Genomic DNA, 54,996 nt, shown 5'->3' with positions numbered 1-54,996 from the left:
TGTTTGTCACGCGCGTGCGCAATTTATTCTGGGTGGGCGGTAATTTTCTTTGCGTCTGCTATATCGTCACGCTATCAATGCTGCTCGCGGGCGGACATGCCGAAGATATATCCTGGTATCGCGCCCGGTTATTTGAAACGGTCGCCACGCTGCTGATTATTTTTGTGCTGCTCTACGATGTCTTCAGGCTGTATCGCGATTCGCACGTAAAGTATCAGCAGTCCTATCAGAACTCGATCCGCGACCCGCTTACGCGCCTTTATAACCGCAGTTATTTCTATGAATCGTTAAACCAGGCGCTGGATATCGCCAAAGCCAACCGCCCTGTCTCCGTCATCGTCAGCGATCTCGATCGCTTCAAGCGTATCAATGACACCTACGGGCATCTCCAGGGCGACAAAGTCCTGCAGTTTGTCGCCAACCTGCTGATGGATTCCGTGCGCCCGCAGGACATCGCAGCGCGCATAGGGGGGGAAGAGTTTGTTCTGATGCTGGCTAACACCTCACCAGAGGCGGCATTCCAGGTGGCGGAACGCATACGGTTAAATCTGAGCAGCTTCGATAGCGCCAGCAGCGGGGGGCAGTTACCGGAGCCGATCACCATCAGCATGGGAGTGTTTACGGCAACGTCATCGGCGATAACCGCGGAAACGTGCGTGGAGAATGCCGACAAAGCGATGTATGAAGCGAAAGAGACAGGTCGAAATCGTGTGGTCGTCTTTAAGTAAAAAAAAGGCCTTGCTGCTGCAAGGCCTTGTTGTTCGTCAGTCGCGCGACTGCAGCTCATGGATGTTTTGCTCAAGGCGTCCAATGAGGCTGATGAGCATCTCCAGCTCCGCCGGTGAAACGCCTGACAGGATTTCACCGCGCGTTTTGGTGATCACGGCTTCCATTTCAGTGATGATAGGCGCCGCTTTCTCGGTAAGCTTAATCCGCTTAGCGCGACGATCGCTGGCGCAGGTTTGCCGGGAGATCAACCCCTTCTCTTCCAGCTGGTCAAGCGTGCGCACCAGCGACGGTTGCTCAATCCCTATCGCTTTTGCCAGCTGAATTTGCGACTGATCGGGCGGCAGCTGGTGAATGTTATGCAGCGTGACCCAATGCGTCTGTGTTAATTCCAGAGGTTTCAGGCGATGGTCAATCAGAGCACGCCAGACGCGTACCAACCTTGCCAGATCAGAACCTAATGGCGATTCCAATTTCATCTCCTTATAATTAGCTTGCTAAGTTATTATACTGATTTTAGAATAGTGTGCAGCATTTGTATTGCCAAAACAAATGCAATACTGCATTCATCGAACTTAAAAGTATGACTTACACTGAATTGTGATGCTTCATCATACTAAGACAAGCCAACGCGGCATTCTGTTCACTGCAAAGGATTTCTGCCCGTGACGTTTTTTCATCGCTCAGAGGGTTTACCCCTTCAGGACCTGATCTTCGGTGCGTCAGTCTACTTTCCTCCCCTGTTTAAAGCCGTTCTGGTGGGCTTTATTCTCTGGCTCATCGCACATCGTCTGCTTCGCGACTGGATGTACTCCGGCGAAATCTGGCATCCCATGTTGATGGATCTTTCCCTGTTTGCCCTCGCCGTATGCGCGGGCCTTGCTGTCTTGACGGTGTGGTGACTATGCCCCTGAAAACGCTGAAGTACTTTTCCACCCTGTTTGTTCTTGCCCTCGCGCTGGTTGCGGGCTGGTGGATGTGGAATTTTTATATGCAGTCGCCCTGGACACGCGACGGCAAAATTCGCGCTGAACAGGTCAGCATCACCCCTCAGGTATCGGGAAGTATCACGACGCTGCTCGTTAAGGATAACCAGTACGTTAAAAAGGGTGATGTTTTATTCCGTATCGACGATACCCCGTACCACATCGCGATTCTGAATGCCGAGGCGCAGCTGGCGAAAGCCCAGTCTGACCTGGCGAAAGCCAACAACGAGGCCAACCGCCGCCGGCATTTATCGCAAAATTACATTTCTGCGGAAGATTTAGACACTGCTAATATCAACGTGAAGGCTATGCAGGCGAGCGTCAACGTCGCCGAAGCCACGCTAAAACAGGCTCAGTGGGAGCTGACGCAAACTGTTATCACCGCACCAGTTGATGGCTGGGTGACCAACCTTTCCGCCCGCGTCGGGAACTATGCCACCACAGGACAACCCGTGTTTGCCCTCGTCGACAGCCACTCCTTCTACGTCGTGGGCTATTTTGAAGAGACCAAGCTCCGTCATATCCGCGAGGGGTCGCCTGCCGCGATAACGCTTTACAGCGGCTCGCAAAAGTTACAGGGTCACGTATCCAGCATTGGTCGGGCCATTTACGACCAAAGCGTTGAAACGGATTCAGGGCTGGTGCCGGACATTAAGCCGAACGTCCCCTGGGTGCGCCTGGCCCAGCGCGTTCCGGTTCGCGTGGAGTTTGATCGTTTACCGCAGGACATCACTCTGGTATCCGGCACCACCTGCACCGTCTCCATTGGAACCGGCGAGTGAAGCTGCCGGTTTTCTCCTGGCAAAACACGCCGTGGATGAAAGCGACGCGCTCCCAGTGGCGCTATGCGCTGCGAAATGGCATCGCCATGTGCCTTGCGCTGACCGTCGCCTATTACCTGAACCTGGATGAGCCCTACTGGGCGATGACGTCTGCGGCGGTGGTGAGTTTTCCCACGGTCGGCGGGGTGATCAGTAAAAGCCTTGGCCGCATCGCAGGCAGCCTGCTGGGCGCCACCGCGGCGTTAATTATCGCCGGCCATACGCTGAACGACCCGTGGCTATTCCTGCTGAGCATGGCGGCATGGCTGGGATGCTGTACCTGGGCCTGCGCCCATTTTACCAATAACGTCGCCTACGCCTTCCAGCTGGCGGGCTATACCGCCGCCATTATTGCCTTTCCGGTGGTTAACGTGCTCGACACCACCGAGCTGTGGGATATCGCTCAGGCGCGCGTCTGTGAAGTCATTGTCGGGATCCTCAGCGGCGGCTTCATGATGATGATCCTGCCCAGCACCTCCGACGGCACTGCGCTCATCACCGCGCTGAAAACGATGCATGCCCGCTTGCTGGAGCATGCGAGCCTGCTGTGGCAACCCGTTACCAGCGATGACATCCGCCTCGCGCATGAAAAGGTTATCGGGCAGATCCTGACGATGAATCTGCTGCGTATTCAGGCCTTCTGGAGCCACTACCGATTTCGCCGCCAGAACACCCTGCTTAATTATTTACTGCACCAGCAGCTGCGCATGACCAGCGCAATCTCCAGCCTGCGCCGGATGCTGCTCAACTGGCCAACGCCCCCTGAAAACACCCGGGCCGTGATTGAAACGCTACTCGCGGCCCTTGCGCGCCCGGATGCAGACACCTACACGATCGCGCGGATTATCGCCCCGCTCGCCCCGGTTGATGAGTACGACTACCGCCATCGCGCCTTCTGGCAGCGTCTGAACTACTTTTGCCGGCTCTACCTGCGCAGCAGTCGCTGGATTAATGCGGTCGAGAATGCGACCCCGTTGACAGAATTTAACGTTCCAGGCAGCCCGGCGCTTGCACGGCATACCGACTATCTGGAAGCGCTGTGGAGCGGTTTTCGCACCTTCTGCGCGCTGATGCTGGTGGGTGCGTGGAGCATCACCACGCAGTGGGAATCCGGTACGGCGGCCCTGACGCTTGCCGCCATCAGCTGCGTGCTTTACTCCGTCGCGGCCTCGCCGTTCAACTCCCTGACGCTCCTGCTGCGCACGCTGGTGCTGCTGTCGCTGTTCAGCTTCGTGGTGAAGTTTGGCCTGATGGTGCAGATAAGCGATCTGTGGCAGTTCCTGCTGTTCCTGTTCCCCCTGTTAACCACTATGCAGCTTCTGAAGCTGCAAATGCCTAAACTGGCGGGTCTCTGGGGACAGCTGATTGTCTTTATGGGTTCGTTTATCTCCGTGACGAATCCGCCGGTTTACGATTACGCCGATTTTCTCAATGACAACCTGGCAAAGATCCTGGGCGTAGGGCTGGCGTGGCTCGCTTTCGCGGTGCTGCGTCCCGGCTCCGATGCGCGCAAGAGCCGCAGGCATATCCGGGAGTTACGGCGGGGATTTGTCGACCAGCTCAGCCGTAAACCGCATCTGCATGAAAGCGAATATGAATCGCTGGTTTATCACCACGTCAGCCAGCTGAATAACAGCCAGGACGCGCTTTCACGGCGCTGGCTGTTGCGCTGGGGCGTCGTGCTGTTGAACTGTTCGCACGTGGTCTGGCAGCTTCGCGCATGGGAAACGCGTTCCGACCCGCTGTCGCAGGTGCGTGATGTGTGTATCTCCCTGCTGCGCGATGTGATGAGCGAACGCGGCGTCCAGCAGCGACCGCTGGAAACCACGCTGAATGAACTGCAGCGGATCTGCGATACCCTCGCACGGCATCATCTGCCCGCAGCCCGCGATTTGGCGTCGATAATCTGGCGCCTGCACTGCTCGCTGTCGCAGCTGGAACAGGCGCCGCCGCCCGGAACGATTGGGGATCAGATCACGCCGCAGGCATAACGTGCCCCGCCGCCGCCAAGCGGTTTAGGGCTATCGGACATATTGTCGCCGCCGACGTGGATCATCAGCGCTTTACCTTTTACCTCATCCAGCTTTTTCAGACGCGGCGCAACAACGGGCTCTGTGGCTTTACCGTCGTTATTCACCACCAGCACGGGCAAATCGCCCAGATGCCCCAGCCCCTCCGGGCCCTCATGCTTGCCGGAGTGCTGTGGATCAAGGTGACCTCCTGCCGCTTCGGCCGCAGACGGTTTGCCCTCTTTTAATGCGGGCTGACAGCTGCCTTTAGCATGAACGTGGAAACCATGTTCGCCGGGAGGGAGTGCTTTGAGGTTGGGGCCGAACTCCAGCCCTTTATCGGTTTCAGTGATTTTCACCGTTCCGATGGACTGGCCTACACCCTGAGAGGTGACGAGATTCATTTCCACTTCGTCGCTGGCTGCCTGCGCCCCTGCGCAAACAACCAGCGTGACCAGTGCCAGAGCAAAACGCTTCATATGACCTCCGCTGGTTATTTTTTGCCCCTTAAGTGTATACCAGGAGCAAAGATTTCACCGGAAAGTCACCGTCTGGCGGTTTATGGCACGTCGTAACCCAGCGCGGCCTTGCGGATGCGGAACCACTGCTGGCGGGTCATCTGCAGCTCTTCTGCGGCCAGCGCAGAACGCACGCGTTCGATTTTACCGGAACCGATAATGGGCAGCGGTTTTGACGGCAGGCGCAGGATCCACGCGTAAACCACCTGTTCGATGCTCTCAGCGTTCAGTTCGCGGGCGATGGTTTCAAGCTCGTTGCGCAGCGGCTGGAATTCATCATCATTAAACAGGCGCCCGCCTCCCAGGCACGACCAGGCCATCGGGCGAATGCGCAGCTGCTGCAGCTGATCGAGCGTACCATCCAGCAGCAGCGGCTGGTGTACCGGGGAGATCTCAACCTGGTTCGTGGCCAGGGTAAACGGCAGACGTGACTGAAGCAGCGCAAACTGCGCCGGGGTAAAGTTTGAAACGCCGAAGTGACGCACTTTCCCACTCTGATGCAGATTCAGGAAGGCTTCCGCCACCTCATCGGCATCCATAAGCGGGTCCGGGCGGTGGATTAACAGCAGGTCAATACGATCGGTCGCCAGATTGACCAGCGACTGCTCGGCGCTCTTGATGATATGCGCGCTGTCGGTGATGTAATGGCCGAGGACGTGTTCAGGTTTTGCCGTGGTGGCTATCCCACACTTCGTGACGATCTCCATGCGGTCGCGGAGAGCCGGAACAAGCTTGAGCGCCTCGCCGAAGGCGGCTTCACACAGGTAGCCACCGTAAATATCCGCATGATCGACGGTGGTGACGCCTAAATCGATATGCTCTTCAATAAAGCTCGCCAGCTGGAGGGGGGACATATTCCAGTCCATCAGGCGCCAGTAGCCCATCACAAAACGGGAGAATTCTGGCCCCTGGGGGGCAAGGGTAATTCGCTGAACCATAACATTTTCCTCAAGGACGTAATGTCATGAGTATACGCAATTACCGTGTTAAAAAAGTGAAGGCTGCTGCGGTTCTTCGGTCTCACCGGCTTTGTTTGCGCGTATTTTGCGCAGAAGTCGCTGTCGGCAAAGGCGAAGCACCTCTTGTTTTTGCGTGTCGCTAAAGTTTTGCCAGTTAAAACGCTCATCACGGGTACGCATGCACCCGCGGCAATACCCGCGTTCATCCACCTGACAAATACCCCGGCACGGGCTCTGGATGGGGAAAAACTCCAGCTGCTCTGCCACACTCACCTCCAGATAACCACTCTCACCTACAGTGAAGACGTTAAACGCGCCACGTGCAAGGGCTTTACCACAGATTTGTGGCATTAAGGTTTCACTAATCTTCCCTCTCTATACTCGGCCCATCAATACAATGACAGGTTTCCCGTTCGATGTGGTTAATCAAAAAGTTACAATGTAACGACATTAAATTTACTCTGGGCTGTGCACTCTTTTTTACGTTGATTAATGGGCTGTTTATCCAGCGCAGCTGGGCCATTATCGCCCCTGTACATCTGCACGACATCCTCTTTGCCGCGTCCGTACCGCTGGTGCTCTTCTGCGGCTGGGTGATTGTCTTTAGCCTGCTCAACATCCCGTATATCCGCAAGCCACTGCTGATTGTCTTAACCATCGGTTGCGCCGCGGCGACCTATTTTATGTACACCTACGGCGCGGTGATCGATCAGAACATGATTGTGAACGTGTTCGAAACCAACTCACAGGAAGCCACCGCCCTGGTCACCCCGCAGATGATTCTGTGGATTGCCCTTGCCGGCCTCGTTCCCTCGATGGTGCTGGCATTGACCCGCATCCGTACCGGAAAATGGTGGTATGCCCTGCTGACGCGCGTTGCCGCGATGCTCGGTGCCCTGCTGGTGATTATCCTTATTGCGGCGCTGTTTTATAAAGATTACGCGTCGCTGTTTCGCAACAACAAAAGCATCGTCAAAATGGTGACCCCGGCGAACTATGTCAGTGCCGTGGTGAAGTACAGCAAAATGCGCTGGTTTGCAGGCGATCAAACGCTGGTGCGGATTGGCGAAGATGCCCATAAAGGGCCATTAATTTCCGGTCAGCAAAAGAAAACCGTTCTGGTGCTTGTCGTCGGCGAAGCGTCTCGTGCGGCAAACTACTCCCTGAACGGTTACGGGCGTGAAACCAACCCGGAGCTGAAAAAGCAGGATGTGATTAACTTCCCGCAGGCCTCCTCGTGCGGGACTGAAACCGCCGTTTCCGTTCCCTGCATGTTCTCCGGCATGACGCGCAGCAAATACGATGCCGACCTGGCTCATCATCAGGAAGGGCTGCTCGACGTGCTCAACCATGCGGGCGTCAACCTGCTGTGGCGCGACAACGACGGCGGCTGTAAAGGTGCCTGCGATCGCATACCCCATACCGACATGACGCAGTGGAAGCTGGACCAGTTCTGCAAAGACAAATCCTGTATCGACGATGTCAATTTCTACCGTCTGGACAACGTGCTGGATGGCCTGAAGCAGGACACGGTGCTGGTTATCCACCTGATGGGCAGCCACGGCCCGGCGTACTATCGCCGTTACCCGGATAATTTCCGTAAGTTCACCCCAACCTGCGATACCAACGAAATTCAGGATTGCGACCATCAGGCGCTGATTAACACCTATGACAACACCATCCTGTATACCGACAGCATGGTCAGTAAAACCATCGATACGCTGAAAGCGCGCCAGGCGAGCATGAACACTGCCCTGATTTACCTCTCGGATCACGGGGAATCACTGGGTGAAAGCGGTATTTATCTGCACGGTACGCCGTACATGCTGGCACCGGAGCAGCAAACGCACATTCCGTTTATGTTCTGGCTGTCCCCGGACTATACGAAAAACTTTGGCATTAACGAACAGTGCTTACGTAACCACGCTGCAAAAAATGCGGTTTCCCAGGACAATTTGTTCTCGACCGTGCTGGGCATGATGGACGTGAAATCAAAGGTTTACCAACAGCAGCTGGATATTCTGAACGCATGTCGTCAGTAAACTCGCTTGCATTAGACCGAACGGTCTATTAGAGTGCGGGCATGAGCAGAAATACTGAACACGATACCCGCGAACATTTACTGGCTACCGGCGAGCGGCTTTGCATGCATCGCGGGTTTACCGGTATGGGGTTGAGCGAACTGTTAAAAACCGCCGAAGTACCGAAGGGGTCGTTTTATCACTACTTCCGGTCCAAGGAGGCCTTTGGCGTGGCGATGCTGGAGCGTCATTATGCTGGCTACCACCAGCGTCTGGCGACCCACTTTGCCTCGGGTGAAGGTAACTATCGCGATCGTGTTCTGAACTACTATCAGGAAACGCTGAACCAGTTCTGTCAGCAGGGCATTATCAGCGGATGCCTGACGGTCAAACTGTCTGCCGAAGTGTGCGATCTTTCTGAAGATATGCGCACGGCGATGGATAAAGGTGCCAGCGGCGTTATCGCCCTGCTGGCCCAGGCGCTGGAGAAAGGCCGCAATGAAAAAACGCTGGCCTTTTCCGGCGAGCCGTTAACCCAGGCGCAGGTGTTATATGCGCTCTGGCTAGGTGCTAACCTGCAGGCAAAAATTTCGCGCAGTGCCGTGCCGCTGGAAAGCGCGCTGGCACATGTGAAAAACAGCATTACTGCGCCTGGCGTATAGCAGGCGTTTTTTTTAACTCATTACTAGTCGACTGGTCTACTCAGGAGTCTTTATGTCAGCTGAAAAACTCTTTACCCCCTTGAAAGTGGGTGCCGTCACGGCGCCAAACCGCGTGTTCATGGCTCCGCTTACCCGTCTGCGCAGCATTGAGCCGGGCGACATCCCAACCACACTGATGGGTGAATACTACCGTCAGCGCGCCAGCTCTGGCCTGATCATTACCGAAGCCACGCAGATTTCTGCTCAGGCTAAGGGTTACGCGGGTGCACCGGGTCTTCACAGCCCGGAACAGATTGCCGCATGGCAGAAAATCACCGCTGGCGTTCACGCTGAAGAGGGTCGTATTGCGGTCCAGCTGTGGCATACCGGTCGTATCTCTCACAGCAGCATTCAGCCCGGCGGCCAGGCTCCAGTCTCCGCTTCGGCCCTGAGCGCCAATACCCGTACTTCCCTGCGTGATGAAAACGGTAATGCGATCCGCGTGGATACCTCTATGCCACGCGCCCTTGAGCTGGACGAAATCCCGGGCATCGTTAACGACTTCCGTCAGGCCGTGGCCAACGCGCGCGAAGCCGGCTTTGACCTGGTTGAGCTGCACTCCGCGCATGGCTATCTGCTGCACCAGTTCCTGTCACCGTCCTCTAACCACCGCACCGACCAGTACGGCGGCAGCGTCGAAAACCGTGCCCGCCTGGTGCTGGAAGTGGTTGACGCCGTTTGCCAGGAGTGGAGCCCGGACCGTATCGGCATTCGCGTTTCCCCAATCGGTTCTTTCCAGAACGTTGACAATGGCCCGAATGAAGAAGCCGACGCGCTCTATCTGATTGAAGAGCTGGCGAAACGCGGTATTGCGTATCTGCACATGTCCGAGCCGGACTGGGCCGGCGGTAAACCTTACACTGAAGCGTTCCGTCAGAAAGTGCGTGAGCGCTTCCACGGCGTGATCATCGGTGCGGGGGCCTATACCCCTGAGAAAGCCGAAGATCTGATTAATAAAGGGCTGATCGATGCCGTCGCGTTTGGCCGCGACTACATCGCCAACCCGGATCTGGTTGCCCGTCTGCAGCAAAAAGCGGCACTGAACCCGCAGCGTCCGGAAAGCTTCTACGGCGGCGGCGCGGAAGGCTACACCGACTACCCTTCTCTGTAATCTCGCCATTGTTCATTGATAGCGGCGACACTTCGCCGCTATACTAAAACATCGTTTCTGTTCAAAAAAAACAGTCTGTTCCACAGGTTAATGAGGAAATTATGCGCCTACTTCACACCATGCTGCGCGTTGGCGATCTGCAACGTTCGATTGATTTCTACACTAACGTACTGGGTATGAAACTGCTGCGCACCAGCGAAAACCCGGAATACAAATACTCGCTGGCGTTCGTGGGCTACGGCCCGGAAACGGATGAGGCGGTTATCGAGCTGACCTACAACTGGGGCGTAGACAGCTACGAGCTGGGCACGGCATACGGCCACATCGCGCTGGAAGTGGACAACGCGGCTGAAGCCTGTGAACGCATTCGCAGCAACGGCGGTAACGTTACGCGCGAAGCGGGTCCGGTAAAAGGTGGCACCACCGTGATTGCGTTCGTGGAAGATCCGGACGGTTATAAAATCGAGCTGATTGAAGCCAAAGACGCCGGTCGCGGTCTGGGCAACTGATCCCTCAGGGCGCAACGTGCGCCCGTAGTTTTACTGCATCACCCGCCAAAATTTGCCATAATGCGCTCTGCTTTTTCCCCCATGTAAGAGACCCTGATGTCCGATAACGCTCAATTTAGCGGTCTGTGCGACCGTTTTCGTGGTTTTTATCCCGTTGTCATTGATGTAGAAACAGCCGGATTTAACGCTAAAACCGATGCGCTGCTCGAAATTGCCGCCATCACGCTGAAGATGGATGAACAGGGCTGGCTTACACCGGACACCACGCTGCATTTCCACGTTGAACCTTTCGAAGGGGCAAACTTACAGCCGGAAGCACTGGCGTTTAACGGTATCGACCCGCACAACCCGCTGCGCGGTGCGGTCAGTGAATATGATGCGCTGCACGCCATTTTTAAAATGGTGCGTAAAGGCATGAAAGAGAGCAACTGCAGCCGCGCCATCATGGTGGCCCATAACGCCACCTTCGATCACAGCTTTACCATGGCCGCCGCGGAGCGCGCGTCGCTCAAGCGAAACCCCTTCCATCCTTTTGTGACCTTCGACACCGCCGCACTGAGCGGCCTGGCGCTGGGACAAACGGTGTTATCTAAAGCCTGCATCACGGCCGGGATTGAGTTTGACGGCACGCAGGCCCACTCCGCTCTGTATGACACGGAGCGCACAGCAGAGCTGTTCTGTGAGATTGTCAACCGCTGGAAGCGCCTGGGCGGCTGGCCGCTGCCGATGGGTGATGAGGCCGATCGCCAATCACAGGTCGGGTAAGCGCTGCGCCACCTGGCAAAAAAAAAGCGACCACATAGCGGGTCGCTTTTTTATTTCCGCAGAAAATTACTCTGCGTCCGGCTCTTCAGTTTTGTACTTAGCCGCCGTCTCTTTGATCAGCTGCTGCAGTTCGCCGCGCTGATACATTTCAATCAGGATATCGCAACCGCCAACCAGTTCGCCGTCTACCCACAGCTGTGGGAAAGTCGGCCAGTTCGCGTATTTAGGCAGCTCAGCGCGGATGTCCGGGTTCTGCAGGATATCAACGTAAGCAAAACGCTCACCACAGGCTGACAGCGCCTGAACCGCTTGCGCGGAGAAGCCGCAGCTTGGCAGCTTCGGAGAACCTTTCATATACAGCAGAATCGGGTTTTCAGCGATCTGGCGCTGGATTTTTTCAATAGTGGTGCTCATGTCTTGCTTCCTTTAACTTCTGTTACGGCATTCGTCTGACATTGTAGCGGTTCAGACTGGCATCGGAAAATAACATTTTTGTCACGTTTATACATTCTACCCCGAGTCACGAAAAGTTGCATTGCAAATGGTGTTTAACCCTGCGGCAGTCAGGGTTTTGCTTAGGGAATGGGCAAATGTGCGACAGAACGATGAATTTTTTTGCACTTGCTAACGAAACACGATTGTAGATTGAAAAATGCTATTAACTTTCTGGGTTTTTATGGATTAGAATCGACGGGCTTTGTAAATCACACGCGGGTATTATTGATGACCTGCATTTATCAGGGGACTGCCCAGTGGCGCGGATAAATAAAATCTCGATCACGCTCTGTGCTTTACTGTTTACATCACTCACTTTCACGCCAGTGGCAAACGCCTCTCAGCAGGCGCGGCATTCTGCCGTACAAAAAAACCATCTGGTGAAAACCACAGAACGTAAGAAAAAAATCACCGCTAAGAACGACAAGAAAAAAACAGCCACACAGACTAAAAAGACCGCTTCCAGCAAGACGAAAACAAAATCTTCCCGCACTGCCCACACCGCCAAAAGCAAAGCTTCGCAAACCGCCGCCAACCTCGTTACTGAAAAATGCATCACGCGCAAAGGCCACAAGGCGAAGTGCACAAAGGTCTCGAAAATAGCGGAAGTGCATAAAGTGCGCGTACAGAAAGCGCAGAAAACCGCGATGAACAAGCTGATGGGGCAGATTGGAAAACCTTATCACTGGGGTGGCAGTTCGCCACGTACCGGTTTTGACTGCAGCGGCCTCGTCTATTACGCCTATAAAGATCTGGTCAAGTTCCGCATTCCTCGCACCGCCAATGAGATGTACCACCTGCGCGATGCTTCCCCGGTTGACCGTGGAGAGCTGGAAAACGGCGATCTGGTGTTCTTCCGCACTCAGGGCCGCGGCACGGCTGACCACGTTGGCGTTTATGTCGGCAACGGAAAATTCATCCAGTCACCGCGTAGCGGCCAGGATATTCAGATCACCTCTCTCAGTGAAGACTACTGGGTACGTCACTACGTCGGCGCGCGTCGCGTGATGACGCCGAAAACCATTCGCTAACCCCTGCCCTGCCACGCCCGTGGCAGGGTAAGTTCCTCTTTTGCATACCCTTTCAATTTGCTATCCTGTCCCTGTTGTCTGTGTGGTTATTGGCAACGCAAAATACAATAAGGAGAGAAGCAATGTCGTTCGAATTACCTGCACTACCGTATGCAAAAGACGCCCTGGCACCGCACATTTCTGCGGAAACCCTGGAATATCATTACGGCAAGCATCACCAGACGTACGTCACCAACCTGAACAACCTGATCAAGGGCACCGATTTCGAAGGCAAAACGCTGGAAGAGATCGTCCGCAGCTCAGAGGGTGGCGTATTTAACAACGCCGCTCAAGTGTGGAATCACACCTTCTACTGGCACTGCCTGGCACCGAATGCCGGTGGTGAGCCTGCCGGTGAACTGGCTGCCGCCATCAACGCCGCATTTGGCAGCTTCGCGGATTTCAAAGCGAAGTTCACCGATGCCGCGATCAAGAACTTCGGCTCTGGCTGGACGTGGCTGGTCAAAGAAGCTGATGGCAAACTGGCTATCGTTTCAACGTCTAACGCGGGCACCCCGCTGACCACCAGCGCTAAGCCGCTGATGACCGTAGACGTTTGGGAACACGCTTACTACATTGATTACCGTAACGCGCGTCCTAACTACCTGGAGCACTTCTGGGCGCTGGTTAACTGGGACTTTGTGGCGAAGAACTTCGCCGCGTAAGAGACACGCAGAAGGGCTCGCCCTTCTGCGTTTTTGGTTTATTCAGCAGCGCAGGCTGCTTCCGGCTGTTTACGACCCGACATCATCACCAGCAGCAGGCCGAGGGCGGCAATGATTGCCCCCATCACCGGCACAAAGCTGTACCCCAGCCCCCCTGAAATCACGGCCCCACCGGCCGCCGCACCGAGTGCATTGCCCAGGTTGAAGGCACCAATATTGACCGAAGATGAGAGACCCGGCGCTTCATGCGCGACACGCATCACGCGCATCTGCAGCGGTGGAACCACGGCAAAGGTTGCGGCACCCCAGACGACCATCGCAATGGCGGCCCCATACTCATTACGCGCCAGCCACGGAATGGCGATCATGATGACAATCAGCAGGGTTAAGAAGCCCTTCAGCGTCCCGCTCACGGAACGGTCGGCAAATTTCCCACCCAGATAGTTGCCAATCGAGAAGCCCACGCCAATCAGCACCAGCATTGCGGTAACAAAGAGAGGCGTCGCGTGGGTGATGTCATGCAACACCGGCGAAATGTAGGTGTAAAGGGTGAACATCGCCCCTGCCCCCAGGACGGTGGTAAGCAGCGCGGAGAGCACCTGCGGGCGCATCAGCACCGAAAGCTCTCTGCGCACGTCAGGACGTTCCCCCGCGCTGCCTTTTGGCAAGGAGAAGAACAGCGCCACCATGGCAATCACGCCTAGCCCGGCGGTCGCCAGGAAGGACATACGCCAGCCGATCGCTTCACCCAGCCAGGTCGCCGCAGGCACCCCGCCAATGTTGGCAATCGTCAGGCCCATAAACATGGTTGCCACGGCGCTCGCCTGCTTGTGTTTTGGCACCACGCTTGCCGCCACGACCGACCCCAGCCCAAAGAACGCGCCGTGGTTAAGGCTGGTCAGAATGCGTGACAGCATCAGCGTGGTGTAGTCCGGCGCAATGGCGGAAAGCACGTTGCCCAGGGTGAAAATCGCCATCAGGAAAATCAGCGCATTGCGGCGCGCGCGGTGCGAAAGGAGAAGCGTCATCAGCGGCGCGCCTACCATCACGCCGATTGCGTAGGCGCTGATTAACATGCCTGCAGCAGGGATCGAGACGTCCACGCCCCGGGCAATAACAGGCAGTAACCCCATCGGGGAGAATTCAGTGGTGCCAATCCCAAAAGCGCCAATCGCCAGGGCCAGCAGGGGAAAATTGATTTTCATGCGTCAACTCCGGATGCCGTGTCATGTGGTGACACAGAACAAAGAAGCCGAAAGCATGACATCAATCACAAAAAATGAGAAGTTAACAAAATGGCAAAAGATTTTTGCATGAGAAGTAACAATTGGGGCGATCGGGAGGGAGAACGCTCTCCCTCCGCGTAAATCAGTGCAGCGCAGCCGTCAGACCGGCAGCGACAATCAGAGCCAGCACAATAACGGTGGTGAACAGCGAAAACTTCAGATCGGAACTCATCAATTTTTCTCCTTTTAATCCCCCCACGAAAAGTGAGCCTGCTCATTTTTGCACAGTTTACGTCAAAAATCTTCCTGGATTTAAACTGATAAACACTTTACCTCTTCCCCTTTTCATCAAGATAGGACAAAATTCCACGCTAAATTTATTAGCGTACCGGCCATTGACCCCCTCCTGACGTCCCGTGTCGTTTTCCCGGCGTGCCGCAACTTAACATTGCGAAATAAGGGTGAGAGAAGGCAAACGTTTACCTTCAGGTTTTTCAGGAGCTTAGGATATGGTCTGGAGTGACATTTAATGGCAACAATTAAAGACGTAGCAAAACGCGCAAACGTTTCCACTACAACCGTATCACATGTTATTAACAAAACCCGCTTCGTGGCGGAAGAGACGCGCAATGCCGTCTGGGCCGCGATCAAAGAGCTGCACTATTCGCCAAGTGCGGTTGCGCGAAGCCTCAAGGTTAATCACACCAAATCTATTGGATTGCTGGCCACCAGCAGTGAAGCGGCCTATTTTGCCGAGATCATTGAAGCGGTTGAGAAAAACTGCTTCCAGAAAGGCTATACCCTGATTCTGGGCAACGCGTGGAACAGCATTGAAAAACAGCGCGCCTACCTGTCGATGATGGCGCAAAAGCGCGTTGATGGCCTGCTGGTGATGTGTTCCGAGTATCCGGAGTCCGTGCTGTCCATGCTCGAAGAGTATCGCCATATTCCGATGGTGGTGATGGACTGGGGCGAAGCGCGCGCGGACTTCACCGATTCCGTTATCGATAACGCCTTTGAAGGCGGCTATATGGCCGGTCGTTACCTGATCGAACGCGGTCACCGCGAGATTGGCGTGATCCCGGGTCCGCTGGAGCGCAACACCGGCGCGGGCCGTCTGGCCGGCTTCATGAAAGCAATGGAAGAAGCGCTGATCAACGTGCCGGAAAACTGGATCGTGCAGGGCGACTTTGAGCCGGAGTCGGGCTACCGCGCTATGCAGCAGATCGTCTCCCAGCAGCATCGTCCGACCGCCGTGTTCTGCGGGGGCGACATCATGGCGATGGGCGCGCTCTGCGCCGCCGATGAGCTGGGCCTGCGCGTACCGCAGGATATTTCCGTGATCGGGTATGATAACGTGCGTAACGCGCGCTACTTTACGCCAGCGTTGACCACCATTCACCAGCCGAAAGATTCGCTGGGCGAAACGGCCTTCAATATGCTGATGGACAGGATCGTCAACAAGCGCGAAGAGTCGCAGTCCATTGAAGTTCACCCGCGCCTTATCGAACGCCGTTCCGTTGCGGATGGTCCGTTCCGCGACTACCGTCGTTAATCGCTCTACGGGGCCAGCTACGCTGGCTCCCGTAACCACTCTCGGTTGAGCGTTTCGCTGTCTCCCAGATAATCCAGAAGCCAGTCCATGGCGGGTGAGACGTCATTTTGCTGCCAGGTGAGGCAGCAGGCCGCATCCGGGAAGGGATTCTCCAGCGTCAGTTCAACCCATTCTCCGGTATCGATTTTTGGGCGCGCAAAGTGCACGGGCACCATCGCGACGCACAGCCCGGCGCTGAGGCACGTCGCCGACGATTCCCAGTCAGGGGCCACCACCCGCCGCTGGTTATCCAGAAGCCAGGTGATACGCTTGGGTAATGAACGGGAGGTATCCTCCAGCACCAGTGAAGGCCAGTTGCGTAGCGTATCGTCGCTCAACGGCCCTTCCATTGCCGCCAGCGGATGATCGCGTGCCACCACGCACTTCCAGCTCAGCATGCCCATATCGCGAAAGGCGTAACGTCCCCCGACCGGGATCGCCTGCGTGGCCCCAATCGCCATCTCTGCCCTGCCGTCCGCCAGCGCATCCCAGACGCCGTTGAACACCTCCTGCGAGACCCGCAGCTCCACGTCAGAAAAATGCCGATAGAAATCGACGATCATTTGCCGGGTGCGTTCCGGCTTAACGATGTTATCCACCGCGATGGATAGATGTCCCCGCCAGCCGTTGGCGATCTGCTGACACTGTTCGCGGGTGATCTGCATTTTTTTGATAACAGAACGCCCTTCCTTCAAAAACCACGCGCCTGCGGGCGTTAATTCCACGTCGCGATGGCGCCGCTCAAACAGCGGCACCGCCAGCCACTCTTCGAGCTGACGCACGGTGTAGCTGATAGCCGAAGGGACGCGGTGCAGCTCCTGCGCCGCACCGCTAAAGCTGCCGTTACGCGCGACAGCATCGACCACTTCAAGAGAATAATCTGACCACATTTTCTGCCTGCAAAATTTTTGAATGCACCCGCCAAATATTAGCGTTTCACAAGCGGCTTTGCACTCCCTACACTCAGCGCCAACGTACACCTGCCTCCTTAAGGAGAATAAAATAATGCAACCCAGGAAAGGTTTTTTAGTCTGGCTCGGCGGCTTAAGCGTGCTGGGCTTTTTGGCCACCGATATGTACCTGCCGGCTTTCGCCGCTATGCAGGAAGATCTGCAGACGCCTGCCGCGGCCATCAGCGCCAGCCTGAGTTTGTTCCTCGCCGGTTTTGCTTTCGCACAGCTGCTCTGGGGACCGCTCTCGGATCGCTTTGGTCGTAAACCGGTATTGCTGCTGGGTCTGGCCATTTTTGCCGTTGGCTGTCTGGGGATGCTATGGGTACGCGACGCCACCTGGCTGCTGGTGCTGCGCTTTATTCAGGCCGTGGGCGTCTGTGCCGCTGCCGTCACCTGGCAGGCGCTGGTTACCGACTACTACCCGGCTAACCGCACAAACCGTATTTTCGCCACCATTATGCCGCTCGTGGGACTCTCGCCAGCCCTTGCTCCGCTGCTGGGCAGCTGGATCCTCGCGCATTTTGACTGGCAGGCCATTTTTGCCACGCTGTTTGCCATCACGCTGGTACTAATGCTGCCGGCGTTTGCCCTCAAGCCCGCGCATAAAAAAGAGGCGCATGCTGACGCGAAGCCAATCACCTTCACTTCCCTGCTCGGCACCAAAGCGTATCGCGGCAATGTCCTGATCTATGCCGCCTGCTCGGCGAGCTTCTTCGCGTGGCTCACCGGCTCGCCGTTTATTCTGCACGATATGGGATACAGCCCGGCAGCCATCGGGCTGAGCTACGTTCCGCAGACCATCGCGTTCCTGGTGGGCGGATACGGCTGTCGCGCAGCGCTGCAAAAGTGGGAAGGTCAGCAGATGCTGCCATGGCTGCTGGTGCTGTATGCCCTGAGCGTTATCGGGACCTGGGCCGTTGGCTTTATTCCGGGCGCCGGTCTGGCTGAAATTTTGATTCCATTCTGCGTGATGGCCGTCGCGAACGGGGCGATTTACCCTATCGTCGTAGCGCAGGCGCTCCGTCCGTTCCCGCAGGCGACAGGACGCGCCGCCGCGCTGCAGAACACCCTGCAGCTGGGTTTGTGCTTCCTGGCAAGCCTGGTGGTCTCCGCGCTGATTGCTACGCCGCTTCTGACCACCACCAGCGTGATGCTGGTGACCGTTGCGCTGGCGGTTATAGGCTATCGCATGCAGGCCTCCGCGCAGCGTGAGCAGGATAACCGCGCTCAGGTTGAAACGTCACATGCGTAATTGCGCCAGAAATCATGTTAATTTTCAGTGATTAGGTTGCTAAGAATTTTCTATTGAATCACCAAATTTTGAGGCCTATACTAAATTTGGTTCGATTAAATACGATAAATATTAAGCGTTAACGGGAGCCGGAGTGCTCCCGTTTTACCATGGAAGGCATTTTCGGCAAGGGTTATCTCCCTTCCTCTGTTCTACGTCGGATACTAGCCTCGCGGTATTTACCGTGAGATTTCTCACAAACCAAAAAAGCGTCTACGCTGTTTTAAGGTTCTGATCACAGTAGGGTGATGGAGAAGCTATGAGTTCATCGTGTATAGAAGAAGTCAGCGTTCCGGATGATAACTGGTCCCGGATCGTCAGTGAACTGTTGGGTCGTGCAGGCATCACTATCAACGGATCTTCGCCATCCGATCCCCAGGTCAAACATCCCGACTTTTTTAAACGCGTGTTGCGTGAGGGATCGTTAGGACTGGGAGAAAGCTATATGGACGGCTGGTGGGAGTGCGAACGGCTGGATATCTTTTTCGCCAGCGTTTTGCGTGCCGGTCTGGAAAATCAACTCCCCCGCAACCTGAAAGACACCCTTCGTGTCGCCTCTGCCCGACTGTTTAATCTGCAAAGTAAAAAACGCGCGTGGATCGTCGGCAAAGAACACTACGATCTTGGCAACGACCTGTTCAACCGCATGCTTGACCCTTTCATGCAGTACTCCTGCGCCTACTGGAAAGACGCGTCGACGCTTGAAGAGGCTCAGCAGGCTAAGCTGCGTCTGATTAGCGAGAAACTGCAGCTACAGCCCGGAATGCGCGTGCTGGATATTGGCTGCGGCTGGGGCGGGCTGGCGTACTTTATGGCGAAGCACTATGGCGTCAGCGTGGTCGGCGTCACGATTTCAGCGGAACAGCAAAAAATGGCGCGGGAACGCTGCCAGGGTCTCGATGTGGATATCCGGCTGCAGGATTACCGTGACCTGAACGAACAGTTCGATCGTATCGTTTCCGTGGGTATGTTCGAGCACGTTGGGCCGAAAAACTACAACACCTACTTTGAGGTGGTGGACCGTAATTTAAAGCCGGACGGCATCTTCCTGCTGCACACTATCGGCTCTAAGCGGACCGACAATAACGTTGACCCGTGGATCAACAAATACATCTTTCCGAACGGCTGTTTACCGTCCGTTCGCCAGATTGCCAACGCCAGTGAATCCCATTTCGTTATGGAGGACTGGCATAACTTTGGCGCCGATTACGACACCACGCTGATGGCATGGCATGCGCGTTTTCAGGAGGCCTGGCCAGAGATTGCGGACAACTATTCTGAACGATTCAAACGGATGTTTAGCTATTATCTGAATGCCTGTGCGGGCGCGTTTCGCGCGCGGGATATTCAGCTCTGGCAGGTGGTTTTCAGCCGTGGGATTGAACACGGATTGCGTGTCGCACGCTAAAAAATAACCCCGGAAATCCGGGGTTGTTTTTTATTCTTCTTCGACGGCCTTTATTATTGCGGCTTCTTTTGCTGCCAGCACGCGTTCAACCGTATCGACCACCGCCTGGGTTTGCGGATCGATTTCGATATTCACGCGATGCCCCAGTTTTTTCGCACCCAGCGTGGTGCGCTGCAGCGTTTCAGGAATTAAGTGCACGCAAAAACGCGTTGGCGTTACTTCCCCCACCGTCAGGCTAATCCCATCGATGCCAATAAATCCTTTATAGAGGATGTATTTCATTAATGAAGGATCCTGCATTTTGAACCAGATTTGACGGTTATTTTCCGAGGTGACGATTTTCGCCACTTCCGCGGTGGTCATGATGTGCCCGGACATCAGATGGCCGCCAATCTCATCGCTGAACTTCGCCGCCCGCTCAACGTTGACGGTATCCCCCACCGCCAGCTCGCCCAGGTTGGTGATGCGCAGCGTCTCTTTCATTAAATCAAAGCTGATCTGGCTGCCGTTAATTTCGGTTACTGTCAGGCAGCAGCCGTTGTGGGCAATCGACGCGCCGGTTTCGATGCCCTCAAGCATATATTCCGGCAGCTCGACAACATGAGTACGGAAATTAGGTTTTTCATCAATGGACACCACTTTGGCGGTGCCCTGCACAATACCAGTAAACATGCTTACAACTCCTGTTTTTTCCGGACGGTGGTGACACCGTTTAATCCCACCACAATAACAGTTGGAAAAACAGGTTGCCAGCGGAGCGCATTTACTGGCGATTTTTTCACTAGATAAATAGCTAAAGCCCGCTACAATAGCTGGCACCCCCCTGCATTTTCTTCTTGCTGCCCGTTTCGGCGGCTTTTTTAGTCTCTCAAATAACTACAAAATAAAGGTGTTCACGTGCAGAAGTACATGAATGAAGCGCGCCAGTTATTGGCACTGGCTATACCAGTGATCATCGCGCAAGTGGCCCAGACCGCAATGGGATTTGTGGATACGGTAATGGCAGGTGGCTACAGCGCCACCGATATGGCGGCCGTGGCTATCGGCACGTCAATCTGGCTTCCGGCCATCCTGTTCGGCCACGGTCTGCTGCTCGCGCTCACGCCTGTTATCGCTCAGCTCAACGGCTCGGGGCGTCGCGAACGCATTGCCCATCAGGTCCGTCAGGGCTTCTGGCTGGCAGGGTTTGTCTCCGTGCTGATTATGGTCGTGCTCTGGAACGCGGGCCATATCATTCGCGCTATGCATAATATTGACCCGGCACTGGCTGATAAAGCCGTGGGCTATCTGCGTGCCCTGCTCTGGGGTGCGCCTGGCTACCTCTTTTTCCAGGTGGCGCGTAACCAGTGTGAAGGCCTGGCGAAAACCAAGCCTGGGATGGTTATGGGCTTTATTGGTTTGCTGGTTAATATTCCGGTTAACTATGTCTTTATTTACGGCCACTTCGGGATGCCGGAGCTTGGCGGCGTCGGCTGCGGCGTGGCGACGGCTGCCGTTTACTGGGTGATGTTCTTCTCCATGCTCACCTTCGTGAAGCGCGCCCGTTCAATGCGCGATATTCGTAACGAGAACAGATTTAGCACTCCGGACTGGAACATCATGACCCGTCTGGTGCAGTTAGGGTTACCGATTGCCCTGGCACTGTTCTTTGAGGTAACCCTGTTTGCCGTGGTTGCCCTGCTGGTCTCCCCGCTGGGTATCGTGAACGTGGCCGGGCACCAGATTGCGCTGAACTTCAGTTCCCTGATGTTCGTCCTGCCGATGTCGCTGGCGGCGGCAGTGACCATTCGCGTGGGCTTCCGCCTGGGACAAGGCTCTACGCTGGATGCGCAAACGGCCGCCCGGACCGGGCTGGGCGTCGGCGTCTGCATGGCCATCTGCACGGCGCTTTTTACCGTTGCGCTGCGCGAGCAGATTGCCCTGCTCTATAACGACAGTCCGGAAGTGGTCGCGCTGGCCTCGCACCTGATGCTGCTGGCCGCTATATACCAGATCTCGGACTCCATCCAGGTAATTGGCAGCGGCGTGCTGCGCGGATATAAAGACACGCGTTCGATCTTCTTTATCACCTTCATCGCCTACTGGGTGCTGGGACTGCCGACTGGCTACATACTGGCCCTGACCGATCTGGTGGTTGAACGCATGGGTCCGGCTGGGTTCTGGATGGGCTTTATCATCGGCCTGACGTCGGCGGCGATTATGATGATGATGCGAATGCGCTTCCTGCAGCGCCAGCCGTCAACGGTCATTTTGCAACGCGCTGCACGTTAAATACGCAGTAGCCGCCAGCCGGCGGCTACTTTCTCTTCACTTTGCGCGGTAATAAAGCAATCGCGTGAAATCAGAGAGAAAAATGCATTTTCCCTCTTGCCTCATTGGGGCTGTGCCGCTAATATTCGTCCCCGTTGTCACCGACAACACGTTGCGTTCATAGCTCAGTTGGTTAGAGCACCACCTTGACATGGTGGGGGTCGTTGGTTCGAGTCCAATTGAACGCACCATTCTGCGTCCGTAGCTCAGTTGGTTAGAGCACCACCTTGACATGGTGGGGGTCGGTGGTTCGAGTCCACTCGGACGCACCATTTCAGTCCTGAAATGGTGCAAATCCTCTTCTGATATCCTGAATTTTCCTAATCCCTCATTTTCATTACTGTTCTCCTGCTACGCTTTCCTCATGGAAAAAAGAGAGGAAAACCGTCGATGAAGAAAATCGCCATTATCGGTTCCGGCCCTACAGGGATTTACACCTTTTACGCACTGCTTAAAAACCCCCAGCCGCTTTCGGTCTCCGTCTTTGAACAGGCTGAGGAAGCGGGCGTGGGTATGCCCTACAACGACGACGATAACTCTCGTCTGATGCTGGCGAACATCGCCAGCATTGAAATCCCGCCACTGTTTATGACCTATCTCGACTGGCTCAAGGGCCAGAGCGACGCCCATCTGGCGCGTTTTAACGTTGATAAAGCCCGTTTGCATGACAGGCAGTTCCTGCCCCGACTCCTGCTCGGTGAGTATTTTCGCGACAGCTTTCGCTCAATCGTTGAAGAGGCTAAAAAGCGGGGGTTTCAGGTTGATATCCATGAATCCGCCCGCGTGACCGACATCATGCCCTTGGAGGCCGGCGTCACGCTTGCAGTCAACGACAGTGCCTTTCCTGAACCCTTTGACCTTGCGGTTATCGCCACCGGACACGTCTGGCCAGACGAGGACGAAGCCACCCGTGCGTTCTTCCCAAGCCCGTGGTCCGGGCTGATGGACGCCAGCATTCCTCCGTGCCGCGTTGGTATCATGGGAACATCGCTAAGCGGTCTCGACGCGGCCATGGCGGTAGTGATGCAGCACGGTGCGTTTCGCGACGATAAATTCGTGCTTGATAAAGGCAGCGAGGCATTAAACATTGTCCTGATGTCCCGAACGGGCATTCTGCCTGAAGCCGATTTTTACTGCCCTATCCCTTACGAACCATTATCGGTATTAACCGAACGCGCGGCTGAAAGCGAGATTGCTAAAGGATCGGATGGCCTGCTTGACCGCATCTTCGCCCTGATGGTGAAAGAGCTTCAGCTCGCTGACCCGGCGTGGTGTGAGAAAATGTCTCTGCACAGGCTGACTGCGGACAGCATTCGCGAGGCCTGGTTTGAGGATCGTAAACGGCACGGCCCCTTTACCTGGGCGCAAGAGAATCTCAACGAGGTTGAGCGGAACAAACGCGAACGGCGCACCGTGGCCTGGCGCTATACCGTGCTTCGGCTGCATGAGGTGGTTCAGGAGATCGTGCCCCATCTTAGCGAACAGGACGCGAAACGCTTCAAGCAGGGGCTGGCCCGGGTATTTATCGACAACTACGCGGCCATTCCTCCGCAGTCTATCCGCAGGCTTCTTGCACTTCGCGAAGCCGGCATCATTAGCGTGGCTGCGCTCGGCGACGATTACACGCTTGACGTTGGCAGCGACCGGACGGTGATAACCACTCAAGAGAGGGTTTACCGTTTCGACGTGTTTATTGACGCGCGCGGACAAAAGCCGCTCAAAACGAAAGATCTGCCCTTCCCGACGCTGCGCAGACAGCTGGAAACAACGGGCGAAGAGATACCCGACATCGGTGAGGATTACACCTTAAAAGCGCCTGACACCGTTCGCGGACGCATCGCCTTCGGCGCGATACCGTGGCTGATGCACGATCGTCCCTTCGTTCAGGGGCTGGCGGAGTGCGCTGAGATTGCAGAGGCGATGGCGAAGGCGGCAGAAAAACCCGCGTCGGGGTTACGGCGAAGATTGCCGTACAGCGAGAACTGACAGGGCGTCCATGCCCTGCTGGTGCTGATTACTCGAAGTAGACTTCCGGGTTTTCAGACAGGGAGACGAAGGTTTTCGTCGCTTTATCCAGCGCAAGTATTTTGCCGCTTTCAATGTCGTACACCCAGCCGTGCAGGCGGATGGAGTTATTGCGCAGGCCCACCGCAACGGACGGATGGGTCTTAATGTTGCTCAGCTGCGCAAACACGTTCTCCTGCACCATCGCATTGACCTTATCGATCGGCTTATCCCAGGTTTTCTTCTCCACCACGGCTTTTGCCGCGTCGGAATAGCGCAGCCAGTGCGACACAGCCGGCATGGGCTCCAGATTCGCGTTATCGGCAATCGCCTTCATCGCCCCGCAGTTGGAGTGTCCGCAAATCACGATATCCGTGACGCCCAGTGCCACAACGGCGTATTCGATAGTGGCAGACACGCCGCCAGGCTCCGGCCCGAAAGGCGGCACGATGTTGCCAGCATTACGAATGACAAAGAGTTGTCCCGGCTCTTGCTGGGTGACCAGCTCCGGGACCAGGCGGCTGTCGGAGCAAGAGATGAACAGCGCTTTGGGATTCTGGCTGGACGCTAAACTGCGGAAGAGTTCTTTACGTTGCGGGAAAATCTCTTTTTGAAAGCTGAGAAAACCTTCAATGATATGTTGCATAGCAATGTCTCTTTTATCTGTTTTAGTTTAGGCATGATCGAGATCACACTCGTAAAGTTTACCCATCGTGGTTTACTTCAGACAAGCAATATATTTCTGGCCCGACCGCTGCACGATCTCGTCCGCACTGGCCTGGATGTTCTGCCCCTCGAACGCGCCGTACAGGCGTGCAAACGTTTTGCCTTCCAGATGACTGACAACAGACGCCACGGTGCGAGCCGGCAGCGGAAGATAATTCGGATAGCTCCACATAAACGAAACAGCGTCTTTGCCGGGCGTGACCTGCAGGATATCCCCCACCAGCAATACCCCTTCCCCCTCCTGCCAGTGCAGTACCGTTCCGCCGGCAAAATGCCCGCCGAGACGCAGCAGGGTGACCGACGGGAAGATCTCCAGCGCATCCCCCTGCCAGAAATGAATGGCCGGGCTGTCGCGCATGACCCACTCTCTGTCGCTGGCATGCAGATACACCGGTGCATCAAACGCCGCGGCCCACTCCTGCATGGTGGTGTAATAGTGCGGATGCGAAATCGCAATCGCGCTGATGCCGCCGAGCGCGGTGATGAGCGTTTTAGTGGCGGGGTCGAGGTTGGCAATACAGTCCCAGAGAATATTGCCGTGGGGCGTTTGCAGGAGCAGCGCCCGCTGGTTGATAGCAAACGCGGGGACCGTTTTAATAGCGAACAGCCGCGGCTCCAGCTGCTGCCATTTGTTGCTATGCGTGGCGGTTACGTTGTCGAAATCCGTCCATGCCTGGCCCGTAGCGGGCACATACTGGCGTTCATCCTCGCAAATCGGGCACCTGTCCGGCGGGGCGTCATAGGCGGTTCCGCAGGTTTTACAGAGTGTAATCATGGGCTCTCCTCAGCAATAAAGCACTGAGTATGGCAGGGATTATCGTTATGTGCTGCGAGGTACATTGCCGGCTTTTTTTGCCCTATACTGTGCCAGAATCACATACTGAACAGAGCAGGTGCCACATGGAAATTGATCTCGATAACTTAGTCTTTAACGGTCTGGATGAAGCCGAAGAGCGTAATGCGGAACGTCTGGACGATGCGGATAAAAAAGCGCAGGCGATTGTCGCCGACGACGACTGCGGCGATGCCTGCAAGATCTGATAAAAAAGCACCGGGAAACCGGTGCTTTTTTTGTGTTACTTTTTGAGCCCGTCAATGGCTACCTGCGCGCAGGCTTCATCAAGATGACCGCCCGGCGCGCCGCCGATACCGATCGCCCCGATCGTCTCATCGCCCTCTTTCACCGGCAGGCCACCCGCCAGCAGCAGGAAGCCCGGAATATCACGCATGTTTTGCGCACCGGCGTTGCTCTGCGCCGCTTCCATCACTTTGCCTGACGCATTCTTTGCGCTGAGCGCCGTCCAGGCTTTCATCTCACTGGCTTTAACCGTGTGCGGGCCGGCATTGTCCGTACGCTGTACCGCTTTTACCACGCCTGCACGGTCAACCACGGTGACCGTCACCTGATAATTTTTTGCCGTACACGCCTGAATAGCGGACGTCGCCAGCGCGTTCGCCTGGGCCAGTGAGAGATTCTTTTGACTCAACGTATCGGCCTGCGCCGCCAGGCTCAGGCTACCTGCGGCCAGTGCCGCAACTATCATTAATTTTTTCATCGCACGTCCTCGCGTGTTGGTAGACAGAGCAGAGGTTACTCAGCCGCGCGATAAAAGGTAATTCGGTTGATTACGCACTCATCCTGGTAGTTATACGGATTGCAATTTGTCGTATTCCCGGATCGCCTGGACCAGGCTGCTGACGCCAAGCTTGGTAAACGCCGCCGCGCGGTGCGCTTCCACCGTTCGCGGCGAGAGGTTCAGCCGTGCAGCCGCCTCCTTGTTGCTGAGCCCTTTCATCAGTTCGCCCAGCACTTCATGTTCCCGGGCGGTCAGCTGTGCGAAACGCGCCTTAACCCGGGACGTTTCCTGCCAGTCGGCAAAGCGGCGCTGGCTTTCTCCGAAGGCCTGACCCACCGTTTCGATAAGCTTGTCGGCATCCAGCGGCTTGGTGAAAAACTCAAAGACGCCGTTATGGAATGCCCGACGGCAGGCGTCAACGGTGCCGTGTCCGGTCATGATAATCACCGGCAGCAGGGGCCAGGGCCAGCTGCCCTCTTCAAGCCAGGCGAGTCCGCCTTTGCCCGGCATACGCATGTCCAGCAGCATACAGCCCACCAGCGCCGTATCCCCAGCATGGGCAGCGATAAAGGCATCGACGCTTTCAAACGTTTTTACCGGCCAGCCCATCCCCGAAAGCAAAAACGCCATCGACTCTCTGATGGATTCATCATCATCAATCAGCCAGACTGTTTTATCCATGCTTCGCCTCCTTTCCGTGCGCCAGCTGTAGTCGGATCTGCGCCCCGCCCTGTGGGGCGTTACCCAGCGTAATCGAGCCATTCATACGCGTCATCAATGACTCCGTTAAGGTCATCCCCAGACCGATACCCACTTCTCTGCCGCTGTAAAACGGCATGAAGGCATTCTGCAACGCCTCGGGGCTAAAGCCCGGGCCGCCGTCGGTGACGACGATCAGGACGCCGCTCTCGTTCTTTTGACTCTCAATTTTTACCCAACCGGCAGTGTCCGGCTGCTGGGCCTGAATGGCGTTGCTGAGCAGGTTATGCAGCACCTGTTCCAGCCAGAGAGGGTCAGCCAGCACCGTCGTTGCTTCCGGGGCAAACGCATGGCTGACCGTAATATGTTCGGCCCTGCGCTCGTGCTCCAGCAGGTTCACCACCTGCAGCCAGCAGTGCACCAGATCGGTTTCCCGCAGGATCACCTTCTCCTGCACAACGTGCTCGCGAAAACGGGTCAGCAAGGCGCTAATACGCTGCGTTTGCGTCAGTGCGGCCGCCAGCGCTTGCGACACGGCCTGCCCATTGTCCTGCTGCAGCTGGCGCTGCGCGCCCTGGATCCACGTCTGCGCCGCGGTAAGGGGCTGGTTTATCTCATGCACAATTCCAGCGGTGATCTCCCCCAGGGTATTAAGCCTGGCGTGCTGATAATAGAGCGCCCTTTGCTCGGCCTCTTTCCGCGCTTTACGCTGCCAGAGCACCACGCTCGCCAGCGCAACCACAATCCCCCATGCAATGAAAAGTAAGGGATAAATAAACGCGTTAACGCCGAGCCAGGCCGGCTGTGAATCGGCCTCCAGCGTAAAAGGTTGAGTATGCTGCGGGAAGGTGCGTTGCCAGTGCCAGAAAGCATCAGGCGCCTGCTCGTCGCCGTTCGGCTTAAAGCGGATCCCGAGGTGATTGAAAGGATGATGGGCGTTCAGGATCGGGCCGAGGTCTACCAGCACGCGGATTTGACGCCAGGGGTTGTAAAGCCAGTACCGCATCTCGTGGGCAGGCTCAACCCGCTGCGCATTAAGCGCCCGTCCGGTGGTCTTTTCCAGGGCAAGCAACTGGGGGAATTTTTTGCGCAGGGCGGCAATATCTTCATCGCCGTTCAGAAGCGGCAGTACAGATTCATTTTGCGTCAGTACCGCGCTTAGTTCAGCAAAGAGTACCGCGAACTCACGATCGCGCTCCCAGAACTGGCGGCGGATTTGTTCGGCGTAGAGCAGCACGCCGCTGATGAGGCAGACTATCGTCCAGGCAATAATACCGCGCTTGAGAAAAGGGTTCTTCATTCCGTTAACTGAGCAGACTCAACCGTCCGTCGACATTAACAGCTATCCGGGGTCAGAACAAAATCCAGCACACCTCGTTCCAGTACATTTCGCGCGTGCGGCGCAATTCAGCGTGACGTTTTATCATGGAACCACTCCGGGTCAATGTTGGCTACGTCTACGCCATACAGGCTGGCGACAGGCAGGATTGACTCAAGAACACGTTGCGCGCTGTTCTCCGCATTCACTGGTCGGGTCGCAAAAAACCGCCGTAACGTGCTGATCCATTTTTTCATTGTCTCTACCTCTCTCGCTTAACCTGTCCTCAGTTAAACACCCAATTTCCACCCAAGGGAAATACCAAAATCCACTGTCGATGTGCAGGATTTGCAAATAGCGCCCCGTTCTTTTCACTCTTCATTAACACCTTGTTCACTAATGCTTTTTTGCTAATAACAAAGAACGATTTCTTATTTGGCGATAGCTTTCGCTTATGGGAGCGTAGCGGGGTAAAACAAAAACAACGGGATGGCGAATGACTATGGCAGCAAATATGAAAGGGTTTACAAAACGGACACTGGTTCTGGGATTGCTGGCGGCCGGGAGCCTGCTTTCAGCGCAGGCGCAGGCCGATCAGCTGGCGGATATTAAGGCCGCAGGGGTGGTAAAAGTGGCCACCTTTGACGCCAACCCGCCGTTTGGCTCCATTGATGCAAAAACGCACGAGATCGTGGGCTACGACGTGGATTTCGCCAACGCGCTGGCAAAATCGCTCGGCGTGAAGCTTGAACTGGTTGCCACCAATCCGGCCAACCGCATTCCGCTGCTGCAGTCCGGCAAAGCGGACCTGATCGTGGCGGATATCACCATCACCCCGGAACGCGCGCAGGTGATTGATTTCTCGACGCCTTACTTTGTCACCGGCCAGCAGTTCCTGGTTCCGGTAAAATCCCCGGACAAGCTTGATGACTACAGCCGGGCGCGTATTGGCGCGGTAAAAGGCACAACGGGTGAACAGGCGCTGCACCAGCGTTTCCCGCAGTCCCGCGTGCTCTCGTATGACGACATTCCGCTGGCGCTGACGGCGCTGCGCAACGGCAACGTGCAGACCATTACCCAGGACAGCACCATTCTGGCCGGTCTGCTGGCGCAGGCGCCGGACAAAGCGAACTTCAAAATTCTGCCCGACCTGCTGAGCAAAGAAGAGATTGGCGTCGGGGTGAAAAAAGGTGAAACGGCGCTGCTGAAAGCCGTCAACGATGAGCTGGTCAATCTCGAAAAGAACGGCCAGGCGGCAAAAATCTACGACGTCTGGTTTGGTCCAGGCACCCCTGCCCCACAGCCTCGCGCCTTTAAAATAGAAGCTAAGTAATATGCTCTCAGGTTTATTTTCACACTCCGCGGCCGGTGCCGCGGATTTTTCACATCTGGAACAGGCCAGCGTCGAGTTTCGTCATGTGGACAAACGCTACGGTGACCATCAGGTTTTAAACGACATTAACCTCACCATTACGCCCGGTGAAGTGGTGGCCATCCTCGGCCCTTCGGGCTCCGGTAAATCCACCCTGATTCGTCTGATCAACCAGCTTGAAACCCTGAGCGGCGGGGAGATTCTGGTCGACAACAAGCCTACCGGAAAGCTTTCCGGTACCGGGCTGCGCCAGCTGCGAAGCCGCGTGGGGTTTGTGTTCCAGCAGTTCAATCTTTACGCCCATCTTACCGCCAGCCAGAACATCACCCTGGCGCTGGAGCACGTTCACGGCTGGAAGCCGCAACCGGCCCGGGAGCGCGCGCTGGCCCTGCTGGAGAAGGTCGGGATGCTGGAAAAAGCCCACCATTTCCCGGCAGAACTTTCCGGTGGACAGCAGCAGCGCGTGGCGATTGCCCGCGCCCTGGCCTCTTCACCACAGATAATCCTCTTTGATGAACCCACCTCCGCGCTGGATCCGGAGATGATTGGCGAAGTGCTGTTTGTGATGAAAGCCCTCGCCCACAGCGGGATCACGATGATTGTGGTGACCCATGAGATGCAGTTCGCCCGGGAAATTGCTGACCGGGTCGTCTTTATCGACGGGGGACAAATTCTGGAAGTTGCGCCGCCGGCGCAATTTTTCAGTCGGCCCGCGCATCCGCGCGCGCAGCGGTTCCTGCAAAAGGTGCTGAACCCGCTGCATCAGGAGCATCTGTAATGCCCGCGCTCGACTGGCAGGGGGTACTGACCGGACAGCCTCTGCAGTGGATCTTCTCCGGATTTCTCACCACCCTGTGGGTGACGCTTGCGGGGGTTATGCTGGCCAGCCTGCTCGCACTGCTCTTTATGCTCCTGCGCCTTGCCGGCGGACGCGTCGGGAACGCGGTCGTCAGCGGCTGGGTATCTTTGTTTCGCAATACCCCGCTGCTGGTCCAGCTGCTGTTCTGGTATTTTGCCGCCTGGAACGGACTGCCGCAGGGGTTTCGCGACGCGGTGAACGCGGATCACAGCTGGTCAATTCTGCCCGGCGACGTCTGGTGGTTTACGCCCGAGTTCCTCTGTTCGGCCTGGGGGTTGGGCGTTTTTACCTCGGCGTTTTTAATCGAAGAAGTGGAATCGGGATTGCGTTCTGTTCCGGCCGGGCAGCGCGAGGCGGCGCTCGCCCAGGGTTTCTCCGCGTGGCGCCTGTTTCGTTACATCCTTCTGCCGCAGGGGCTGGCCAACGCCTGGCAGCCCGTTGTGGGGCAGTATCTAAATCTGATGAAGCTCTCTTCGCTCGCCAGCGGGATTGGCTTCGCCGAGCTGACCTATCAGGTCAGGCAGATTGAAAGCTATAACGCGCACGCGCTGGAGGCATTTACCCTCGGCACCGCACTCTATCTCCTGACCGGTCTGGCGATGGGGATGGTGCTGGTGCGCATCGGACCTCAAGCGAAACGTAAGCGCCCGATCGTCGTCACCTCAGGGAGTGAGAAACATGATTGCCGGACTTAATGTCATCACCGATAACCTCGACTATCTGCTGTGGGGACGCGCGGCAGCCGGTGAACCGGGTGGCGTATTGCTCTCGTTGATGATGGCGGCTGGCGCAGCGGTCATCGCCCTGCCCGGTGGAGTCGCGCTCGCGTGTCTCTCCTGGCGCTATACCGGGTTCGTGCGAAAAACCCTCTTTTTATGGGCAGAGCTGATTCGCGGTATCCCGCTTATCTTCGTGATTTTCTGGATGTGGTATCTTCTGCCGCTCATCACCGGAGGCGACCTGCCGGGGGCGCTGACCGTCACGCTGGCCCTGGCCTGGTTTACGGCGGCAACCGTCATGCACTCGGTGCTGGCCGGGCTTAACGCGCTGCCGTCCGGGCAGTACGAGGCCGCGCTGTCGCAGGGATTCAGCACCCAGCAAACGTTGTGGCGCGTGCTGCTGCCGCAGGCGCTGAGGAATATTCTGCCGTCGCTGGTGGGGATTTTTATCAGCCTGCTGAAGGATACGTCGCTGGCGTTTATCGTGAACGTTCCTGAACTGACCACGGTGGCGGGACAGGTCAACAACCGGGTGCAAATCTACCCGGCGGCCATTTTTATCTTTACGGGCGTGGTCTACTACCTGCTCTGCTGTTCGCTCGAGCAGCTTGCGAAGCGCTGGCGCATTACCCGGCCAGCGCTTTAACCACCGTTTCCATCGCTTCGGTTGTCAATTCACTGCGCTTAACGCGCTGGTTCGCCAGCGCGGTACGCAGCACCCCGGCAATGACAATATGCTTTGGCTCCTGCCCTAAATCACGCATCTCAAGCACGACCTTCCCGACCACCCGGCACATCTCCTGATACAGCGCTTCATCTTTGGTCACGTTACCCATCGTCATCACTCCATTGCCTTTTAAACGTTGAGCTTAAATGATTCTCCTGCCGGATACAAAAAAGAAGCCCGGCGAGTTCCTCGCCGGGCTTCATCTGTAAAATCAGCTAATTAGTTGTTTACTGGGATGACCGCGCCTTTGTACTTGGTGCGGATCCAGTCCTGAATCTCTTTGGAGTGCAGCACGTTCACCAGCGCGACGATGTCTTTCTTCTTCTCGTCACCGCGATGAACGGTAATGATATTGGCGTACGGGTTGTTTTCACCGCTCTCTACCGCAATCGGGTCGTGAACCGGATCCAGACCGGCGTCAATCGCGTAGTTGGCGTTAATCACCACCGCATCGCCTTCGTTGTTGTTATACATCTGCGGCAGCAGAGACGCTTCCACGTTAGGCGTGAACTTCAGCTTTTTCGGGTTCTCGACGATATCGCTGATGCGCGCGGTCACTTTGTCGATGCCCGGCTTCAGCTTGATCACGCCCTCTTTCTCGAAAATAGAGAGAATGCGCCCCTCTTCAGAAACGGCGTCACGCATGATGATCTTGCCGCCTTCCGGCAGGTCTTTCAGCGACTTGTATTTTTTGGAGTAGATGCCGATGGGCTCAATGTGGATCGCGCCCGCGCTGACAAAATCGTAGTCCTTATCGCCCGCGTGATCTTTCAGCACGCTGTTCAGGTAAGGAATGTGCTGGAAATAGTTGGCGTCGATGTCATGGCCCGCCAGCGCGGTGTTGGGCAGAATGTAGTCCTGGAAAGGTTTGATCTCCAGGTCGATACCCTGCTTCGCCAGAATCGGCTTTGCCTGCTCCAGAATTTCGGCGTGCGGCGTGTTGGACGCGCCCACGGTCAGGGTGTCGGCCCAGGAGGCGAAGCTCAGGGCGCTCAGGGTTGCAGCGGCGATCAGTGTCAGTGTCTTTTTCATGATGTGGTTCCTGTGTGTATTTATTAGCGTTTATCTAACAGAGAAGTAATGGCGTCGCCGCAGAACTGGATAATGAAAACGATGATCAGAATGGTCACCGTTGCCACCAGCGTGACGTCACCATGGTTGCGCTGGAATCCTTCCAGATAAGCCAGATTTCCCAACCCGCCGGCGCCAATCACCCCCGCCATGGCGCTGTAGCTCACCAGCGCAATCAGCGTTACCGTAATACCTGATACCAGTGCAGGTGATGATTCCGGCAGTAAAACCCGAAACACTAACGTGCTCAGTCGCGCGCCCATCGAGCGCGTCGCTTCTATCACGCCTTTATCCACTTCACGCAGGGCGATCTCCACCAGGCGTGCGTAGAACGGTGCGGCGCCTACAATCAGCGCCGGCAGTGCCGCGTTGGCGCCAAGAATGGTGCCGACGACGGTCTTGGTGAACGGGATCAGCAGGACGATCAGAATGATGAACGGAATGGAGCGGAACACGTTCACCACAATCGAAATGACGCTATAGACCGTGCGGTTGTGGAACAATCCGCCGCGCGCAGTTAAAAACAGCGCCAGGCCCAGCACGATACCCAGCACAAAGGTCGCCACGCCGGACAGTGCGGTCATGTACAGCGTCTCCAGCGTCGCCGCCCAGAGCTGATCCCACTTGAGATGCGGAAAGAGATCTTCAGCCATGTTTAATCACCTCGCCTTCAATATCGCTTTGCTTCAGGTCGGCGAGGATATTGTTCAGTTGTTCATCGGATGCCACTACCTGTACCCAGAGCTGACCAAACACGCCGTGGGCGGTTTGCGTCATTTTCCCGTGCAGGATGTTAAACGGCAGGCCGTAGCGCAGGGTAAGCTCACCCACGATCGGTTGATGCGTGCTGTGACCGGTAAAGGTGAGTCTGATGACCGTCCCTTCCAGATCGTGTGCCAGCTCGGTATTGAAGGTTTCCTCTTCGGCATACTGGCTCACCTGGCGGACAAACTGCTGCGTAATCGGCTGCTGCGGATGGGTAAAGACGCTCAGCACGTCCCCCTCTTCCACCACTTTACCGTTCTCCATCACCGCCACGCGGTCGCAGATTTTGCGCACCACGTGCATCTCGTGCGTGATCAGCACAATGGTCAGCTTGAAGCGACGGTTAATGTCCAGCAGCAGATCGAGGATCTGATCGGTAGTCTGCGGGTCGAGCGCGGAAGTGGCCTCGTCGCAAAGCAGCACGTCAGGATTATTGGCCAGCGCGCGCGCAATGCCCACGCGCTGCTTTTGCCCGCCGCTCAGCTGTGACGGGTACGCATGCTCGCGGCCTTTCAGGCCGACAAGTTCGATAAGCTCGGCCACGCGGGCCTTAATGTCGGCTTTCGGTACGCCGGCAATTTGCATGGAGAAGGCGATATTCTCACTCACCGTACGCGACCACAGCAGGTTGAAGTGCTGGAACACCATGCTGATCTTCAGACGCGCCTGGCGTAAGGCTTCGCCTTTAGCCGCGGAAATGTTCTGCCCGTTGATGGTTACGCTGCCGGTGCTGGGTTTTTCCAGGCCGTTGAGCAGGCGAATAAGCGTACTTTTACCTGCCCCGCTGTAACCGATAATCCCGTAAATCTGCCCCTGTGCTATCGTCAAATTGACGTTATCAACGGCCGTGAGTGCCACCTTTCCGTTGTCAAAAACCTTCGAAATATTGCTCAGTACAATCATTCTTATTCGTTATCCGTGCCGCCCGTGGCGGTTTAGCAGTATGGATGTCCAAACGATAGTAAACAGCCGTTATCAGCTTTTAAATGAACAAAAAAGAATGTGTTATTACTTTGGGAAATAAACAGCGGATTTACCGGGTGGGAAGCATTTAGACCAATTTCAGCAATGATTATCTGCCAGATGCATATCTGCTGGCTGACACGCGCAAAAAACGGTCATTTTTGCAGCATTTTACACCAGTATAGCCATCCTCACATCCAGACAACTTTACGTCTTGCTGTCCTGACATCCAAAAACGTCATTTATATTCCTTTCTGTTCTAAAAGGCAGTGAATGGTTCTTTATTGCGAAAATTTCACCGCCCTATCATCCCGTCATGACATCCAGAAAGGAAAACATCATGACGATTTACCACTCCGTCACCGAACTGATTGGCCGTACCCCGCTTATCCAGCTGCACAAGCTTGATACCGGTCCCTGCTCGCTGTTTCTGAAGCTGGAAAACCAGAATCCCGGCGGCTCCATTAAGGATCGGGTGGCGTTGTCGATGATTAACGAAGCGGAGCGTACCGGCCAGCTGCAGCCGGGAGGCACGATTATTGAGGCAACGGCGGGCAATACCGGTCTCGGCCTGGCCCTGATCGCCGCCCAGAAAGGCTACTCGCTGATTCTGGTGGTGCCGGACAAAATGAGCCGCGAGAAAATTTTCCACCTGCGCGCGCTCGGTGCTCAGGTGGTGCTGACCCGCTCCGACGTCAATAAGGGCCATCCCGCCTATTACCAGGATTACGCCCAGCGTCTGGCCAATGAGCTGCCCGGCGCGTTTTACATTGACCAGTTTAATAACGAAGCCAATCCGCTGGCACACCGCACCACTACGGCACCGGAACTGTATGAGCAGCTTGACGGCAGGATCGACGCCATCGTGGTGGGGGTCGGCTCAGGCGGTACGCTGGGTGGCCTGCAGGCGTGGTTCGCCGAGCACTCTCCGCACACGGAGTTTATCCTCGCAGACCCGGCAGGATCCGTACTGGCCGACCAGGTGGAAACCGGGCGCTACCACGATGCAGGCTCATGGCTGGTTGAGGGGATCGGTGAAGACTTTATTCCTCCGCTGGCCCATATCGAAGGCGTGAATCGCGCCTGGCGCATCACCGATCGCGAAGCGTTCACCACCGCGCGCGATCTGCTGAAAACGGAAGGTATTCTGGCAGGCTCCTCCAGCGGCACGCTGCTGGCGGCCGCGCTGAAGTATTGCCAGGCGCAGACCACGCCGAAGCGCGTGGTGACCTTCGCCTGCGACAGCGGCAACAAATACCTTTCGAAAATGTTTAACGATGACTGGATGCGCCAGCAGGGGCTGATCGCGCGCCCTCAGGCAGGCGATCTCTCCGACTACATCGGCCTTCGTCACGATGAAGGCGCCACCGTCACCGCCGCCCCGGACGACACGCTTTCCACCGTCCTGGCGCGCATGCGTCTGTATGACATCTCCCAGCTGCCGGTACTGGAGAACGGCAAGGTGGTGGGCATTATCGACGAATGGGATCTTCTGCGGCACATCGGCGGCGACGGCGATCGCTTCGCGCTTCCGGTGACGGCGGCCATGACGCGTCAGGTGGAATTTCTGGATAAACACGCCCCGGAAAGCGCCCTGAACGCCATCTTCGACCGCGGCCTGGTGGCCGTAATTAATGATAACGACCGCTTTCTGGGTCTGATTACGCGCAGCGACGTGCTGACCGCATGGCGCAACCGTCTACAGCAATAAAGGAATAGATGATGAAAAACCTGGCAACCCTGAGCGTCCACAGCGGCGAGTTCAACGACCAGCACGGTGCGGTGATGCCGCCAATTTACGCGACCTCGACGTTTGCGCAACCCTCTCCAGGGGAACATACCGGCTATGAATATTCGCGTAGCGGTAACCCCACCCGACATGCGCTGGAAACCGCCATCGCCGAACTGGAAGGCGGCACGCGCGGCTACGCTTTCGCCTCCGGCCTGGCGGCCATCTCCACGGTGCTCGAACTGCTGGATAAAGACAGCCACATCGTCGCCATTGATGACGTTTACGGCGGCACATACCGTCTGATCGAGAACGTGCGCAAGCGCAGCACCGGCCTGCAGGTCAGCTGGGTTAAACCGGACGACCTGGCCGGACTCGAGGCCGCCATTCGTCCGGATACGCGTATAGTCTGGGTCGAAACGCCAACTAACCCGCTGCTGAAGCTGGCGGATCTCGCAGCTATTGCGGCGATCGCCCGTCGTCATAACGTTATCAGCGTGGCGGATAACACCTTCGCGTCGCCGGTTATCCACCGTCCGCTGGAGTCGGGTTTCGATATCGTGGTGCACTCCGCCACCAAATACCTGAACGGCCACTCCGACGTTGTCGCCGGGCTGGCGGTGGTGGGAGATAACCCGGCGCTGGCGGACAAGCTCGGCTATCTGCAAAACGCGGTGGGCGGCGTTCTGGATCCGTTCAGCAGCTTCCTGACGCTGCGCGGTATCCGCACGCTTGCCCTGAGGGTCGAAAAGCACAGCACCAACGCGCTGGCGATTGCGCAATGGCTGGAGCAACATCCTCTGGTCGAAAAGGTTTTCTATCCCGGCCTGGAATCGCACCCGCAGTATCAGCTTGCCCGCACGCAGATGGCGCTGCCCGGTGGGATGATTTCCGTCGTGGTAAAAGGCGACGCGCAACGCGCAACGGAAGTGATCCGCAACCTGAAATTGTTTACCCTCGCGGAAAGCCTGGGCGGCGTGGAAAGTCTTGTGAGCCAGCCTTACAGCATGACGCACGCCTCTATTCCGCTTGAGCAACGGCTGGCCAACGGCATTGTGCCGCAGCTGATCCGCCTGTCAGTGGGGATTGAAGATCCTAAAGACCTGATTGCCGACCTCAGCCAGGCGCTGCAAAAATAGGCAAAGCGCGGCAGGTCAATCACCTGCCGCCATAAGTTGTCATTATGGCTTAACGCCTTGATAACAATATTATGTGAAACTGCACAGATTATTTTTGAAACACCGTTTCCATTTTCCTTTTATCTTAAAATCAGCGTATAATGCGCGCCTAATCCCTGGTGAATGGTTTCAGCGCTTGGAATACACAAAACAACGTACAACTTCTCCTCTCCTTCGTTGGGCTGTCACTCAGGCACACTTTCTTCTGCACGCTCATTTGATGTCTCCTATCCTTAGTGCGTGTCATATACTCTTTTGCAACACAGGTTTGACTCCGCGGCGGTGCGCCCCCGGAGCGAGATTTCCATATCCTTCCCAACTTAAAGACTAAGACTGTCATGAAAAAGACGAAAATTGTTTGTACTATCGGCCCGAAAACCGAATCTGAAGAGATGCTGACCAAAATGCTGGACGCCGGCATGAACGTGATGCGTCTGAACTTCTCCCACGGTGACTATGCAGAACACGGTCAGCGTATCCAGAACTTGCGCAACGTAATGAGCAAGACCGGTAAAAAAGCCGCCATCCTGCTGGATACCAAAGGTCCAGAAATCCGTACCATCAAGCTGGAAGGCGGTAACGACGTCTCTCTGAAAGCGGGCCAGACCTTCACCTTCACCACCGACAAATCCGTGGTCGGTAACAATGAAATCGTTGCAGTGACCTATGAAGGCTTCACCAGCGACCTGTCCGTCGGTAATACCGTGCTGGTAGACGATGGTCTGATCGGTATGGAAGTTACCGCTATCGAAGGTAACAAGGTTATCTGTAAAGTGCTGAACAACGGCGACCTGGGCGAGAACAAAGGCGTTAACCTGCCGGGCGTCTCCATCGCGCTGCCAGCCCTGGCTGAAAAAGACAAGCAAGACCTGATCTTCGGCTGCGAGCAAGGCGTTGACTTCGTTGCCGCTTCCTTCATCCGTAAGCGTTCCGACGTGGTTGAAATCCGTGAGCACCTGAAAGCGCACGGCGGCGAGAAGATCCAGATCATCTCCAAAATTGAAAACCAGGAAGGCCTGAACAACTTCGACGAAATCCTCGAAGCGTCTGACGGCATCATGGTTGCCCGTGGCGACCTGGGCGTTGAAATCCCGGTTGAAGAAGTAATCTTCGCGCAGAAGATGATGATCGAGAAATGCGTTCGCGCGCGTAAAGTGGTTATCACCGCCACGCAGATGCTGGACTCCATGATCAAAAACCCACGCCCAACCCGCGCTGAAGCAGGCGACGTGGCAAACGCCATCCTCGACGGTACCGATGCCGTTATGCTGTCCGGCGAATCCGCAAAAGGTAAATATCCGCTGGAAGCGGTGTCCATCATGGCCACCATCTGCGAACGTACCGACCGCGTGATGAAGAGCCGTCTGGACTACAACAACGACAGCCGCAAGCTGCGCATCACCGAAGCGGTCTGCCGCGGTGCAGTAGAAACCGCTGAGAAGCTGGAAGCGCCGCTGATCGTGGTTGCCACTCAGGGCGGTAAATCTGCTCGCGCCGTGCGCAAATACTTCCCGGATGCGACCATCCTGGCGCTGACCACCAATGAAACCACTGCCCGTCAGCTGGTGCTGAGCAAAGGCGTGATCCCACACCTGGTGAAAGAGATCGCCTCTACCGATGATTTCTATCGTCTGGGTAAAGAAGTGGCTCTGGAGCTGGTTGATCGCGGTCTGGCACAGAAAGGCGACGTAGTGGTCATGGTTTCTGGCGCGCTGGTCCCAAGCGGAACCACCAATACCGCATCTGTTCACGTGCTGTAATAATTCCCGAACGAATTAATTTTGATAAAAAGCGCCCGCCGGGCGCTTTTTTTATTTCTGGCATTAGCCAAAGTCATTCAAAATGCAAATCGGGTTTTTCTATTTAATTGCGAATTATCTAAGATGAATCCGATGATAAATGCCTTTTTTTCCTTAGATTTTTGCCCGAAAAGGGCTGATTCGATGCTTCTTTGAGCGAACGATCAAAAATAGGTGTATTCCCATCAAAAAAATATTCTCAACCCAAAAAACTTTGTGTAATACTTGTAACGCTACATGGAGATTAACTCAATCTAGAGGGTATTAATAATGAATCGTACTAAACTGGTACTGGGCGCGGTAATCCTGGGTTCTACTCTGCTGGCTGGTTGCTCCAGCAACGCTAAAATCGATCAGCTGTCTTCTGACGTTCAGACTCTGAACGCTAAAGTTGACCAGCTGAGCAACGACGTGAACGCAATCCGTTCCGACGTTCAGGCTGCTAAAGACGACGCAGCTCGCGCTAACCAGCGTCTGGACAACCAGGCTACTAAATACCGTAAGTAATAGTACCTGTTAATAAAATGGCGCACATTGTGCGCCATTTTTTTTGCCTGCGTCAAACGGCTACTGCGTCACCTTCTCCCCTTCATCTTCCGCTACCGCAGCGGACACCCGACTGTTCTGCACGGACAACACGTTATTACTAGCTGACGGGCCGCTACCTGACGACACGACAACCGGTATCCCGGCGCGGCGTGACAGGGCTTTATCAATAAGCGCCTTATCGCTTCCCGCCTGAGAAACAAAGGTCGCAAAGTCTGCGGAATGGGTAATTGGCGAGACCTGTGGGTTTTCGCCTTCTGCCTGCGCCAGCGGACGGTGGACTTCAATATAGCGTTTACCGTCCGGCTCAACGGAGAACTTCACCGGTTCATTGATAATCTGAACCCGCGTGCCCACCCGCACCTGTTCGAACAGGGCTTTAATGTCCGGGGCATTCATCCGCATACAGCCGGAACTGACCCGCAGGCCGACGCTGTCCGGCGCGCTGGTGCCGTGGATCAGATATTCACCATTACCCACGCCTAAACGCAGTGCGAAGCGTCCCAGAGGGTTATTGGGCCCGGCAGGGACCACCGGAGGCAGCTTAATTCCCTGCTCCAGAGAGCGTGCTCTGATGCCCGCTGTGGGTGTCCAGGTGGGATTAGGGATTTTCTGGCTCACGCGCGTGGTCGTGACCGGCGTTTCCAGCCCCAGCTGTCCGATGCCGAGCGGGAAAACCTGAACAATGTTTTCTCCCGGCGGGAAGTAGTAGAGCCGAAGCTCAGCGAGGTTAACGACAATGCCCTCGCGCGGCGTGTCCGGCAGCAGCATCTGCGACGGGATGGTAATAACGGTTCCCGGAGCAGGGTTGACCGGCGCGATGGTATTGTTTGTTTCCAGGATCACCTGCGCCGCGGTATTAAACCGGCGGGCGATGGTCTGCAGCTTATTATCCCCTTCCTGTATCGTGTAGGTTTGATTTTGCCCAATCAGACGACTGCCTGCGGGCGGCAATGGATAGTCCATCGCGCGGGCCGAATTAAGGGCGCCGAGCGAACTGAGAAGTAATAGAGTTATTAGAGACGCGCGCTTCATGCTGAGATTCCTTATTCACCGGCAGGATGCCAGAAAGCTGAAAAACCAGCGAGGCGGGAACCACCTCGCGAAACAGAATGAATGCTGTTCTGTAAGTCTAGCTAAGGATTGCAGCTTTGGCGCGGATGGCGCGAATCATCGCTTCCAGTCCCTGAGAGCGGGACGGGGTGAGGTGCTGGGTCAGGGCCATTTTTTCAAACCACGGGCGGACGTCGAACGCGACAATATCCTGCGCAGACATCCGGTGATAAAGAATAAAGACGACCGCAATAAGCCCTTTTACAATGGCAGCATCGCTGTCGCCGTGTAATTCGACAGTGCCGTCATCAGACTGCTCCATCACAATCCACACCTGGCTCTGACAGCCCTGAATAATGTTTTCCGGGCTATGCGCCTCTTCGCCGAGCGGCGGTAAGCGCTGTCCCAGCTCAATGATATAGAGATACTTCTCTTCCCAGTTTGCGCAACGCGAGAAGTTGCGCAGTAATTTATCTTTGTCCGGCAGCTCTGCCATCTTTCGCCTCTCCGTTAGCCCAGCAGCTGGTGAATGCGTTTTAGCCCCGCCACCAGCCTGTCGACCTCTTCCGTTGTGTTGTACATCACCAGCGATGCGCGGCACATTGCCGGTACCTGGTAAAACGCCATCAGCGGCATGGCGCAGTGGTGCCCGGTACGGACCGCTACGCCGTAGTTATCGAGGAAACTGCCCACGTCATAGGCGTGGTGTTTCCCGAGATTAAACGCGATCACCCCTTGCCGGTCGGCAGGTCCGTAGAGGGTAAGATCCGGTACGCTGGCAAGCTGGGCAAGCGCATAGTGCATCAGCAGCTGTTCATACTCCTGAATGGCATCAAGGCCTATCGCAGAAACGTAGGAAACCGCCGCCCCCAGCCCGATAATGCCCCCGGTATTGGGCGTGCCCGCCTCAAAACGCCACGGCGCGCGGGCGTAGGTGGTCCCTTCCGACAGGCTAACGGTGGCGATCATCGACCCGCCCCCTTCCCACGGCGGCATCGCCTGCAGGATGTCTTCTTTCACGTACAGCACGCCAATCCCGGTCGGGCCATAGAGCTTGTGTCCCGAGAAGACGTAGAAATCGCAATCCAGCGCCTGGACGTCCACCGCGTGGTGCATCACCGCCTGGGCACCGTCAATCAGCACCTTCGCGCCCGCCTGATGGGCCTTTTCGACGATCTCTGCGACCGGGTTTTCGGTTCCCTGCACGTTGGAGACCTGGGTAACCGCCACCAGCCGCGTTTTATCGTCAAGCAGTGCGTCTAGCTGCTCGAGCTGAAGCGTCCCGTCGACGTTCAGCGGGATCACCCGAAGCTGCGCGCCAGCGCGCTCGCAGAGCATCTGCCACGGTACAATATTGGCGTGGTGCTCCATCTGGGTGATGATAATGTTATCCCCCGCGTGGACCTGCGCGTTGCCCCAGCTGTTGGCGACAAGGTTGATCCCTTCGGTGGTTCCGCGCACGAAGACCAGCTCTTCAGGCGAACGTGCATTGAGGAAGGCGGCCAGTTGCGTACGCACGTTTTCCATACGCTGGGTCGCCTCGGCGCTCAGGGTATGGATACCGCGATGTACGGCGGCATAGCCGTGGCGATAGAACTCAGCTTCCGCATCCACCACCTGATTCGGCTTCTGCGCGCTGGCCGCGCTGTCCAGATAGGCCAGAGGAAGACCGTTTACTTCACGGGTCAGAACCGGGAAATCTGCCCGTACTTTCTCGACGGGAAAACTCATGCTGCGCCTCCAGGCAGACGCTGGCCAATACGCTCCAGCACCTGCTGTTTTAACTGACCATCCAGCAGCGCTTCCGTCAGTTCAGCGGCAAACGCATAGATAATCATTTTCTGCGCCGCCTGCTGGTCAATACCGCGGGAACGCAGGTAAAACATCTGCTCGTCATCGATTCGTCCGACCGTCGCGCCGTGGCTGCATTTCACGTCGTCGGCGTAGATCTCCAGCTGCGGCTTGGTGTCTACCTCCGCCAGGCGGCCTAACAGCAGATTATTGTTGGTCATCTGCCCGTCGGTTTTGATGGCGTGCTTCGCCACGTTAATCAGGCCGTTAAACACCGCGCGCCCTTTATCACTCACGATGGTTTTGTGCAGCTGGCGGCTGTTGCAGTAGCCTTTGTTGTGCTCCAGCCAGGTGCGCGTATCGCATACCTCTGATTTAACCGGCATCGCCAGGCTGTTGATGCGCAGCGTGGTGTTTTCACCGTTGAGCTGCGTGCTGGTGTTGTGGCGCAGCACCGCCCCGCCGAGCAGGAAGCTGTGGCTGTATGCCGCCGCATCCTGGCCCAGCACGATATCGTTATGGGCAAAGTGATGGCTCTGCGCATTCTCAAACGCCAGCTTGACGTGGTGAAGCTGCGCGTTAGCGGCGACGTTCATCGTCAGGCGCGACCCGGTAAAGTGGCGGGCGTCGCTGAGGCTGACGTAATGCTCGATTACCGTGGCCTCTGCCCCCTCCGCCAGCTCAAGATGGTGGCGATAGTGCGCGGTGTTGATTTCGTCGCCGTCCAGACCCTGAGTGATGTGCATCAGCAGCAGCGGTTTTGCCGGGCGCTGGTTACGCTTCACGCGGATATGCGTCACGCCGCGGGCCAGGCTCTCGGTCAGGTGCAGGAAGACTTCAGGCTGAACCGGAGCGCTCAGGCGCTGGCGATCGTCGTTAATCTCAACCTCAAATCCGCTCTCCTGGAGGGCGTCGCTCAGCTCGGGGCGGAACTGACCGTCGACGAACACCAGGCGCTGGGCATCGACATTCAGCGCCAGCGCGTCGCGCTGCGCCGGGGCGATTTCCGCCAGACGGGTCACAAACTCGGCGTTCAGCAGGCCATCAAGCGGGGTGTATTTCCAGTTCTCATGCTTGCGCGTCGGCAACCCGAGCCGCAGCATCTGCTGCAGATGCTGCTGCGCCTGCTCGGAGCGCGTGCCCCCCTGGGCTTCAAACAGCCGGTGCCACTGCTGGAGCGCATTACTGCTGTTCGGTAAGCCAGCCATAACCCTGCTCCTCCAGTTGTTTAACCAGCGTAAAATCACCGGATTTCACAATACGCCCCTGGTAAAGCACGTGAACGTAATCCGGCTGGATGTAGTCCAGAATGCGCTGGTAGTGGGTGACGATAATAAACGAGCGCTTGCCGTCGCGCAGGGAGTTCACCCCGTCAGCAACGATCTTCAGGGCGTCGATATCCAGACCAGAGTCGGTCTCATCCAGTATGCACAGCTCGGGCTCCAGAACCGCCATCTGCAGGATGTCGTTACGCTTTTTCTCGCCGCCGGAAAAGCCGACGTTGACCGAGCGGGTCAGCAGATCTTCCGGCATTTTCAGCAGCTTGATTTTCTCTTCCATCAGGTCCTGGAAGTCGAAGCGGTCCAGCGCCTCCAGGCCGCGATACTTGCGTACCGCATTCAGCGCCGTCTGGAGGAAGAACTGGTTGCTGACGCCCGGAATTTCTACCGGATACTGGAAGGCCATAAAGATGCCCTCTCCCGCGCGATCTTCCGGCGACATCTCCAGCAGGTTTTTCCCATGAAACTCGACCGAGCCGTTGGTCACCTCGTAATCTTCGCGGCCCGCCAGCGTCGCAGAAAGCGTACTTTTCCCGGAACCGTTCGGCCCCATGATGGCGTGAACTTCACCCGGCTTAACGTCAAAATTGAGGCCACGCAGGATCGCTTTGTCTTCTACGCTAACCTGTAAATCTTTAATGCTTAACATGTGCTTTCCTTAACCGACGCTGTGTTCAAGACTAATGGCGAGGAGTTTTTGGGCTTCAACGGCAAATTCCAGCGGCAGTTCAGAGAACACGTCCTTACAGAAGCCGTTAACGATCATTGAGATGGCATCTTCTTCGCTGATCCCGCGCTGCAGGCAGTAGAAGAGCTGATCTTCCCCAATCCGCGACGTCGTCGCCTCATGTTCAAGCTGGGCGGTGTTGTTTCGACACTCAACGTACGGGAAGGTGTGCGCGCCGCAGTCTGCGCCAATCAGCATTGAGTCACACTGGGTAAAGTTTCGCGCGTTGGTGGCCGTCGGCATGATTTTCACCAGCCCGCGATAGCTGTTCTGGCTGTGCCCGGCAGAGATGCCTTTCGAGATGATGGTCGATTTGGTGTTTTTACCAATGTGGATCATCTTGGTGCCGGTATCCGCCTGCTGATGGCCGCTGGTGAGCGCCACCGAGTAGAACTCACCGATGGAGTTATCCCCACGCAGAATGCAGCTTGGGTATTTCCAGGTGATGGCAGAGCCGGTTTCTGACTGGGTCCACGACATCTTGCTGTTTTCACCTTCGCACAGCGCGCGCTTGGTGACGAAGTTCAGGATGCCGCCGGTATTGCCGTCGCCGGGGAACCAGTTTTGCACCGTCGAGTACTTCACCTCGGCATCTTTATGGATGATGACCTCCACCACCGCCGCGTGCAGCTGATAGCTGTCGCGCACCGGGGCGGAACACCCTTCGATGTAGCTGACGTAGCTGCCTTCGTCAGCCACCAGAATCGTGCGCTCGAACTGACCGGTTTTTTCCGCATTGATGCGGAAATAGGTCGAGAGCTCCATCGGGCAACGTACCCCTTTCGGCACGTAGATAAAGGTGCCGTCTGAGGCCACCGCCGCGTTGAGCGCCGCAAAGAAGTTGTCGTTAGAGGGCACCACGGTCCCGATGTACTTTTTCACCAGTTCCGGATGATCGTGAATGGCTTCGCCGAAGGAGCAGAAAATGATCCCCTGCTCGGCCAGCTTTTCGCGGTAGGTGGTCGCCACCGAGACGGAGTCAAAAATGGCGTCCACCGCCACCTCTTTCCCCTCACGCACCGGCACGCCCAGTTGGTTAAAGGCCTCTTCTACCTCTTTGCTGAGGAAGCTGTTTTCCGCGCCGGTTTGCTGCACCGCGCCGGGCTGCGAGGCGCAGGTGTCATCACAGCTGCCGCAGGAAGGCGCGGAGTAGTAGCTGTAGTCCTGATAGTTCAGCTTGTCATAATGCGCTTTCAGCCAGTGTGGCTCTTCCATCTCCAGCCAGGCGCGGAAGGCGCTCAGGCGAAATTCCAGCATCCACTCGGGTTCATTACGTTTCGCCGAGATCGCCCGAACGACATCTTCGTTGATGCCTTTCGCCAGCTCGTCCGTCTGCAGCTGGGTGAAGAACCCCTCTTTATAGTTGAGGTGCCCACCGCTCCAGGTATTTACTTCACTCGTTGCTTCAGTATTACGAGACATAGTACCGCCTATACCCCAAAGCTTTCGCCGCAGCCGCATTCGTTCTGGGCTTTCGGGTTATGAAATTTGAATAACTGGTTTAAGCCTTCGCGGACGTAGTCCACTTCGGTGCCGTCGATAAACGGCATGGCCTGCAGCGCGACGTACAACTTTGCGCCGTCCGTTTCGAATACCAGGTCATCCTTCTCGGGTTCGGTGACGGTGTCGAGCACGTAACCGAACCCTGCGCAACCGGTCTGTTTGACACCTAAACGCACGCCGAGGATCTCGGGCTTTTTCGCCACCAGCTCGTGAATATGCGCCGCCGCCGCCGGCGTGAGCGTTAAGCCGCGCCAGGCAAAATCGGCAGGATTAAAGGTTTCTGAATGCAGTTCCATAGGTCCACCTCATCTGATAAGCCATCAGGGCATAACACCATGTTAGTGATAACGATTATCACTTCAACCCTCTGTCAGCAGGGGCATTCGGCTAAACCGCCCTTTTTGGCTACTTTTATTAAGCATAGACCCTGTAGGAAGATGCAGGCAGGATGGATTTATTTGTTCAATGCATTGATTAATAATGCATTTCGTCACGGCATTTATGACGGAGAGGAGAAAAATAAAATATGCATCGGAAATGCCTATTTTTGAGATAGCTTTAGTGAGGAACGGGACAAAAACAAAAAAAGGCCCTCAAGGCCTCTCACGATCAGTGATGAAATGAGACAGCAAAGCCCTGCTCACGCCAGTGGTCTAGCTGTTCCTGCTGGCGAGGCGTTGGCGATTTTCCCGTCCAGACGAAGATTTTTTGCCCGGGGAAAAGCTCGGGACGCGGTGAGTCAATCGGTTCAGCCAGCACGTCAATGTGCCAGCCCTTTTGCGATAAGCGCGCGGCTTCGAGCCACAGATGGGTTCGATCATCACATTCCCAGCCAATAAGGAGAGCGTCCTGACCGGCTTTCTTGCGGGACTCCGCCAGACTCGCAATCGCGAATTCGATCAGCACGCCGTCAAACAGGCTCGCCATGTGACGCACGGTGTTTTGATCCTGATTCATTCGCTGACGGACGGGAGAGAGAATATTGTCAATCAGCGGATCCATCGCGTGATCGCGGCGGAACTCGCCTATTTTGGCGCGCAGCTTTGCCGGGCTGGCGTAGCGCAGAACGGTCATCATCTCTTCCTGGAACGAGACCCAGTTGCCCTGCGTCAACACTTCCTTGTTTTCCAGCAAGGCTTTCACTTTTCCGACCGAAACGCCGCTTTTCATCAGGCGTTTGATCTCTTCAATGCGCAGAATATCTTCATCGTCGAACTGACGATGACCCCCTTCGCTGCGCTGCGGCTTCAACAATCCATAACGGCGCTGCCAGGCACGCAGCGTAACGGGGTTGATACCGCATCGTTCGGCCACTTCGCCGATACTGTAATAGGCCATTAACTCCCTCACGCTCAGAACTTCCATACCTAACTGCACCAACCTTATCAGATTGTACACACCATTTGTATAACTAAGACCGCATTTTGCTCAGGTGAATGGGCTGCTTCTCCCCCTCACCTGTTAATACATTGTTGTATAAAATTTGCAGTTCGTACAGTTAACTCTGCCCGATGTGTACAGCTTTATCAGAAATCGAATTTCTTCTCTGGCCACGCAATAGCCGGAATACCGCCGTGCCGGGGGCTGGCAAAAAGATGTCCCTGGAACTGGGAAATTCCCGCGGACTCCAGCCACATCCACTCTTCCGCCTTCTCCACGCCCACCGCGCAGAACTGGATCTCGAGCGAGGAACAGCATTTGATAATCGCCTGAATGATGGCCTGTCGGGGGCCGCTTTTGTGCACGTTAGCGACCAGATCGCGATTAATCTTAATTCTGTCCGGCTGGAACTGAGCCAGCAGCTGTAGCCCCGCAAAACCGGCGCCAAAGTGATCGATCGCCACGCTGAGGCCCGCACTTTTGAGCTGCCTGACCGAATCGGTGAATTCATCAAAACGGGAAATAGCTTCGCTTTCGGTAAACTCCACCACAATTTGCTCGGGCACAAACCCGTTTGCTTCAATCGCGGTGAGCAGGAAATCCACGGCATTGGGAATGTTAACCAGCGTCATGGGCAGCAGGTTAAGGGATAACGTCTGGTCCTGTAACCCCAGCGCGCTGGCCATGGAAAGCGCTACCTGCTTGCTCTGCAAATCAGATGCATAAACCTCGTCACGCGGGCGGTTAGCGAAATAGACGCCGGGCGAGCCGCCGTCAGGGGTGCGGATAAGCGCCTCCCAGGAGACGACCTGCTGCATAAACGGATCGACAATCGGCTGGAACGCAAAGCTGCAGTCCGCCCCTTTCGCCACCACCTCAGGCTGTGTGGACAAGCGCGTTTCTTCGGGAACGAAATCCCATGAATCCGCCGGAGGCAGTTCAAAATAGTTCGCTTTTTCAGTGGCTTCGACAAAGGTACGGAAAAACTGCAGCGGGCGGTCGTTATACGTCAGCTGGTAACGCGTCGTTCCTTTGTTGAGCACCTGCTGCAGCACCTCATCCCTGTCGAAGTGGCGCAAATCAAAAAGCTCCATCCCCACCTTGCCAAAGCGCCGGACAGGCCCGTGGTCGCGCATCAGCTCCACCACGTTATGGTGGCGCGGGTCATTACAGATCTGCTCATAGATTGCCGTTACGTGCTCCACTGGCCCTTCAAGCAGCTGGAAAAAATGCGTGCCGTTAAACAGCAGGATCCCCGTCACATTGGATTGCCGGTTTTTACTATTGGCAGCAGCGACCATTGCTTCCAGCGCTTTCACTGGAACGTCCTCGCAGATATGACTGCGGTAAATGATGGTTGTGAGCATGCTATTCCTGGGGGTTAGGGTTTTGGCCACGAAAACGGTGGATAAGGATCATTTATAGCACATTAATTGCCTGACAAATAATTTACATCTCAATCATTTACGGCAGTTATAGAAACATTTTTCTGTGCTGTACAACTTACCAGTGCCGGCTCATTTTGTACAATATATCCTGTAACGTTACCGGTTCGTGACAAGATTATAACTCACTGAAAACAAACTAATTTATAAAATATATCATAAAAATATTAAAAATCTGTACATTTTAAGTGTACAGATTTAGAAATTGTGTATACCTTAATTGTAACGTTAGTGATTACAAAATTTTACAGGAGCGAAACATGCAGCAGAAAGGTTACGCCACAGATTCCGCAGCAGCGATCGCACAGTACTTCGAAAAGGCCGCGCTTCCTACTCAACAGGAGACGCTGGGTCAGGTGGTTGTCGAAATCCTCAGCGACGGGCGAAACCTTAATCGCAAATCGCTCTGTACCAAACTGCTCAGCCGCCTCGAAAAGGCCGAGGGGCCGGAAGAGGAAGAGCATTACCACATGCTGCTTGGTCTGCTCTTCGAACGGTAAGGTTATGAATAGCAGTAACGCAGACCGACTGATCGACCAGCTTATCGGTGAAGCCGTTCTCTCTCTTCTTAGGGAGCGGGGGCCAGTGACAACCGAAGGATTGCTGCAGCGTCTGCGGAGCATGAAAGAACATGAAAAGGATCCCCGGCGGCGGGAGACACTTGCGGTGGTGATTGCCGAAATCGGCTCAAACAGCATCGCCTTTACACGTCGCAGAACCGCGCAAGGACGAACGAAAAGAGAGGGACCTCTCAACGATAACAGAGACAATGTTGTGCCGTTATTTGGAAGTGGAAAACCGTCCGATCCCAAAAAAATACATTGACTGCAATTTAACAGCTACGGTGAGAACAAATGAGACAAAATATTCAGCTTCAACCCGAATACCATTCTGCTTTTTTAGACAGTGCGCTGTCGGAATACTTCCGTCACGCAGGCGATCGTTTTGCTGAAGAGTCCGCTGTTTTTTCTACTGCAGTACGCTGTGTTCTGGCCTCCGAGGGGCATCTGTCTAATAAGGCAATCATCCTCTGGCTCATTCAGACGCTGGAAGCCACCCACGACGTGGTTCAGGCGGATGTGATTCGTAAGACCCTCGAAATCGTGGTGGGTTACACGATGGACGATCTTTAAGTTCCTGCGCTCAACGCCCCCTAACGTGTCATCGTCAAAACTGACGAACAGCCTGACGATGACACGCGCCCTCCTCGCTTAACACCCTGTAAAACCAGCAAAGTCGATCTGGCACGGATCCTGCTTACCTCCGTTTACGGGACTGGGTTTTCCAGTCAACTTTGCTTCATTTCTTAACAGGTCTGTTATTGATGAAAAAGATCGCCAGCGTCTGCCCGTACTGCGGTGCAGGCTGTAAACTAAACCTTGTCGTTGAAAATAACCGTATCATCCGTGCAGAAGCGGCAGAGGGGGTCACAAACCAGGGCACCCTGTGTCTGAAAGGGTTTTACGGCTGGGACTTCCTCAACGATACCCGTCTGCTCACCCCGCGACTGACTCAGCCGATGATCCGCTACCACAAGGGCGAGGCATTCACGCCCGTTACCTGGGAAGAGGCTATCCGCTACACCGCCCACAGGCTCAGCAGCATTAAAGCGCAGCACGGACCGCGGTCGATCATGACCACCGGCTCATCCCGCGGAACCGGCAATGAAACAAACTATGTGATGCAAAAATTTGCCCGCGCGGTGCTGAACACCAACAACGTGGACTGCTGCGCGCGCGTCTGTCACGGCCCTTCCGTTGCCGGTTTACAGGAAACGCTCGGCAACGGCGCGATGAGCAATTCAATCAACGATATTGAACACTCAAAATGCCTGCTGGTGTTTGGCTATAACTGCGCGGATTCCCACCCTATCGTCGCCCGCCGGGTGCTAAAAGCGCGTGAAAATGGCGCAAAAATTATCGTCTGCGATCCGCGACGCATTGAAACGGCGCGTATTGCCGATCAGCATCTGCAGCTGAAAAACGGCAGCAATATGGCGCTGGTCAATGCCTTTGGCTACGTGCTGCTGGAAGAGGAGCTGTACGACAAAAGCTACGTGGCGCGCTTTACGGAAGGGCTTGAGGCCTACCGGCAGACGGTGAAAGACTATGCGCCGGAGAAGGTTGAACATCTCACCGGGATTCCCGCCCGTGACGTTCGCCAGGCGATGCGCACCTTCGCGGCGGCCCCTTCCGCCACCGTGATGTGGGGAATGGGCGTGACCCAGTTTGGTCAGGCCGTCGATGTGGTAAAAGGGCTTTCCAGCCTGGCGCTGCTAACCGGCAACCTGGGGCGACTGGCCGTTGGCGTCGGTCCCGTGCGCGGTCAAAATAACGTACAGGGCGCCTGTGATATGGGCGTGCTGCCGAATATGTTCCCCGGCTATCAGGATGTTACCGATCCGGCGGTCAGGCAGAAGTTCGCCGATGCCTGGGGGATTGACGTTAAGGCGATGGACGATCGGGTCGGAACGCGCATTACCGAAGTGCCTCACCTTGCGCTGGAAGGCAAGGTCAAAGCCTATTACATCATGGGGGAAGACCCGCTTCAGACAGAGGCCGACCTCGGCCTGGTGCGCAGCGGTTTTGAAGCGCTCGATTTTGTCGTGGTTCAGGACATCTTTATGACCAAAACGGCAGAGGTGGCTGACGTTCTGCTCCCTGCCACCTCCTGGGGTGAACACGGCGGCGTCTTTACCTGCGCCGACCGTGGGTTCCAGCGTTTTGGCAAAGCCATTGAGGCCAGCGGCAACGTGAAGCGCGACTGGGAAATCATCAGCCTGCTCGCCACCGAGATGGGCTACCCGATGCATTATGACTCCAACCAGCAGATCTGGGATGAGATGCGCGAGCTGTGCCCGCTCTTCTACGGCGTAACGTATGAAAAAATGGGCGAGATGGGCCACGTGCAGTGGCCGTGCCCGACGCTGGACCATCCCGGCACACCGTACCTGTACAAAGATAATCAGTTCGATACCCCGAGCGGTAAGGGGCAGCTGTTCGCCGCACCGTGGCGTGCGCCGGCGGAAACCCCGGATGCGGATTTTCCGCTGGTGCTCTGTACGGTACGCGAGGTAGGGCACTACTCCTGCCGCTCCATGACCGGAAACTGCGCCGCGCTGCAAAGCCTGGCCGACGAGCCGGGTCGGGTGCAAATGAACCCTGTCGATGCGCACAAGCTGGGCATTACTGACGGGCAGCTGGTCTGGGTGCGTTCGCGTCGCGGCAAAGTGATTACCCGCGCCAGCGTCAGCGAACGCATCAACGCCGGGGCCGTCTATATGACCTATCAGTGGTGGATTGGCGCCTGCAACGAGCTGACGCAGGATAACCTCGACCCTATATCCAAAACCCCGGAAACCAAGTACTGCGCGGTGCAGCTGGAGGCCATTGAGGACCAGCGCTGGGCGGAGGATTACGCGGCGTCTGCGTATCAGTCCATGAAGTCGCGGCTGATTAGCGCGGTGAATGTATAAGGAAAAAGAGGCTCACCCAGTGAGCCTCATCCCACTGATAAAGTGCGATTTGTGAGTTTCTCCCGGCGGCGCTACGCCTAGCGTATTACCCGGAGTTATTGACCAGAAAGTCACGCAGCATGTTCGGGCGATTGTTCTTCTCCACCATTTTGCGAATCAGAGCAATCAGTTCAAAATCACTTCGCAGATTGAATTTCTGCATCATCATATACTTATGCGTAAAAACGGTTTTATCGCTCATCTTCAGCACGCGGGCGATCTGCACCACTGATAATCCCCTGTAGAAATTGCCCATAATGCGAATTTGCTGCGGTGATAGTATTTTATACTGACATTCGAAACAGCTAATTTTCTTCCAGATATAACCGGGTGACTGCACGCTATGCCAGGCAATAAACAGCACCTGGCTTAGATAATCGAGCGAGGCGCTGCGGGGAATAAAAATAATATCCTGAAAACAGGACGGCAACGCTGAAAAACGCAGGGCATCCTCAACCAGACCTATCACGATACCTTTCTGTCGCGCCTGCAATTCAGGAAAACAGGTGAGCGTCTCTCCCTGACATAGCGTAATAACGATAATATCCGCCGTACTGACGTTATCGTGGCTAAGCTCAACGCCAAAGTGGATTTCCCGCTTAAAATTGCGCCAGAAGAATTCCATAAGGAAACGCCGCAATCCATGGTGAAAAAATTGATCTGTCTCTTGAATCAGGATATTCAGCATAGCGAGTACCAATGTCTGTTAATCAATAAGGCTTATACCCTAAATAATTCGAGTTGCAGGACAAAACGGCTTGCCGTTTTGAACAGCGCTTGCGCTGGCCCCAAAGGGGCGAGGCCACAGGCCGAGTAACGCGGCAAGGGAGTGAATCCCCAGGAGCTTACATAAGTAAGTGACTGGGGTGAACGAGTGCAGCCAACGCACATGCAACTTGAAGTATGACGGGTATATCAACACGCTTGTGTCTTAGTTGTATTGCATCGTCATGACAACAACTGCACTGATACTCCCTGGCGTCGCACCACCGCTAACCGATTCAACCGCAGCCTGCATGGCCATGGTGGCGGTTCTGTCTGCTGCAATAGTTTGCGTTATGCTGGAACCCGTTCCCTTTAGCGTTCCCGTTCCGGCCTCACGCATAGCAACCGCCACATTTGTCGCCGATCCGCTGTTCATATAGTAGTCTGCCCCGGCAACCGGATCGGGGCTTCCGGTAAACGAGACCGTGACGCTGCGGGTTCCCGCCGGACACTGAGTAAACAGCAGGTTAAAAGGCACCGGATCGGATGATGACCCCGGCGTCGCCATATTGGTGGCCTGTATATTCCCGAGGTTAATATCCATGCTGGTGCTCCCGCCGTTAAAGATACAGGGCGAGGCAATGATATTTCCCGTGACGCCAAGATTTACGCTGTCAGCAGCGAAAGCGTGCCCGCAGAATAAAAGCAGAATAAGCCCGCGCTGATAATGTAATTTCATTGTTCCACCCGTTACTGATACGTCAAATTAAGCGTGGCGGACGCATTCGCGGAGCCGGACTCGACGGAGGTTAATGTCTGGTAATAACGCGCCGTTAACGGGAGCGTCTCTTGTCCACCCGCAGACTGTTTGAGCAACAGACGGCTATTTAATGCCAGCGGCGTACCGTTATATAAAAGCTGCACGCCAACACCTTTTGCAGTACCGGCACTCCCCTGTCCCGTTAAGGCCATAACGCTGGTATTTGCACTGTCAGGATTCTGTATTCCGCTGAGCGAGACCGTAATATTGGTGCCAGCGCTGCAGGTTAATCCCAGGTTTTGCGTATTCTGCGCCACGCCCGGCGTGGTCCCCACCACGGTACCAAAGGCGGATGCGGAAATATCACCGATCGGGAACGTCAGCTGCGGCGTGGCGATCGTGCATGCCAGGGCGTTGATGGTTCCGCCGGTAAGCTGCTCGGTCAGCCCGTCACGATAAACACCGTCGCTGCCCTGGAGCGTCACCACGCCAATGACCCCCGGGGTTAAGGCACCGGATGACACCGGGCCGGTCACCACCAGCTCGACTCTACCGCCATACCAGTCCACATAAGAGGTCTGCGCACCGTAAGAGAACGTATTGCTCGGGTTCTCGAAATAGGCATTCGATGAAAACCGAATACCTATG

Annotated in this window: 61 protein-coding genes and 2 tRNA genes (2 of these 63 running past the window's edge); 32 read left to right on the top strand and 31 right to left on the bottom strand. The window is 55.8% G+C overall.

Going from position 1 to position 54,996, the window contains the following annotated elements:
• A protein-coding gene (locus ACWHWP_RS09825) for an MASE4 domain-containing protein (protein WP_447855478.1) crosses the window boundary here: on the top strand, positions 1-728 show its 3' portion. 634 nt of this gene lie to the left of the window's left edge; only the last 728 of its 1,362 coding nucleotides appear in the window; its start codon lies off the left edge, out of view; its stop codon occupies positions 726-728.
• A gap of 36 nt (positions 729-764) precedes the next feature.
• Here the strand turns inward: ACWHWP_RS09825 and slyA are convergent, their stop codons facing one another.
• Positions 765-1,205 (bottom strand): transcriptional regulator SlyA, encoded by a 441-nt coding sequence (gene slyA, locus ACWHWP_RS09820; protein WP_024909359.1) that lies wholly within the window; start codon positions 1,203-1,205, stop codon positions 765-767.
• 186 nt (positions 1,206-1,391) lie between these two features.
• On the opposite strand from slyA, the gene ACWHWP_RS09815 reads away from it, so the two are divergent.
• Genes ACWHWP_RS09815 through ACWHWP_RS09805 form a run of 3 tightly spaced genes read left to right on the top strand, consistent with a single transcriptional unit; the run spans position 1,392 to position 4,524 of the window.
• A complete protein-coding gene (locus ACWHWP_RS09815) occupies positions 1,392-1,628 on the top strand; it encodes a DUF1656 domain-containing protein (protein WP_059312575.1) in 237 nt (78 codons plus the stop codon).
• Between the two features lie 2 nt (positions 1,629-1,630).
• Entirely contained in the window at positions 1,631-2,494 is an 864-nt protein-coding gene (locus ACWHWP_RS09810; protein ID WP_059312576.1) for an efflux RND transporter periplasmic adaptor subunit, read from the top strand.
• Positions 2,491-4,524 carry an FUSC family protein gene (locus ACWHWP_RS09805; RefSeq protein WP_447855477.1) on the top strand — a complete coding sequence of 678 codons (2,034 nt, stop codon included), beginning with the start codon at positions 2,491-2,493 and terminating at the stop codon, positions 4,522-4,524. Before ACWHWP_RS09810 ends, ACWHWP_RS09805 begins: the two co-directional genes overlap by 4 nt.
• Here the strand turns inward: ACWHWP_RS09805 and sodC are convergent.
• The 3 genes from sodC to ACWHWP_RS09790 form a co-directional block, all read right to left on the bottom strand.
• Positions 4,503-5,021 (bottom strand): superoxide dismutase [Cu-Zn] SodC, encoded by a 519-nt coding sequence (sodC, locus tag ACWHWP_RS09800; RefSeq protein WP_447855476.1) that lies wholly within the window; start codon positions 5,019-5,021, stop codon positions 4,503-4,505. The genes ACWHWP_RS09805 and sodC overlap by 22 nt on opposite strands.
• Before the next feature lie 80 nt (positions 5,022-5,101).
• Positions 5,102-5,998 carry an aldo/keto reductase gene (locus ACWHWP_RS09795; protein ID WP_447855475.1) on the bottom strand — a complete coding sequence of 299 codons (897 nt, stop codon included), beginning with the start codon at positions 5,996-5,998 and terminating at the stop codon, positions 5,102-5,104.
• Between the two features lie 48 nt (positions 5,999-6,046).
• Positions 6,047-6,286, bottom strand: a complete 240-nt coding sequence (locus tag ACWHWP_RS09790) for a DUF1289 domain-containing protein (RefSeq protein ID WP_008500587.1) — start codon at positions 6,284-6,286, stop codon at positions 6,047-6,049.
• 149 nt (positions 6,287-6,435) lie between these two features.
• Between ACWHWP_RS09790 and eptA the strand changes: the two genes are divergently transcribed.
• From eptA to rnt, 5 genes are all read left to right on the top strand, one after another.
• Positions 6,436-8,061: a phosphoethanolamine transferase EptA gene (gene eptA / locus ACWHWP_RS09785; protein ID WP_447855474.1), complete on the top strand. Its 1,626-nt coding sequence runs from the start codon at positions 6,436-6,438 to the stop codon at positions 8,059-8,061.
• A 41-nt stretch (positions 8,062-8,102) separates the two neighbouring features.
• Positions 8,103-8,702 carry a TetR/AcrR family transcriptional regulator gene (locus ACWHWP_RS09780; protein WP_047348797.1) on the top strand — a complete coding sequence of 200 codons (600 nt, stop codon included), beginning with the start codon at positions 8,103-8,105 and terminating at the stop codon, positions 8,700-8,702.
• Between the two features lie 52 nt (positions 8,703-8,754).
• Complete coding sequence (nemA, locus tag ACWHWP_RS09775) at positions 8,755-9,852, top strand: N-ethylmaleimide reductase (protein WP_447855473.1); 1,098 nt, start codon at positions 8,755-8,757, stop codon at positions 9,850-9,852.
• Between the two features lie 101 nt (positions 9,853-9,953).
• Entirely contained in the window at positions 9,954-10,361 is a 408-nt protein-coding gene (gene gloA, locus ACWHWP_RS09770) for a lactoylglutathione lyase (RefSeq protein WP_013096923.1), read from the top strand.
• A gap of 96 nt (positions 10,362-10,457) precedes the next feature.
• The gene (rnt, locus tag ACWHWP_RS09765; protein ID WP_059312582.1) at positions 10,458-11,126 is read left to right on the top strand and encodes a ribonuclease T; all 669 of its coding nucleotides are present in this window, start codon (positions 10,458-10,460) and stop codon (positions 11,124-11,126) included.
• 66 nt (positions 11,127-11,192) lie between these two features.
• Here the strand turns inward: rnt and grxD are convergent, their stop codons facing one another.
• Positions 11,193-11,540, bottom strand: a complete 348-nt coding sequence (grxD, locus tag ACWHWP_RS09760; RefSeq protein ID WP_003832760.1) for a monothiol glutaredoxin 4 — start codon at positions 11,538-11,540, stop codon at positions 11,193-11,195.
• A 338-nt stretch (positions 11,541-11,878) separates the two neighbouring features.
• On the opposite strand from grxD, the gene ACWHWP_RS09755 reads away from it, so the two are divergent.
• Together ACWHWP_RS09755 and sodB are read left to right on the top strand one after the other, a co-directional pair.
• Positions 11,879-12,652, top strand: coding sequence for a C40 family peptidase (locus ACWHWP_RS09755; RefSeq protein WP_447855472.1), 774 nt, complete (start codon positions 11,879-11,881; stop codon positions 12,650-12,652).
• A 122-nt stretch (positions 12,653-12,774) separates the two neighbouring features.
• Positions 12,775-13,356 carry a superoxide dismutase [Fe] gene (sodB, locus tag ACWHWP_RS09750; protein ID WP_047348801.1) on the top strand — a complete coding sequence of 194 codons (582 nt, stop codon included), beginning with the start codon at positions 12,775-12,777 and terminating at the stop codon, positions 13,354-13,356.
• 38 nt (positions 13,357-13,394) lie between these two features.
• Here sodB and ACWHWP_RS09745 read toward each other — a convergent pair whose 3' ends face one another.
• Together ACWHWP_RS09745 and cydH are read right to left on the bottom strand one after the other, a co-directional pair.
• On the bottom strand, positions 13,395-14,561 hold the full coding sequence (locus tag ACWHWP_RS09745; protein WP_047348802.1) for an MFS transporter: 1,167 nt from the start codon (positions 14,559-14,561) through the stop codon (positions 13,395-13,397).
• 163 nt (positions 14,562-14,724) lie between these two features.
• A complete protein-coding gene (gene cydH, locus ACWHWP_RS09740; RefSeq protein ID WP_020688313.1) occupies positions 14,725-14,814 on the bottom strand; it encodes a cytochrome bd-I oxidase subunit CydH in 90 nt (29 codons plus the stop codon).
• A gap of 297 nt (positions 14,815-15,111) precedes the next feature.
• On the opposite strand from cydH, the gene purR reads away from it, so the two are divergent.
• Entirely contained in the window at positions 15,112-16,137 is a 1,026-nt protein-coding gene (gene purR, locus ACWHWP_RS09735) for an HTH-type transcriptional repressor PurR (RefSeq protein WP_047348803.1), read from the top strand.
• A 17-nt stretch (positions 16,138-16,154) separates the two neighbouring features.
• Here purR and punR read toward each other — a convergent pair whose 3' ends face one another.
• Positions 16,155-17,066: a DNA-binding transcriptional activator PunR gene (gene punR / locus ACWHWP_RS09730; RefSeq protein ID WP_059312062.1), complete on the bottom strand. Its 912-nt coding sequence runs from the start codon at positions 17,064-17,066 to the stop codon at positions 16,155-16,157.
• 115 nt (positions 17,067-17,181) lie between these two features.
• Here punR and punC point away from each other — a divergent pair, with 115 nt between their 5' ends.
• Together punC and cfa are read left to right on the top strand one after the other, a co-directional pair.
• Positions 17,182-18,381 carry a purine nucleoside transporter PunC gene (punC, locus tag ACWHWP_RS09725; protein ID WP_059312063.1) on the top strand — a complete coding sequence of 400 codons (1,200 nt, stop codon included), beginning with the start codon at positions 17,182-17,184 and terminating at the stop codon, positions 18,379-18,381.
• Positions 18,382-18,679: 298 nt separating this feature from the next.
• Entirely contained in the window at positions 18,680-19,828 is a 1,149-nt protein-coding gene (gene cfa, locus ACWHWP_RS09720) for a cyclopropane fatty acyl phospholipid synthase (RefSeq protein ID WP_447855471.1), read from the top strand.
• Positions 19,829-19,858: 30 nt separating this feature from the next.
• Here the strand turns inward: cfa and ACWHWP_RS09715 are convergent, their stop codons facing one another.
• Positions 19,859-20,500: a riboflavin synthase subunit alpha gene (locus ACWHWP_RS09715; RefSeq protein WP_447855470.1), complete on the bottom strand. Its 642-nt coding sequence runs from the start codon at positions 20,498-20,500 to the stop codon at positions 19,859-19,861.
• A gap of 225 nt (positions 20,501-20,725) precedes the next feature.
• On the opposite strand from ACWHWP_RS09715, the gene mdtK reads away from it, so the two are divergent.
• The 4 genes from mdtK to ACWHWP_RS09695 all read left to right on the top strand — a co-directional run bounded on the left by mdtK (position 20,726) and on the right by ACWHWP_RS09695 (position 24,124).
• A complete protein-coding gene (mdtK, locus tag ACWHWP_RS09710; protein WP_059312066.1) occupies positions 20,726-22,099 on the top strand; it encodes an MdtK family multidrug efflux MATE transporter in 1,374 nt (457 codons plus the stop codon).
• A 153-nt stretch (positions 22,100-22,252) separates the two neighbouring features.
• Positions 22,253-22,329 (top strand) — tRNA-Val (locus tag ACWHWP_RS09705).
• Positions 22,330-22,333: 4 nt separating this feature from the next.
• Positions 22,334-22,410, top strand: a tRNA-Val gene (locus ACWHWP_RS09700).
• A 118-nt stretch (positions 22,411-22,528) separates the two neighbouring features.
• On the top strand, positions 22,529-24,124 hold the full coding sequence (locus tag ACWHWP_RS09695; protein WP_447855468.1) for an FAD-NAD(P)-binding protein: 1,596 nt from the start codon (positions 22,529-22,531) through the stop codon (positions 24,122-24,124).
• 28 nt (positions 24,125-24,152) lie between these two features.
• Here ACWHWP_RS09695 and ACWHWP_RS09690 read toward each other — a convergent pair whose 3' ends face one another.
• The gene (locus ACWHWP_RS09690; protein ID WP_047348810.1) at positions 24,153-24,788 is read right to left on the bottom strand and encodes a carbonic anhydrase; all 636 of its coding nucleotides are present in this window, start codon (positions 24,786-24,788) and stop codon (positions 24,153-24,155) included.
• Positions 24,789-24,860: 72 nt separating this feature from the next.
• Positions 24,861-25,643 carry an MBL fold metallo-hydrolase gene (locus ACWHWP_RS09685; protein ID WP_447855467.1) on the bottom strand — a complete coding sequence of 261 codons (783 nt, stop codon included), beginning with the start codon at positions 25,641-25,643 and terminating at the stop codon, positions 24,861-24,863.
• 125 nt (positions 25,644-25,768) lie between these two features.
• Between ACWHWP_RS09685 and ACWHWP_RS09680 the strand changes: the two genes are divergently transcribed.
• Positions 25,769-25,909: a hypothetical protein gene (locus tag ACWHWP_RS09680; protein ID WP_003857665.1), complete on the top strand. Its 141-nt coding sequence runs from the start codon at positions 25,769-25,771 to the stop codon at positions 25,907-25,909.
• Between the two features lie 35 nt (positions 25,910-25,944).
• Here the strand turns inward: ACWHWP_RS09680 and ACWHWP_RS09675 are convergent, their stop codons facing one another.
• The 4 genes from ACWHWP_RS09675 to ACWHWP_RS09660 all read right to left on the bottom strand — a co-directional run bounded on the left by ACWHWP_RS09675 (position 25,945) and on the right by ACWHWP_RS09660 (position 28,719).
• Positions 25,945-26,424 carry a GlcG/HbpS family heme-binding protein gene (locus ACWHWP_RS09675; RefSeq protein ID WP_447855466.1) on the bottom strand — a complete coding sequence of 160 codons (480 nt, stop codon included), beginning with the start codon at positions 26,422-26,424 and terminating at the stop codon, positions 25,945-25,947.
• 90 nt (positions 26,425-26,514) lie between these two features.
• Complete coding sequence (locus ACWHWP_RS09670) at positions 26,515-27,126, bottom strand: response regulator transcription factor (protein ID WP_447855465.1); 612 nt, start codon at positions 27,124-27,126, stop codon at positions 26,515-26,517.
• Positions 27,119-28,444, bottom strand: coding sequence for a sensor histidine kinase (locus ACWHWP_RS09665; RefSeq protein ID WP_447855464.1), 1,326 nt, complete (start codon positions 28,442-28,444; stop codon positions 27,119-27,121). The genes ACWHWP_RS09670 and ACWHWP_RS09665 overlap by 8 nt, the downstream gene beginning before the upstream one ends.
• A 107-nt stretch (positions 28,445-28,551) precedes the next feature.
• Positions 28,552-28,719, bottom strand: a complete 168-nt coding sequence (locus ACWHWP_RS09660) for a hypothetical protein (protein ID WP_014831607.1) — start codon at positions 28,717-28,719, stop codon at positions 28,552-28,554.
• A gap of 245 nt (positions 28,720-28,964) precedes the next feature.
• Between ACWHWP_RS09660 and ACWHWP_RS09655 the strand changes: the two genes are divergently transcribed.
• The 4 genes from ACWHWP_RS09655 to ACWHWP_RS09640 are packed head-to-tail and all read left to right on the top strand — an operon-like array spanning position 28,965 to position 32,058.
• Positions 28,965-29,795, top strand: a complete 831-nt coding sequence (locus ACWHWP_RS09655; protein WP_447856655.1) for an ABC transporter substrate-binding protein — start codon at positions 28,965-28,967, stop codon at positions 29,793-29,795.
• Between the two features lies 1 nt (position 29,796).
• A complete protein-coding gene (locus ACWHWP_RS09650) occupies positions 29,797-30,612 on the top strand; it encodes an amino acid ABC transporter ATP-binding protein (protein WP_059312072.1) in 816 nt (271 codons plus the stop codon).
• On the top strand, positions 30,612-31,388 hold the full coding sequence (locus ACWHWP_RS09645; RefSeq protein ID WP_447855462.1) for an amino acid ABC transporter permease: 777 nt from the start codon (positions 30,612-30,614) through the stop codon (positions 31,386-31,388). Before ACWHWP_RS09650 ends, ACWHWP_RS09645 begins: the two co-directional genes overlap by 1 nt.
• Complete coding sequence (locus ACWHWP_RS09640; RefSeq protein WP_059312074.1) at positions 31,372-32,058, top strand: amino acid ABC transporter permease; 687 nt, start codon at positions 31,372-31,374, stop codon at positions 32,056-32,058. The genes ACWHWP_RS09645 and ACWHWP_RS09640 overlap by 17 nt, the downstream gene beginning before the upstream one ends.
• On the opposite strand, the gene fumD is transcribed toward ACWHWP_RS09640, so the two are convergent.
• From fumD to ACWHWP_RS09620, 4 genes are all read right to left on the bottom strand, one after another.
• Positions 32,039-32,248: a fumarate hydratase FumD gene (gene fumD / locus ACWHWP_RS09635; RefSeq protein ID WP_008500615.1), complete on the bottom strand. Its 210-nt coding sequence runs from the start codon at positions 32,246-32,248 to the stop codon at positions 32,039-32,041. The two genes, ACWHWP_RS09640 and fumD, sit on opposite strands and share 20 nt — an antisense overlap.
• Before the next feature lie 110 nt (positions 32,249-32,358).
• Entirely contained in the window at positions 32,359-33,171 is an 813-nt protein-coding gene (locus ACWHWP_RS09630; protein WP_008500616.1) for a MetQ/NlpA family ABC transporter substrate-binding protein, read from the bottom strand.
• Between the two features lie 23 nt (positions 33,172-33,194).
• Entirely contained in the window at positions 33,195-33,863 is a 669-nt protein-coding gene (locus ACWHWP_RS09625) for a methionine ABC transporter permease (protein ID WP_047348818.1), read from the bottom strand.
• Positions 33,856-34,878 carry a methionine ABC transporter ATP-binding protein gene (locus ACWHWP_RS09620; RefSeq protein WP_063956022.1) on the bottom strand — a complete coding sequence of 341 codons (1,023 nt, stop codon included), beginning with the start codon at positions 34,876-34,878 and terminating at the stop codon, positions 33,856-33,858. The genes ACWHWP_RS09625 and ACWHWP_RS09620 overlap by 8 nt, the downstream gene beginning before the upstream one ends.
• A gap of 400 nt (positions 34,879-35,278) precedes the next feature.
• On the opposite strand from ACWHWP_RS09620, the gene ACWHWP_RS09615 reads away from it, so the two are divergent.
• The 5 genes from ACWHWP_RS09615 to lpp all read left to right on the top strand — a co-directional run bounded on the left by ACWHWP_RS09615 (position 35,279) and on the right by lpp (position 40,151).
• A complete protein-coding gene (locus tag ACWHWP_RS09615; RefSeq protein ID WP_063956020.1) occupies positions 35,279-36,649 on the top strand; it encodes a pyridoxal-phosphate dependent enzyme in 1,371 nt (456 codons plus the stop codon).
• Positions 36,650-36,660: 11 nt separating this feature from the next.
• Entirely contained in the window at positions 36,661-37,806 is a 1,146-nt protein-coding gene (locus ACWHWP_RS09610; RefSeq protein ID WP_063956018.1) for a trans-sulfuration enzyme family protein, read from the top strand.
• Between the two features lie 73 nt (positions 37,807-37,879).
• Entirely contained in the window at positions 37,880-38,176 is a 297-nt protein-coding gene (gene ynhH / locus ACWHWP_RS09605) for a protein YnhH (RefSeq protein WP_430748981.1), read from the top strand.
• A 7-nt stretch (positions 38,177-38,183) separates the two neighbouring features.
• The gene (pykF, locus tag ACWHWP_RS09600) at positions 38,184-39,605 is read left to right on the top strand and encodes a pyruvate kinase PykF (RefSeq protein ID WP_047348822.1); all 1,422 of its coding nucleotides are present in this window, start codon (positions 38,184-38,186) and stop codon (positions 39,603-39,605) included.
• A gap of 309 nt (positions 39,606-39,914) precedes the next feature.
• Positions 39,915-40,151 carry a murein lipoprotein Lpp gene (lpp, locus tag ACWHWP_RS09595; RefSeq protein ID WP_010430241.1) on the top strand — a complete coding sequence of 79 codons (237 nt, stop codon included), beginning with the start codon at positions 39,915-39,917 and terminating at the stop codon, positions 40,149-40,151.
• Positions 40,152-40,211: 60 nt separating this feature from the next.
• On the opposite strand, the gene ldtE is transcribed toward lpp, so the two are convergent.
• From ldtE to ACWHWP_RS09550, 9 genes are all read right to left on the bottom strand, one after another.
• A complete protein-coding gene (gene ldtE / locus ACWHWP_RS09590) occupies positions 40,212-41,225 on the bottom strand; it encodes a L,D-transpeptidase LdtE (RefSeq protein ID WP_047348823.1) in 1,014 nt (337 codons plus the stop codon).
• A gap of 97 nt (positions 41,226-41,322) precedes the next feature.
• Complete coding sequence (gene sufE, locus ACWHWP_RS09585) at positions 41,323-41,739, bottom strand: cysteine desulfuration protein SufE (RefSeq protein WP_063431180.1); 417 nt, start codon at positions 41,737-41,739, stop codon at positions 41,323-41,325.
• Positions 41,740-41,753: 14 nt separating this feature from the next.
• A complete protein-coding gene (gene sufS, locus ACWHWP_RS09580; protein ID WP_447855461.1) occupies positions 41,754-42,974 on the bottom strand; it encodes a cysteine desulfurase SufS in 1,221 nt (406 codons plus the stop codon).
• The gene (gene sufD, locus ACWHWP_RS09575) at positions 42,971-44,242 is read right to left on the bottom strand and encodes a Fe-S cluster assembly protein SufD (RefSeq protein ID WP_447855460.1); all 1,272 of its coding nucleotides are present in this window, start codon (positions 44,240-44,242) and stop codon (positions 42,971-42,973) included. Before sufD ends, sufS begins: the two co-directional genes overlap by 4 nt.
• A complete protein-coding gene (gene sufC / locus ACWHWP_RS09570; RefSeq protein WP_447855459.1) occupies positions 44,217-44,963 on the bottom strand; it encodes a Fe-S cluster assembly ATPase SufC in 747 nt (248 codons plus the stop codon). The genes sufD and sufC overlap by 26 nt, the downstream gene beginning before the upstream one ends.
• Positions 44,964-44,972: 9 nt before the next feature.
• A complete protein-coding gene (gene sufB / locus ACWHWP_RS09565; RefSeq protein ID WP_024909392.1) occupies positions 44,973-46,463 on the bottom strand; it encodes a Fe-S cluster assembly protein SufB in 1,491 nt (496 codons plus the stop codon).
• Positions 46,464-46,471: 8 nt separating this feature from the next.
• Entirely contained in the window at positions 46,472-46,840 is a 369-nt protein-coding gene (gene sufA, locus ACWHWP_RS09560) for a Fe-S cluster assembly scaffold SufA (RefSeq protein ID WP_008500631.1), read from the bottom strand.
• 313 nt (positions 46,841-47,153) lie between these two features.
• Positions 47,154-47,882, bottom strand: coding sequence for a MerR family transcriptional regulator (locus ACWHWP_RS09555; RefSeq protein ID WP_047348828.1), 729 nt, complete (start codon positions 47,880-47,882; stop codon positions 47,154-47,156).
• A 188-nt stretch (positions 47,883-48,070) separates the two neighbouring features.
• Entirely contained in the window at positions 48,071-49,291 is a 1,221-nt protein-coding gene (locus ACWHWP_RS09550; RefSeq protein ID WP_447855457.1) for a diguanylate phosphodiesterase, read from the bottom strand.
• Positions 49,292-49,629: 338 nt separating this feature from the next.
• Here ACWHWP_RS09550 and ycgZ point away from each other — a divergent pair, with 338 nt between their 5' ends.
• The 4 genes from ycgZ to fdhF all read left to right on the top strand — a co-directional run bounded on the left by ycgZ (position 49,630) and on the right by fdhF (position 52,844).
• A complete protein-coding gene (gene ycgZ / locus ACWHWP_RS09545) occupies positions 49,630-49,869 on the top strand; it encodes a regulatory protein YcgZ (protein ID WP_023335405.1) in 240 nt (79 codons plus the stop codon).
• 4 nt (positions 49,870-49,873) lie between these two features.
• Positions 49,874-50,194 (top strand): hypothetical protein, encoded by a 321-nt coding sequence (locus ACWHWP_RS09540; RefSeq protein ID WP_063956012.1) that lies wholly within the window; start codon positions 49,874-49,876, stop codon positions 50,192-50,194.
• Between the two features lie 29 nt (positions 50,195-50,223).
• Complete coding sequence (locus ACWHWP_RS09535) at positions 50,224-50,502, top strand: biofilm/acid-resistance regulator YmgB/AriR (protein WP_023311323.1); 279 nt, start codon at positions 50,224-50,226, stop codon at positions 50,500-50,502.
• Positions 50,503-50,693: 191 nt separating this feature from the next.
• On the top strand, positions 50,694-52,844 hold the full coding sequence (gene fdhF, locus ACWHWP_RS09530) for a formate dehydrogenase subunit alpha (protein WP_447855456.1): 2,151 nt from the start codon (positions 50,694-50,696) through the stop codon (positions 52,842-52,844).
• 85 nt (positions 52,845-52,929) lie between these two features.
• Here fdhF and ACWHWP_RS09525 read toward each other — a convergent pair whose 3' ends face one another.
• The 3 genes from ACWHWP_RS09525 to ACWHWP_RS09515 form a co-directional block, all read right to left on the bottom strand.
• Complete coding sequence (locus ACWHWP_RS09525; RefSeq protein ID WP_059312088.1) at positions 52,930-53,571, bottom strand: helix-turn-helix transcriptional regulator; 642 nt, start codon at positions 53,569-53,571, stop codon at positions 52,930-52,932.
• Between the two features lie 243 nt (positions 53,572-53,814).
• Entirely contained in the window at positions 53,815-54,327 is a 513-nt protein-coding gene (locus ACWHWP_RS09520) for a fimbrial protein (RefSeq protein WP_059312089.1), read from the bottom strand.
• Between the two features lie 11 nt (positions 54,328-54,338).
• Positions 54,339-54,996: the 3' portion of a fimbrial protein gene (locus ACWHWP_RS09515; RefSeq protein WP_063429796.1), read on the bottom strand. It continues 290 nt past the right edge of the window; 658 of the gene's 948 nt are visible here — the last part of the coding sequence; the start codon falls outside the window, past its right edge; the stop codon is at positions 54,339-54,341.

The sequence above is a fragment of the Enterobacter sp. WI-ESBL-E8 genome, assembly GCF_053364895.1.
This window is presented reverse-complemented; position numbering and strand designations above follow the sequence as displayed.

Bases quoted from the DNA above. Each gene is read 5' to 3' on its own strand.
- slyA (WP_024909359.1), bottom strand. From the start codon at position 1,205: ATGAAATTGGAATCGCCATTAGGTTCTGATCTGGCAAGGTTGGTACGC.
- ACWHWP_RS09810 (WP_059312576.1), top strand. From the start codon at position 1,631: ATGCCCCTGAAAACGCTGAAGTACTTTTCCACCCTGTTTGTTCTTGCC.
- sodC (WP_447855476.1), bottom strand. From the start codon at position 5,021: ATGAAGCGTTTTGCTCTGGCACTGGTCACGCTGGTTGTTTGCGCAGGG.
- ACWHWP_RS09795 (WP_447855475.1), bottom strand. From the start codon at position 5,998: ATGGTTCAGCGAATTACCCTTGCCCCCCAGGGGCCAGAATTCTCCCGT.
- eptA (WP_447855474.1), top strand. From the start codon at position 6,436: ATGTGGTTAATCAAAAAGTTACAATGTAACGACATTAAATTTACTCTG.
- ACWHWP_RS09780 (WP_047348797.1), top strand. From the start codon at position 8,103: ATGAGCAGAAATACTGAACACGATACCCGCGAACATTTACTGGCTACC.
- nemA (WP_447855473.1), top strand. From the start codon at position 8,755: ATGTCAGCTGAAAAACTCTTTACCCCCTTGAAAGTGGGTGCCGTCACG.
- gloA (WP_013096923.1), top strand. From the start codon at position 9,954: ATGCGCCTACTTCACACCATGCTGCGCGTTGGCGATCTGCAACGTTCG.
- rnt (WP_059312582.1), top strand. From the start codon at position 10,458: ATGTCCGATAACGCTCAATTTAGCGGTCTGTGCGACCGTTTTCGTGGT.
- grxD (WP_003832760.1), bottom strand. From the start codon at position 11,540: ATGAGCACCACTATTGAAAAAATCCAGCGCCAGATCGCTGAAAACCCG.
- sodB (WP_047348801.1), top strand. From the start codon at position 12,775: ATGTCGTTCGAATTACCTGCACTACCGTATGCAAAAGACGCCCTGGCA.
- ACWHWP_RS09745 (WP_047348802.1), bottom strand. From the start codon at position 14,561: ATGAAAATCAATTTTCCCCTGCTGGCCCTGGCGATTGGCGCTTTTGGG.
- cydH (WP_020688313.1), bottom strand. From the start codon at position 14,814: ATGAGTTCCGATCTGAAGTTTTCGCTGTTCACCACCGTTATTGTGCTG.
- purR (WP_047348803.1), top strand. From the start codon at position 15,112: ATGGCAACAATTAAAGACGTAGCAAAACGCGCAAACGTTTCCACTACA.
- punR (WP_059312062.1), bottom strand. From the start codon at position 17,066: ATGTGGTCAGATTATTCTCTTGAAGTGGTCGATGCTGTCGCGCGTAAC.
- punC (WP_059312063.1), top strand. From the start codon at position 17,182: ATGCAACCCAGGAAAGGTTTTTTAGTCTGGCTCGGCGGCTTAAGCGTG.
- cfa (WP_447855471.1), top strand. From the start codon at position 18,680: ATGAGTTCATCGTGTATAGAAGAAGTCAGCGTTCCGGATGATAACTGG.
- ACWHWP_RS09715 (WP_447855470.1), bottom strand. From the start codon at position 20,500: ATGTTTACTGGTATTGTGCAGGGCACCGCCAAAGTGGTGTCCATTGAT.
- ACWHWP_RS09695 (WP_447855468.1), top strand. From the start codon at position 22,529: ATGAAGAAAATCGCCATTATCGGTTCCGGCCCTACAGGGATTTACACC.
- ACWHWP_RS09690 (WP_047348810.1), bottom strand. From the start codon at position 24,788: ATGCAACATATCATTGAAGGTTTTCTCAGCTTTCAAAAAGAGATTTTC.
- ACWHWP_RS09685 (WP_447855467.1), bottom strand. From the start codon at position 25,643: ATGATTACACTCTGTAAAACCTGCGGAACCGCCTATGACGCCCCGCCG.
- ACWHWP_RS09680 (WP_003857665.1), top strand. From the start codon at position 25,769: ATGGAAATTGATCTCGATAACTTAGTCTTTAACGGTCTGGATGAAGCC.
- ACWHWP_RS09675 (WP_447855466.1), bottom strand. From the start codon at position 26,424: ATGAAAAAATTAATGATAGTTGCGGCACTGGCCGCAGGTAGCCTGAGC.
- ACWHWP_RS09670 (WP_447855465.1), bottom strand. From the start codon at position 27,126: ATGGATAAAACAGTCTGGCTGATTGATGATGATGAATCCATCAGAGAG.
- ACWHWP_RS09665 (WP_447855464.1), bottom strand. From the start codon at position 28,444: ATGAAGAACCCTTTTCTCAAGCGCGGTATTATTGCCTGGACGATAGTC.
- ACWHWP_RS09660 (WP_014831607.1), bottom strand. From the start codon at position 28,719: ATGAAAAAATGGATCAGCACGTTACGGCGGTTTTTTGCGACCCGACCA.
- ACWHWP_RS09655 (WP_447856655.1), top strand. From the start codon at position 28,965: ATGGCAGCAAATATGAAAGGGTTTACAAAACGGACACTGGTTCTGGGA.
- ACWHWP_RS09650 (WP_059312072.1), top strand. From the start codon at position 29,797: ATGCTCTCAGGTTTATTTTCACACTCCGCGGCCGGTGCCGCGGATTTT.
- ACWHWP_RS09645 (WP_447855462.1), top strand. From the start codon at position 30,612: ATGCCCGCGCTCGACTGGCAGGGGGTACTGACCGGACAGCCTCTGCAG.
- ACWHWP_RS09640 (WP_059312074.1), top strand. From the start codon at position 31,372: ATGATTGCCGGACTTAATGTCATCACCGATAACCTCGACTATCTGCTG.
- fumD (WP_008500615.1), bottom strand. From the start codon at position 32,248: ATGGGTAACGTGACCAAAGATGAAGCGCTGTATCAGGAGATGTGCCGG.
- ACWHWP_RS09630 (WP_008500616.1), bottom strand. From the start codon at position 33,171: ATGAAAAAGACACTGACACTGATCGCCGCTGCAACCCTGAGCGCCCTG.
- ACWHWP_RS09625 (WP_047348818.1), bottom strand. From the start codon at position 33,863: ATGGCTGAAGATCTCTTTCCGCATCTCAAGTGGGATCAGCTCTGGGCG.
- ACWHWP_RS09620 (WP_063956022.1), bottom strand. From the start codon at position 34,878: ATGATTGTACTGAGCAATATTTCGAAGGTTTTTGACAACGGAAAGGTG.
- ACWHWP_RS09615 (WP_063956020.1), top strand. From the start codon at position 35,279: ATGACGATTTACCACTCCGTCACCGAACTGATTGGCCGTACCCCGCTT.
- ACWHWP_RS09610 (WP_063956018.1), top strand. From the start codon at position 36,661: ATGAAAAACCTGGCAACCCTGAGCGTCCACAGCGGCGAGTTCAACGAC.
- pykF (WP_047348822.1), top strand. From the start codon at position 38,184: ATGAAAAAGACGAAAATTGTTTGTACTATCGGCCCGAAAACCGAATCT.
- lpp (WP_010430241.1), top strand. From the start codon at position 39,915: ATGAATCGTACTAAACTGGTACTGGGCGCGGTAATCCTGGGTTCTACT.
- ldtE (WP_047348823.1), bottom strand. From the start codon at position 41,225: ATGAAGCGCGCGTCTCTAATAACTCTATTACTTCTCAGTTCGCTCGGC.
- sufE (WP_063431180.1), bottom strand. From the start codon at position 41,739: ATGGCAGAGCTGCCGGACAAAGATAAATTACTGCGCAACTTCTCGCGT.
- sufS (WP_447855461.1), bottom strand. From the start codon at position 42,974: ATGAGTTTTCCCGTCGAGAAAGTACGGGCAGATTTCCCGGTTCTGACC.
- sufD (WP_447855460.1), bottom strand. From the start codon at position 44,242: ATGGCTGGCTTACCGAACAGCAGTAATGCGCTCCAGCAGTGGCACCGG.
- sufC (WP_447855459.1), bottom strand. From the start codon at position 44,963: ATGTTAAGCATTAAAGATTTACAGGTTAGCGTAGAAGACAAAGCGATC.
- sufB (WP_024909392.1), bottom strand. From the start codon at position 46,463: ATGTCTCGTAATACTGAAGCAACGAGTGAAGTAAATACCTGGAGCGGT.
- sufA (WP_008500631.1), bottom strand. From the start codon at position 46,840: ATGGAACTGCATTCAGAAACCTTTAATCCTGCCGATTTTGCCTGGCGC.
- ACWHWP_RS09555 (WP_047348828.1), bottom strand. From the start codon at position 47,882: ATGGCCTATTACAGTATCGGCGAAGTGGCCGAACGATGCGGTATCAAC.
- ACWHWP_RS09550 (WP_447855457.1), bottom strand. From the start codon at position 49,291: ATGCTCACAACCATCATTTACCGCAGTCATATCTGCGAGGACGTTCCA.
- ycgZ (WP_023335405.1), top strand. From the start codon at position 49,630: ATGCAGCAGAAAGGTTACGCCACAGATTCCGCAGCAGCGATCGCACAG.
- ACWHWP_RS09540 (WP_063956012.1), top strand. From the start codon at position 49,874: ATGAATAGCAGTAACGCAGACCGACTGATCGACCAGCTTATCGGTGAA.
- ACWHWP_RS09535 (WP_023311323.1), top strand. From the start codon at position 50,224: ATGAGACAAAATATTCAGCTTCAACCCGAATACCATTCTGCTTTTTTA.
- fdhF (WP_447855456.1), top strand. From the start codon at position 50,694: ATGAAAAAGATCGCCAGCGTCTGCCCGTACTGCGGTGCAGGCTGTAAA.
- ACWHWP_RS09525 (WP_059312088.1), bottom strand. From the start codon at position 53,571: ATGCTGAATATCCTGATTCAAGAGACAGATCAATTTTTTCACCATGGA.
- ACWHWP_RS09520 (WP_059312089.1), bottom strand. From the start codon at position 54,327: ATGAAATTACATTATCAGCGCGGGCTTATTCTGCTTTTATTCTGCGGG.